Genomic DNA, 40,805 nt, shown 5'->3' on the forward strand with positions numbered 1-40,805 from the left:
CGCAGCCGCATCAAGGACACCGACTTCGCCAAGGAAACCGCCGAACTGACCCGCACCCAGATCCTGCAGCAGGCCGGTACGGCCATGCTGGCCCAGGCCAACCAGGTGCCGCAGGGCGTGCTCAGCCTGCTGCGCTGATCCACGGCAAGAAGGCGCCGCTACCGTCGGATCGAACCGACGGTAGCGGCAACCGGGAAGCCACGATGCACGAAGGCGCGGGCCATGCCCGGCCCGGGATCACTCCCGAACCGGCTTGGCATCGCCCGCTCCTGCGGACCTCTCTTTCAGCGCTGTACCTTTGACTGTACGTACCGGGCGGCTTCGTCTCCCCCCGATTGTCAGTAGCCTGATCCCTCCCCTGCATTGGGGGAGGGCTTTTTGCAGACTCCCGGCAGCCCGCGGTGAACCTACCCGCACCCTGCCCCAGCCCTCCTGCAACCCGCGTGCCAGAACCCGCGCCAGGCGATTGGCACGGCACGTGCATCGACGAAGTCCTCAAGACCCAGCGGCGCAGGCCGCTATTTTCGTTGACGACGGGCCACCGCACGACGGCCGGGCCCGGATACCAGGAGAAACGACGTGGCAGACTTTGGATACGGTGGCATTGGCTCGGGACTGGATATTTCCAGCATCGTCAACCAGCTGGTCGCAGCTGACCGCAAGCCCGCCGACAATGCGCTGAACCTGCAGCAGTCCAAGGCCAAGATGCAGTTGTCGTCGATCGGCACCATCACCTCTGCCTTCGACAAGCTGAAGACGGCGCTGACCGCACTGAAGGCCACCACGGCGTTCGACACGCGCACGGTGACCGCCAGCAAGGGCGGCGACAAGGGCACCGACGAGATCCTGACGGCGTCGGTCGCGCTGTATGACGTTGGCACCACCAAGGCTGCGGCCTCCAACGGCACGCACGTGGTCAATGTCACCTCGCTGGCGACAGCGCACAAACTGATCGCCGATACCTCGGTACCCAAGACCGACACGTTTGCTGCCGGAACCTTGACGCTGACCGTTGGCGTGGGCGACAAGGCCAAGACCATGAACGTGGAGGTGGAGGACGGCGACACGCTGACCACCATCCGCAACAAGATCGATGCGGCCGGCCGCAAGGAAGGCGTGCAGGCCACCCTGATCAGCTCCGGCGACAACCAGTACCTGTCGATCGCCCAGGAGAAGACCGGTGCCGCCAACGCGATCAAGCTCGAATACGCCGGCAGCGACGCCAAACTGGGCGGCCTGGTCAACAGCCTCAAGCAGAACACCGCCGCCGCCGACGCCGAGCTGACCATCGATGGTGTGAAGGTCGTCAGCGCCAGCAACACCGTGGCCGATGCGGTTCCGGGCCTGACCCTGAACCTGAAGATGCCGGGCACCAGCACGGTGACCATCAGCACGGACACTGCGGCAGCCACCAAGGTGATGCAGGAGTTCGTCACCGCCTACAACGCTGCACTGGCGGCGATCAACACCGAAACCAAGTACGACGCCAAGACCAAGGAAGCCTCCACGCTGACCGGCGATGCGCAGATGCGCGGCGCCACCAGCCAGCTGCGCTCGGTGATGTCGAGCGTGCTCAAGGACCTGGCCGGTGACAAGCTCGATGCCAAGGCGATCGGCCTGGATACCCGTGGCTATCCCAATGCCGACGGCACGCTGATCCTGGACACCACCAAGTTCGCCGCCGCACTGGCCAGCCAGCCGGAGAAGATGCGCCAGGCGATCACCGGTGATACCGGCGGTGCCGGCAAGCTGTACACGCTGGTCGACGGCTATGTCAGCACCACGGTCGGCAAGGAAGGCGCCTTCGTTGCCCGCACCAAGGGCCTGAACACCACGCTGGACAACATCGACAAGCGCCGCAAGGACCTCGACACGCGCATGAAGAGCGTGGAAGAACGCTACAAGAAGCAGTTCCTGGCGCTGGACAGCCTGATGGGCAAGCTGCAGCAGAGCAACACCGCGCTGCAGCAGCAGCTGGCCCAGTTGAACCGCTGACGGAACATGCACGGCACTCAAGTTTGCCGCGCAATGCACCGATAACGGACGCAACAGCAATCATCGCCGCGCCGTCGGCACCGGTCCCCGCGATCACCCGACGGCACCCCGCGCAAGGAGAATCACGAATGTACGGTTCCAGCCGTCAATATGCCGAGCAGTACCGCCAGGTGGGGGTGACCAGTGCGGTCGCCGATGCCGATCCACACAAGCTGGTGGCGATGCTGCTGGCCGGCGCGCTGGAGCGCGTGCGCCGCGCCCTGGCCAGCCTTGAACGCGGTGACCAGGCCGGCAAGGGCAAGGCGATCGGCGAAGTCTGCGCGATCGTCGGCCACCTCAACGGCTCGCTGGACCATGAGGCCGGTGGCGAGATCGCCGGAAATCTGTCTGCGCTGTACGACTACGTGCTGCAGCGCCTGACCGAGGCCAACCTGCACAACGACCGTGCCGCGCTGGATGAATCGCTGCAGCTGCTGGGCGAGATCGACAGCGCCTGGAACGCGATCCCGCACGAACAGCGCCGCCCGGCCGCGGTGGCGCCATGAGCCTGCAGGAACTGCATGCGCAGCTGGATGCCTTCGAGAGAGCCTTGGGCGAAGAATCCCTCGACCAGGCCGACAGCCTGCTCGACGGCCACGACAGCACCCTGCACGCCCTGCTCAGCCAGCCGCTGACCGCTGCGGACCACGCGCCGCTGAGCGCCCTGTTCGAGCGCCAGCAGAGTCTGCTCGGCCTGCTGCGCCAGCGCCGTGATGCCGTGGCCGCACTGATGAACGACGGCCAGCGCTCCCTTCGCGCGGCGCATGCCTATCTGCAGGCAGAATCGCTGGCATGACCTCGCTGCCGACCACCTCGCTGCATCACCCGGCCGAAAGCGAGCTGTTCGACGAGACGCTCAGCTGCGAACTGGCCCTGCCGGCCGAGTTCCAGGCGGGCAGCGCGGCCGGTCGCACCAGCAGCGCCGAAGGCCTGCTGCGCAGCCTGGCACTGGTCGAGGACAGCCGCGGCGACGAGCACGACGAACGCAACGAAGCCAGCCTGCAGCTGCAGCGCCTGGAAGCCAAGCTGGACCTGGCGATGGTGCTGCTCGGCCGGCTGGTGCGCCAGCAGGGCCAGGAGCTGACCCTGCGCCCGGTGCGCTGGTCGCGCCGTGGCATCCGCCTGCAGCTGGGCCCGCGCAGTGGCGCAAGCCCCGGCCAGGCCGGCGTGGTGCGCCTGCAGCCCAGCGACTGGCTGCCCGACCACATCGACCTGCCGGTGGAGGTCGTCGCAGAAGCCGCCGACGGTAGCGGCGGGCACTTCCTGTGGCTGCGCTTCCAGCGTTTGGGCGATGGCCTGGAGATGGCGATGGAGCGGCACCTGTTCCGCCTGCACCGCCGCCAGGTGGCCGAGGCACGCCGCGCACGGTGAAACCCGCCCCCTTGGCGCTGTACGGCCGACCCTTGGCGCGCCCGTTCAGCTAAGTTAAGGTGGATGCCCCTACACGGATCTGCTGCGTGCCTGTGCGAGTTCTCATCGTCGACGATCACACCCTTGTCCGCGCCGGCCTGGCGCGGCTGCTGCAGGGGTTTGCCGACGTGCAGCTCGTGGCCGAGGCCAGCAACGCCGAACAGGCACTGCAACTGTCCCTGCAGCACGCACCGGATGTGGTGCTGATGGACCTCTCGCTGCCGGGCCGCACCGGCCTGGAAGCGCTCAGCGACATCCGCCTGCGTGCCCCCGGTACCCGGGTGGTGATGATGACCATGCACGACGATGCCGCCCACGTGCGCGATGCACTGGATCGTGGCGCGGTCGGGTTCGTGGTGAAGGACGCCGCACCGCAGGAACTGGAACTGGCACTGCGGGCCGCGCACGCCGGCCAGGTGTTCCTGAGCCCGCAGATCTCGGCCAAGATGCTGGCGCCGATGCTGGGCCGCGAGAAACCCACCGGCATCGCCGCACTCTCACCACGGCAGCGCGAGATCCTGCGCCGCATCGGCAAGGGCGAGAGCAACAAGGAAATCGCCGCCGATCTCGGCATCAGCGTCAAGACGGTGGAGACCCACCGCGCACGGATGATGGAATCGCTGGGCTGCCGCCGCGCCAATGACCTGCTTCTGCTGGCCGCACGCCATCAGCACGAGCTCGAGTAGGCGCCGGTATCGGGGTCAGATCCCTTTCCCGCGGAAAAGGATCTGACCCCGCGACACCCTGCAGCGGCGACGACATCCCGTCACCCCGACATTCCCTGACAGGAATCCGTACCCCGACCGCCGCGCGCTCAGCGGCTTCGCCACGACAAATCAATGACTTGGCGGCGCATTTCGTCAATTTCCCGCGTCGGTGTAGGGAATTCCCCTACACCCTGTCGGGAGTTCCACGAAATGCATCAGGAACCCCCCGATTCCGCCCCCGCCGGATCAAAAGCAAGATGCGTTCCACAAGGCGCCGGGGAGCGGTGCCGGGGAACCACGATGAAGGCTGCACTCTCGACCCAGCTGGGCCAGCAACTCCACCTCACCCCGCAACTGCTGCAGTCGATCCGGCTGCTGCAGCTCGATGGCCTGCACCTGGAGCAGGAAATCCAGCGCCTGCTGGACTCCAACCCGCTGCTGGAGATCGAAGAGGCCGAGGCGCCCGCTGCCGACGCCACCGAAGCGAGTGCCACCACCCTCGATACCGCCGCCTTTGACGAACTGCCCGAGCCGTCGATGTGGGACGTGGCCGGCGCCAGTTGGCAGGACGGCGACGACGATCGCATGGCGCGCATCGCCGCTGGCGAGTCGACCGACCCGCAGCTGCGCGTGCTGCAGCGCCTGGCGCTGGACATGGACGAGCATCAGCTGGCGGTGGCCGCGTTCTGGCTGGACCACTGCGATGAGGCAGGCTACCTGCAGGCGCCGCTGGCCCAGCTGCAGCTGCTGGCCAGTGCCCAGTTCGACATCACCGTCGACGGCGTGGAAGCCATCCGCCAGCAGCTGCTGCATGGCGAGCCCGCCGGCATGGCCGCGCAGGACCTGCGCGAAGGCCTGCAGGCGCAGCTGCGCAGCCTGCATGGCGTGGTGCCGGCCCGCCACCTGGCGGCACGCATTCTCGATGGCGCGCTCGACGCGCTCGCGGCCCACGACTACCCCGCCCTCGCCCGCCAGCACGACGCCGAGATCGACGACGTGCGCGAGGCGGTGCGCCTGATCCTCTCGCTGCAGCCGCGCCCCGGCGACAGCCTGCTGCCCGAACGCAACGCCGTGGTGGTGCCGGACGTGGTCGCCTGGCACGCCGACGGGCAGTGGAAGGTCGCCCTGAACCCGGCCACCAGCCGTCGCGTGTCGATCAACAGCCAGTACGAACAGGCCCTGGCCGAGACCAGCGACACCGCCCCGGCACTGCGCGAAATGCTGCAGGAGGCGCGCTGGTTCAGCCGCGGCCTGTCGATGCGCTACGACACCCTGCTGCGCACCGCGCGGGTGATCGTCGAGCGCCAGGCCGCCTTCCTGGTCCGTGGCGAAGAGGCCATGGCGCCGTTGACCCTGAAGGAAGTGGCCGAGGAGATCGGCATGCACGAGTCCACCGTCTCGCGCATCACCACCGGCAAGTTCCTGCAGACCCCGCGCGGCACCTTCGAACTGAAGCACTTCTTCGCCGTGCGCCTGGAAGGCGCCAGCGTCTCCGGCCAGGCGGTGAAGGCCATGGTCCGCCGCCTGATCGACGCCGAACCGGCCGGCCGCCCGCTGGCCGATGAGGCCATTGCCGGCCTGCTGTCACGCCAGGGGGTGAACATTGCCCGCCGAACCGTCGCAAAATACCGAGAACAACTGGATATCGCCCCGGCCCGCGAACGGCGCCGGCTCAGCGCCAGGCAACCCCAGCTGGCCCGGGTGGGCTGAAAAGGATGTTGGACATGAACAAGCTCACGGTCCTGCTGGTCGATGACCACGAGGGCTTCATCAACGCGGCGATGCGCCATTTCCGCAAGATCGACTGGCTGCAGATCGTCGGCAGTGCCGGCAACGGCCTGGAAGCGATCGAGCGCTCGGAAACGCTGCGCCCGCAGGTGGTGCTGATGGACCTGGCGATGCCGGAAATGGGCGGCCTGCAGGCCACCCGCCTGATCAAGTCGCAGGACGATGCACCGTACATCGTGATCGCCAGCCACTTCGACGACGCCGAGCACCGCGAACACGCGCTGCGCGCCGGCGCCGACAACTTTGTCAGCAAGCTGTCCTACATCCAGGAAGTCATGCCGATCCTGGAAGGCCTCAGGGAGGATCGATCGTGAGCGAATCGCGCATCCTGGTGCTGGACAACGACGCCGTGCGCGCAGAGCGCACCGTTGCCCTGCTGGAATTCATGGACTTCAACCCGCGCTGGGTGTCCGACGCGGCCGACTTCGACCTGGGCCGCCAGCGCCAGAACGACTGGATGGCGGTGATCGTCGGCAGCCTGGACGACAGCGCCGCCAGCACTGCGCTGTACCACTGGCTGGGCGGCAGCAGCCTGCCGCCGCCGGTGCTGCTGGCCGATGGTGATGCTGCAGCGTTTGCCCAGCAGCACGGGCTGCACGAGGCCAACATCTGGCCACTGGAAACGCCGCTGCGCCACGCGCAGATGGAAGCCCTGCTGCGCCGTGCCAGCCTCAAGCGCCTGGATGCCGAGCACCAGGCCGGCGCCGCGCAGGACCAGGGGCCGACCGGCAACGGCCCGGCGGTCACCGCGCTGCGCACCATGATCGAGCAGGTGGCCGCGTTCGACACCACCGTGCTGGTGCTGGGCGAATCCGGCACCGGCAAGGAAGTGGTATCGCGCGCCATCCACCAGCGCTCGCCGCGCCGTGATGGCCCGTTCGTGGCGATCAACTGTGGCGCCATTCCGGCCGACCTGCTGGAAAGCGAACTGTTCGGCCACGAGAAGGGCGCCTTCACCGGCGCACTGACCGCGCGCAAGGGCCGGTTTGAAATGGCCGAGGGCGGCACCCTGCTGCTCGACGAAATCGGCGACATGAGCCTGCCGATGCAGGTGAAGCTGCTGCGCGTGCTGCAGGAACGCAGTTTCGAGCGCGTTGGCGGCAACCAGACCATCCGCTGCAACGTGCGCGTGGTGGCCGCGACCCACCGCGACCTGGAGACCCGCATCGCCGAGGGCAAGTTCCGCGAGGACCTGTTCTACCGCCTCAACGTGTTCCCGATCGACGTGCCCGCGCTGCGCGAACGGCGCGAAGACCTGCCGGCGCTGGTGGAAACCATCGCCGCGCAGCTGGCCCGCACCGGCCGTGGCGAAGTGCGCTTCACCCCGGAAGCCCTGCAGGCCCTGGCCGGCTACGAGTGGCCGGGCAACGTGCGCGAGCTGACCAACCTGGTCGAGCGCCTGGCGGTGCTGCATCCGGGCGGCTCGGTGCGCGTGCAGGACCTGCCGGCCCGCTATCGTGGCGATGCCGCGCTGGCAGCGGTGGCCGCAGCGGTGCCGGCAGCTCCGGTTGCCAGCGAAGAACGCCTGGACCTGCGCAGCTTCTCGTTCCACACGCCCGGCAGCGGCAACCAGCCGGCGCTGGAGCACGGCATCGCCGTCAATCGCGCAGCCGCCCCGGCGGCACTGCCCGACGATGGCCTGGACCTGCGCAACCACATGGCCAACATCGAACTGGGGCTGATCAACGAAGCACTGGAACGCACCCAGGGCGTGGTCGCCCACGCCGCCCAGCTGCTTGGCCTGCGCCGCACCACCCTGGTGGAAAAGCTGCGCAAGTACGGCATCGAGCGCGAGCAGGCCGAACTGGCCGGCTGAAGCGCGCGACCCGCATGAAGGGGGCACGAACGCCTGGGCTTGCCCGGGCGTTGGTGTTTGTGGTGCCCGGGGTCAGATCCCTTTCCTGCGGAAAGGGATCTGACCCCATTGCATTTGCACGTTTTCCTAGAGACAACGGAATCGCGGTGCGGAGCATGGCAGGGACATCCCAAGGAGGTCCCACCATGCATCACCTGATCCTGCTCGCCGTCCTGCTCTGCCCGGCCCTGGCCACCGCGGCCAACTGCACCCTGCCCGCCACGCTCGACCAACGCCAGTTCACCAACCTCAGCGACCCGTTGTACGCGCCGGACAACCCCAACGCCGGACGCATGGTGCAGCTCAGCTTTGCTGGCGGCCAGTACGTGCTGGACATCCTCGGCACCGACCTCCGCATCGGCAGCAGCTACCGCTACCAGCGCCTGGCCCCGCATATCGCGGAAATCCAGATGACCGAGGCCCATCCGGCCGGCCTCGCCCACCACACCCTGCTGCTGACCTGCCAGAGCGACCGCCAGGGCCGTTTCATCTACACCCAGCATGACGGCCCCATCGCACCGCGCCAGCGCCAGAATTCCGGCCGATGGACCCTGCAGCCATAGGCCAGAAAACCGACGCCGGTTAAATGGCGCCGCCAATGGGGTCAGAGCCCGTTGCGTTGCAACGGGATCCGACCCCGTGCCGACCAACGGTCGGCACCCACCATCAGCAGCAAGTTCCAACAGATCGCGGCCACCTGTCGAAGGCGGGGTGGGTCCGGTTGCGGGGGCGTGAGCGCCATGGATGGCGCGACCGAGCCTCCATGGACGGATTTACGGCGTCCCCCGTAACCGGACCCACCCCGCCATCCCTCAGTAGACCCGCTTCTGCTGTTGCTCCGGCTCCGGCTCCGGCTTCGGCCGTTGCCGTTGAGGTTGCCGGCCAGCGGCCGGCACTACCGCGAGGCGCGGGGTGCAACCCCGCACGCACACCCAACCTCCTCACTTCACTGAATCGAAAACCGGTTTCGGCACGGCACTTGCACTGGCTCCAGCAGACAACCCCATCCCTGTTTCTGGAACCGTTGCAGATGTCCCACTCCGTCACTTCGATCCTTTCGCAGATCCGCTCCTATCAGACCCAGATGGGACAGCCGGCGCTCAACCCGCTGGGCGAAACGCCGCGCAGCAATGCCCTGCCGGGCACGGTGCTGGATGCGCCGCAGGTGCAGCCGGCCAGCTTCACCGAAACCCTGCGTGGTGCGATTGCCGGCGTCAACGATGCGCAACAGAAATCCGGCGCCCTCGCCAAGGCCTTCGAGATGGGCGACCCCAGCGCCGACCTGGCCAAGGTGATGGTCGCCTCGCAGCAGTCCCAGATCGCCTTCCGCGCCACCGTGGAAGTCCGCAACCGTCTCGTCCAGGCCTACCAGGACGTGATGAACATGCCGCTGTAAGGAACGTTGACGCATGGCACTGACGCTCTCCAAGGACAGCCTGAACGCCGAGAAGGCCGGGCAATGGTTCGACCGCCTGCAGAGTCTGCAGATCACCCGTCGGCTGGGCCTGATGGCGATGATCGCAGTGGCGGTGGCGGCAGGCCTGTCCGTGTTCTTCTGGTCACAGAAGCCGGGCATGGTCCCGCTGTACACCGGCCTGGACCAGAAGGCGACCGCTGAAGCGACCGACCTGCTGCGCGCCGCGCAGATTCCGTTCGCGCTCGACCCGGCCACCGGTGGCATCACCGTGCCGGAAAAGAACCTGCACGATGCCCGCCTGAAGCTCGCCGGCTCCGGCCTGACCGACAGCGGCAAGCTGGGCTTCGAGCTGATGGAACGCGACCCGGGCTTTGGTGTCAGCCAGTTCGTGGAAAGCGCGCGCTACCAGCACGCGCTGGAAACCGAGCTGTCGCGCACCATCAACACGCTGCGCCCGGTGCGCGATTCGCGCGTGCACCTGGCCATTCCCAAGCCCAGCGCGTTCACCCGCCAGCGTGACGTGGCCAGCGCCTCGGTCACCCTGGAACTGCGTGGCGGCCAGCAGCTGGAACGCAGCCAGGTCGATGCCATCGTGCACATGGTCGCCGCCAGCATTCCGGACCTCGCGCCGGAACGGGTGACCGTGGTCGACCAGAGCGGGCGCATGCTCAGCATCACCGACCCGAACAGCGAGGCGGCGGTCAACGCGGCCCAGTTCGAGCAGGTGCGCCGCCAGGAAACCTCGTTCAACCAGCGCATCCGCGAACTGCTGGAACCGATGACCGGCCCCGGCCGCGTCAACCCGGAAGTGAGCGTGGACATGGATTTCTCGGTGACCGAGGAAGCCCGCGAGCTCTACAACGGCGAGCCGCAGAAGCTGCGCAGCGAGCAGATGAGCGAGAACACCACCAGCACGCCGGGCCCGCAGGGCGTGCCGGGTGCGACCAGCAACAGCCCGCCGGGCCAGCAGGCCGCACCGGCCACCGCGCAGGCCCCGACCGAAAGCAGCAAGAACGCGACCCGCAACTACGAGCTGGACCGCACCCTGCAGCACACCCGCCAGCCGGCCGGCCGCATCAAGCGCGTCTCGGTGGCAGTGCTGGTGGACAACGTGCCGCGCGCCGGCGCCAACGGGAAGATGAGCCCGCAGCCGCTGTCGGCTGCCGAACTGACCCGCGTCGAAGCGCTGGTCAAGCAGGCCGTCGGCTTCAACGCCGAGCGTGGCGACACCGTGTCGGTGATGAATGCCCCGTTCGTGCGTGACACCACGCCGGTCGAAGGCCCGTCGTGGTGGGAGCTGCCGTGGGTGCACGATGCCGGCCGCATGCTGCTTGGCGCGGTGGTGGTGCTGGCGCTGCTGTTCGGCGTGCTGCGTCCGGCGCTGCGCGCGATCACCGGCCAGAGCAGGAAGAACGACGAACAGGCACTCGAGCCGCATACCGCGGACGTGCAGCTGGTCGATGACGATGGCATGCCGCTGCCGGCGCTGGGTGCTGACCGGGCCAGCCTGGGCGGGCCGGAAGCACTGGCCCTGCCGGTGGATTCATATGAGGAACGATTGCGGATGGCGCGTGAAGCCGTGAAGACCGACTCCAAGCGCGTGGCCCAGGTGGTCAAGGGTTGGGTGGCAAATGACTGAGGCCGCACTGACTGGCGTGCAGCGCGCCGCCGTACTGCTGCTTTCGCTGGGTGAGCTGGACGCGGCCGAAGTGCTGCGCCACATGGAACCCAAGGAGGTGCAGAAAATCGGCATCGCCATGGCCACCATGACCGACATCACCCGCGAGCAGGTTGAGCGGGTGATGGACCAGTTCGGCCAGGAGCTGGGCTCGAAGACCTCACTCGGCGTTGGCTCGGACGACTACATCCGCAACATGCTGGTGCAGGCGCTGGGCAGCGAGAAGGCCGGCAACCTGATCGACCGCATCCTGCTGGGCCGCAACACCACCGGCCTGGACGCGCTGAAGTGGATGGACCCGCGTGCGGTGGCCGACCTGGTGCGCAACGAGCACCCGCAGATCATCGCCATCGTGATGGCGCACCTGGAAACCGACCAGGCCGCCGACGCGCTGAAACTGCTGCCGGACCGTACCCGCGTGGACGTGCTGCTGCGCATCGCTACCCTCGACGGCATTCCGCCGAACGCACTCAATGAACTCAACGAGATCATGGAGCGCCAGTTCGCCGGCAACCAGAACCTGAAGTCGTCCAACATCGGCGGAGTGCAGTGCGCGGCCAACATCCTGAACTTCATGGACAGCGGCCAGGACCAGGCGATCCTGGGCGAGATCGCCCGCATCGATGCGCCGTTGAGCAACCGCATCCAGGACCTGATGTTCGTGTTCGACGATCTGGTCGACCTGGACGACCGCGAGATGCAGCTGGTGCTGCGCGAGGTGAGCGGCGAGCGCCTGGGCCTGGCCCTGCGCGGCGCCGACATCAAGGTGCGCGACAAGATCACCCGCAACATGTCGCAGCGCGCGGCCGAGATCCTGCTGGAAGACATGGAAGCCCGCGGGCCGGTGCGCCTGTCCGACGTGGAAGGCGCGCAGCGCGAGATCCTGGCCATCGTCAAGCGCATGGCCGATGAAGGCACCGTCACCATCGGCGGCAGCGCGGAGGCCATGCTGTGAGCAACGTCGTGCGCTGGCTTGCCCCGGACCTGCTGGCCCAGCCCGAACCGGCGCTGGAGCAGGAGGACGCGTTCGAACTCACCGAGCCGGACCCGGAACACGAACCGGAGCCGCCGCTGCAGCTGCCGACCCTGGAGGAAATCCAGGCGATCCAGGACAGCGCGGAGAAGGAAGGATTCGATCAGGGCCATGCCGAAGGGTACGGCCAGGGCCAGGCGGAGGTGCGTCGCCTCGCCGCGCAGATCGAAGGCATCCTCGACAACTTCAGCCGGCCGCTGGTGCGGCTGGAGAACGAAGTGGTCGGCGCCCTTGGTGAACTGGCGGTGCGCATCGCCGGCGCGCTGGTCGGCCGCGCCTACGAGGCCGAGCCGGCACTGCTGGCGCAGCTGGTCGGCGAAGCGATTGACGCCGTGGGCGGCAGCACCCGCGAGGTGGAAGTGCGGCTGCACCCGGATGACATCGCCGCGCTTGCCCCGCTGCTGAACCTGTCGCCGGCGCAGCGCCTGGTACCGGATACCAGCCTCAGCCGTGGCGACCTGCGCGTGCACGCCGAAGCCGTACGCATCGACGGCACCCTGGAGGCCCGCCTGCGCGGTGCGCTGGATGCGGTGATCCGCCAGACCGGGGCGACGGCATGAGCGCCGCATCGCAAACGACGCCGCCGCCGGCCGACTGGGCCGTGGCCCGCAACCTGCGCCTGGCCCGCCGCCTGGACGGCCTGCGCGTGGATACCGCGCATGGCCGTGGGCTGATCCGCGAGGGCGTGCTGCGCCGCGCGGTCGGGCTCACCCTGGAAGCGGTCGGCTGCGAGGCGCCGCTGGGCGCCAGCTGCAAGGTGGAAGTGGTCGATGGTGGCTGGGTCGATGCCGAAGTGGTCGGCTTTGCCGGTGAGCGCACCTACCTGATGCCCAGCGCCGAACTGCACGGCCTGCTGCCCAACGCCCGCGTGGTACCGTCGGCGCGGCGTGGCGGCGTGGAAGTGGGTGAAGGCCTGCTCGGCCGCGTCATCGACAGCGACGGCGTGCCGCTGGATGGCAAGGGCCCGATCCGCGCAGAAGGGCATGTCGGCATGGCCGGCGTGTCGATCAATCCGTTGGCGCGTGAACCGATCACCCAGCCGCTGGACGTGGGCGTGCGCGCGATCAACGCGCTGTTGCCGATCGGCCGCGGCCAGCGTGTCGGCCTGTTCGCCGGTTCCGGCGTCGGCAAGTCGACGCTGCTGGGCATGATGACCCGCTACACCGCTGCCGACGTGATCGTGGTCGGCCTGATTGGTGAACGAGGCCGCGAAGTACGCGATTTCGTCGAGACCACGCTGGGCGAGGAAGGCCTGCGCCGCGCCGTGGTGGTGGCCAGCCCCGCCGACCGGCCACCCTTGGCGCGCCTGCACGGTGCCTACCGTGCCACCGCCATCGCCGAGTGGTTCCGCGACCAGGGCCTGAACGTGCTGCTGCTGATGGACTCGCTGACCCGCTTCGCCCAGGCGCAGCGCGAGATCGGCTTGTCGGTCGGTGAACCACCGACCACCCGCGGTTACCCGCCCTCGGTGTTCGCCAAGCTGCCGGCGCTGGTCGAACGCGCTGGCAACGGCGCAAAGGGCCGCGGCTCGATCACCGCGTTCTACACCGTACTGACCGAAGGCGATGATCCGCAGGATCCGATCGCCGACGCCGCACGCGCGATCCTCGACGGCCACATCCTGCTCTCGCGCCGGGTGGCCGACAGCGGCCTGTACCCGGCCATCGACGTCGAATCGTCGGTCAGCCGCGTGGTCACGGAAATCGCCGACGAGCCGTGGCGCCTGCGCATCCGCAAGTTGAAGCGACTGGTCTCGGCGTACTCGGCCAACCGTGACCTGATCGCGATCGGTGCCTACCAGCGTGGTAACGACGCGGCCACCGACGAAGCCCTGGAACGCTGGCCGGAAATCATGGAGTTCCTCGGCCAGGACGTTGCCAAGGCCGCAGATCTCCCGCACAGCCAGGCGGCGCTGCAGCGCCTGGTGGAACAAGAGAGTTAAGCCATGAACCAGTCCAAGCGCATCGATCCCCTGCTCAAGCGGGCCCAGGAACACGAGGACGCGGTCGCCCGCGACCTGGCCGAACGCCAGCGCGTGCTCGACACCCATCTGTCGCGCCTGGACGAACTGCGCCGCTATGCCGAGGAGTACGCCAACGCCCAGATGGCAGCGACCAGCCCGGCACAGCTGCTGAACCGCCGCGCCTTCCTTGATCGCCTGGACAGTGCGGTCGAGCAGCAGCAGGCCACGGTCAACGGCAACCGCGAAAAAGTGGAGGCCGAGCGCGCGCGGCTGATCCTGGCCAGCCGTGACAAGGCGGTGCTGGAGCAGCTGGCCGCCAGCTACCGCGCGCAGGAAAAGGTGGTGACCGACCGCCGCGACCAGCGCGAGATGGACGACATTGGCGCGCGGCGCGCGCGCCTGGTGCAGGCCGAAGACCAGGACGGCGCCGAGCAGGGAGGCCGCCCGTGATGCCCGCCCCGCTCGCCAGCAGCGCCAACCCGGCCACGCCCGCCACCAGCAACAGTGCCGCACGCGCCGCGCGCAGCGAAGGCGCAAAGGACTTCAGCCAGCTGCTGCAGGGCGGTGCGCCCTCCGCGCCCGCGCCTGCCGGCAGCGCTACCGCACCGACGCCGTCCCCGCCCAGCCAGCCATCGACCGCCGACAGCAATGGCCAGGCACCGGGCGAACGCAGCGCGGACGCGGAAGCGGCAACTGCCGAAACGCCGCCGCTACCGCCCGTTGCCCTGCCCCCGGCTGGACCCGGCACCGACAAGGACAAGCCCGCCGAGACCGAGGACGCCCCGTGGCCACCGATCGGCCTGGCCGGCCTGGTGCTGGCGATGCCGACGCCTGCCGATCAGGCCGTCGCTCTGGCGGGCAGCGCTGCACCGTCACTGGCCAGCGGTACGGCGCTACCCACCACTGCCCCCGCCGCGACCCCGACACTGCCTGCAGCCGCGCCGGCAGCGGCAACCGCAGCCCCCGTGGCGGCCGACGGCAAACCGGCGGCGACCAGCGCGGAGGATGCCACCGCGCTGCCATTGCCGGAGATGAGCCTGCCCGGCAAGCGCAGCGAGCGCGGCGAAGGCAGTGACGTGGCCGCCGTTGGCGACCGCGCAGGTACACCGTTGCTGCACGCACCGGCAGCGGCCGCCGTGCAGGACCTGAAGGCGGCGCTCGCCACCCGCAACGCGATCTTCAATGGCGAACCCACGCCCAAGCCCGTTCTGGGTGACGATGGCTTCGACCAGGCCATCGGCGCACGCCTGGGCTGGCTGGCCGACCAGAAGATCGGCCATGCCCACATCCGCCTGAGCCCGGACGACATGGGGCCGGTCGACGTGCGCCTGCAGCTGAACGGCGACAAGGTGCATGCCAGCTTCAGCAGCCCGCACGTGGACGTGCGCCAGGCACTGGAAAGCAGCCTGCCGCGCCTGCGCGAGCTGCTGGGCGAACAGGGCTTCCAGCTGGCTCACGCCGATGTCGGCCACCACGCGTCTGGTGGTGACGGCAATGCGTCGGGACAACCCGGTGGCGGCGGCATGACCGGCGACGGAGAACCGACGCCGGGCGATGCCAGCGTGTCGTCCGCGCAGTTGATCCGCCAGCGCGGCTTGCTGGACGCCTACGCCTGACAGGTGTGCCAACCAAGGTTGGCACCCACCAGAGCGGGCGGTTGGCACCTCCCCGTATTGCGTTGGTGGGTGCGGAGCTTGCTCCGCACGGCCCTACCTGCACCCCGACGGAATTCCGTCGCACCCTGCGGGCCCAGCCTTCGGCACACCCCTTGCATATCCCGGTGAAGCAACCCTCAGGAGCTTCACCCCGTGGCCGCAGCCGCTGACAAAACCAAGAAGACCGCCGAGAAGGACAAGGCCGCCAAGCCGCGTAGTCCGATCCTGATCACCGCACTGGTGGCCGTACTGGCCGCCGCTGCCGCTGGTGGCGGCGTGTGGTTCTTCACCCAGTCCAAGCACGAAGAGAAGACCGCGCAGGCGCCGAAGAAGAGCGCGACGCCGGCCCCGGCACAGTACTTCGCGCTGGACCCGGCGTTCGTGGTCAACCTCAATGGCCCGGTCGACGGCCCGCGCTACCTGCAGCTGGAGGTCCAGCTGATGACCCGCGACCCGGCCGCGCTGGAAGCGATCAAGACCCATGCCCCGGCCATCCGCGCGCGCCTGCTGATGCTTTTCTCGCAGGTCAGCCCGGACCAGATCGCCGATGTCGCCGGCAAGCAGAAGCTGCAGGCCAGTTCGCTGGCCGAGGTGCAGAAGGTGCTCAAGGCCGAGACCGGCAGCAACGGCGCCGACGATCTGCTGTTCACCAGCTTCGTGACCCAGTAAGGGCCCCCCGATGAATGATCTGCTGTCCCAGGACGAGATCGATGCCCTGCTCCACGGCGTGGACAGCGGCGCGGTCGAGACCGATGCGGAACCCCCGTCAGGCGAAGCACGCTCGTACGACTTCGCCAGCCAGGACCGCATCATCCGTGGTCGCATGCCGACCCTGGAAATGGTCCACGAGCGCTTCGCGCGCCTGTGGCGGATCGGCCTGTTCAATCTGATCCGGCGCTCGGCCGAGCTGTCGGTGCGCGGCATCGAACTGATCAAGTTCAACGACTACATGCACTCGCTGTATGTGCCGACCAACCTGAACCTGATCCGCTTCAAGCCGCTGCGCGGTACCGGCCTGATCGTGTTCGAGCCGACCCTGGTGTTCGCCATCGTCGACAACTTCTTCGGCGGCGACGGGCGCTACCCGACCCGCATCGAGGGCCGCGAATTCACGGCCACCGAAATGCGGGTGATCCACCTGCTGCTGAAGCAGACCTTCGCCGACCTGCGCGAAGCGTGGGCACCGGTGATGGACGTCGACTTCGAGTACATCAACTCGGAGATCAACCCACATTTCGCCAACATCGTGACCCCGCGCGAGTACGTGGTGGTGTGCCGCCTGCACGTCGAGCTCGACGGCGGCGGCGGTGACATCCACGTCACCCTGCCCTACTCGATGCTGGAACCGATCCGCGAACTGCTCGACGCCGGCATCCAGAGCGACCGCAACGACCGCGACGAGAGCTGGGGCAAGACCCTGCGCGAGCAGCTCAACATCGCCGAAGTCACCCTGTCCAGCGTACTGGCCAGCAAGCGCATGACCCTGCGCGACCTGACCCAGCTGAAGGTCGGCGACATCCTGCCGATCGAGCTGAGCCCGCAGGTGCCGCTGTGCGTGGAGAACATCCCTGTGTTCACCGGCGAGTTCGGCATCGCCAACGGCATGAACGCCGTGAAGATCACCGCTACCCATCCGCCGGGCACCCGCCCGCGCGTACCCGTCATCCAGGAAGACCCGCAATGAACGATATCGACGCCCTCGAACCGACCCCGGCCCAGTTCAGCAGCCTGCAGGCCGACGAGGCCAACGGTCCGGACCTGAACCTGGACGTGATCCTCGATGTGCCGGTGACCCTGTCGCTGGAAGTCGGTCGTGCCCGCCTGCCGATCCGCAACCTCCTGCAGCTCAACCAGGGTTCAGTGGTGGAACTGGAGCGCGGTGCCGGCGAATCGCTGGACGTGTTCGTCAACGGCACCCTGATCGCCCACGGCGAAGTGGTGGTGATCAATGACCGCTTCGGTGTGCGCCTGACCGACGTGGTCAGCCCGAGCGAGCGGATCCGGAGACTGCGTTGAGCCTGCTGGCCTCCACCCTGCTGGCGGTCGGCAAGACCGCAGCGCCGATCGGCCCGCAGGTCGGCCAGCACGCGGCCGCCGCACCCAGCCTGTTCGGTGCGGTGCTGGCGCTGCTGGCGGTGCTGGCGCTGGTGATCGGCCTGGGCTGGCTGCTCAAGCGCATGCCCGGCAGCGGCTTCCGCCCGGCCGAAGGCATGAAGCTGGTGGCCAGCCTCAGCGTCGGCGCCAAGGAGCGCGTGGTGGTGGTGGAGGTCAACGGCCAGCAATTGCTGCTGGGCGTCACCGCCGGCGGCATCAACACCCTGCATACCCTGCCCGAACCGTTGCCGCCACCGGCGCCGGTGCGCGTGCCGGACTTCAAGAACCTGCCGAATTTCGCCCAGCTGCTGCAGCAGCGGCTGCGCAAGGACCCCTGACATGCGTGTCACCCGTACCCGTGTTGCCACCCTGATGCCGTGGCTGCTGTTGCTTGCCCTGTGCCTGTTGCCGGTGCTGGCGTTCGCCGCGCCCGGCGCCCCGGCCACCCCGCTGCCGGACGTCAACGTCGGCAAGATCGGCGGCCAGCCGGTCAGCCTGCCGCTGCAGACCCTGCTGCTGATGACCGCGATCACCCTGATCCCGTCGATGCTGCTGGTGCTGACCTCGTTCACCCGCATCATCATCGTGCTGGGCCTGCTGCGCCAAGCACTGGGTACCGGCCAGACGCCGTCCAACCAGGTACTGCTGGGCCTGGCCCTGTTCCTCACCGCGATGGTGATGATGCCGACCTGGGACAAGGCGTGGAGCACGGGCATGGCGCCCTATCTCAACGGCGACATTGACTTCCAGACCGCCTGGACATTGACCACGCAGCCGCTGCGCGGGTTCATGCTGGCGCAGATCCGCGAGACCGACCTGATGACCTTCGCCGGCATCGCCGGGCACGGCACCTACGCCAGCCCCGATGCGATCCCGTTCCCGGTGCTGGTCGCTTCGTTCGTCACCAGCGAACTGAAGACCGCTTTCGAGATCGGCTTCCTGATCTTCATTCCGTTCGTGATCATCGATCTGGTCGTCGCCAGCGTGCTGATGTCCATGGGCATGATGATGCTGTCGCCGATGCTGGTGTCGGCGCCGTTCAAGATCCTGCTGTTCGTGCTGGTGGATGGCTGGGTGCTGACCGTGGGCACGCTGGCGGCCAGCTTCAATCCCGCGTGACGCGATCCGGCGCGATTGAAAGACAGTCGAGCATGGCTCGACTCTATATAAGAAGGTGGAACCCGAATGTCTCCCGAACTTGCCTTGACCGAACTGCGTGGCGGCCTGATCACCGTGCTGTGGGTGGCCGGCCCGTTGCTGCTCACCGTGCTGGTGGTGGGCGTGGTGGTGGGCGTGGTGCAGGCCGCGACCCAGCTCAATGAACCGACCATTGCCTTCGTCGCCAAGGCGGCAGCGCTGACCGCGGTGCTGTTCGCGCTGGGCAGCCTGCTGATCGGCCACCTGGTTGAATTCACCACGCTGCTGTTCCAGCGCATCCCACACCTGATCGGCTAGGGCACGCGCTTCGATGGACGCCGCGACACAGATGGCGGCCGACGGCCTGCAGGCCTTCGGCATGATCGGCACGGTGCTGTGGACCATGCTGCGCATCGGCGCAGTGGCGATGGCCATGCCCATGGTCGGCACGCGTGCGGTGCCGTCGCGGGTGCGCGTGGTACTGGCCGGCACCCTGGCCATTGCACTGGCGCCGTTGCTGCCACCGGTACCGGACTGGACCGGCTTCGACGCGGCTACGGTGCTGACCATCGCGCGCGAACTGGCCATCGGCGTTTCCATCGGTTTCATGCTGCGGCTGGTATTCGAAGCCGGTGCGATGGCCGGCGAACTGATCGCGCAGGGCACCGGCCTGGCCTTCGCGCAGATGAGCGACCCGCTGCGCGGTGGCACTTCAGGTGTGATCGGCCAGTGGTTCTACCTGCTGTTCGGCCTGCTGTTCTTCACCGCCAACGGCCACCTGGCGTTGATCTCTTTGCTGGTCGACAGCTACCGCGCACTGCCGATCGGTGCTCCACTGCCCGATCCGCACGCCTTCTTCAGCATCGCCCCGACCTTCCTGCTGACCGTGCTGCGCGGCGCGCTGAGCCTGGCCATTCCGCTCACCGTGGCGATGCTGGCGGTGAACCTGGCCTTCGGCGTGCTGGCGCGTGCCGCCCCTGCGCTGAATCCGATCCAGCTGGGCCTGCCGGTCTCGCTGCTGCTGGGCCTGTTCCTGCTGGCCCTGCTGGCCGGGGAAATGGGGCCGCCGGTACAGCGCCTGTTCGACGCCGCCTTCCAGGCTGCGGACGCGGTCACACACTGACCCGATCATCACGTTCTACTGCTTGCCATGCATTTGTTTCTGTAAAGCCGAGCCCATGCTCGGCTGCCGCTCCTGCCGAAGGCAGCCGAGCATGGGCTCGGCTCTACAGAGGCGCAATTTCACGTATTGCCGCTTGAAGTCCCCCCCGGTCTGCGCGTTAGAGTGAATGCGCGGCAACCGGGGGGATGCCGCACATGGCCGGCGTCGTGCGTCGGCCTGCCTCATGCATGCCCCACCGTGGTTTCCGTCGACAGGCAGGTCCGGGAGACTGACGAATGCTGGTAGGCACGTACAACCCGTGGCTGGTGGCGATCTCGCTGCTGGTCGCCGTGATGGCTTCATACACCGCGCTGGCGATGGCCGGGCGCACGGTGACCGCACCGGGCAGGGGCGCGGCCTGGTGGTGGCGGCTGGGCGGCGGCTTCGCCATGGGCCTGGGCATCTGGTCGATGCATTTCATCGGCATGCTGGCTTTCGACCTGCCCATTCCATTGGGCTACGACCTTCCCATCACCCTGCTCTCGCTTGCGCTTGCCATCGCCTCATCGGTGTTCGCGCTGTGGCTGGTCTCGCTGCGCACCCTGCCCCACCCGCGATTGGCGGTCGGCGCCCTGCTGATGGGCACCGGCATCGCCGGCATGCATTACGTTGGCATGGCTGCAATGCGCATGCAGCCGGGCATCGACTACGACCCGGGTTGGCTGCTGTTCTCGCTGATGGTGGCGGTGGCTGCCTCCTGGACCGCGCTGTACGTGGCGTTCCGGCTGCGCGCCCAGCGCACCCGCATCGGTGATCGACTGGCGGCGGCGGGCCTGCTCGGCCTGGCCATCGTCGGCATGCATTACACCGGCATGGCCGCTGCGCGCTTCCCGGAAGGCAGCGTCTGCGGCGCGGCGGTCGGCGATGGCCTGCAGAACGAGTGGCTGGCGATGCTGGTGGTAGTGCTGACCGTGGCGATCCTGGCCGTGGTGCTGGTGGTCTCATGGCTGGACCAGCGCGTGGAAGCGCAACTGCTGCGGCTGCGCAATTCGATGCTGAGCACCTCGTTGACCGACGCGCAGCAGGAACTGACCCAGGCCGCGCTGCACGATCCTCTCACCCGCCTGCCCAACCGCCTGCTGCTGCAGCGGCGCATCGTGCAGGCACTGGCCGAGGCCGAACAGGGCGGCAACCGCTTCGCGGTGATGTTCATGGACCTGGACGGCTTCAAGCAGGTCAATGATGCCTATGGCCATCAGGCCGGTGATGCGCTGCTGGTGGCGGTGGCCGAACGCACCCGCCAGCTGCTGCGCCCGCACGATATGCTGGCACGGCTGGGCGGCGACGAGTTCGTGCTGGTGGTGCGCATCGAGCACGACGAGGACCTGCCGACCCTGGCCCGGCGCATCCTGCAGGCGGTGGGCAGCGGCCCGTTGCTGCCGGACAACGAACTGCAGGTGACCGCCAGCATCGGCGTGGCGATCTGCCCGGACCACGCCGCCAGCGAGCGCCAGTTGATGGCCTTCGCCGACGCGGCGATGTACCAGGCCAAGGAGTCCGGTCGCAACGCCTTCGTGCTGTTCGCCGACTGGATGAACGACAGTGCCGAGCAGCAGTTCCGGCTGCTGGCCGACCTGCGCCGCGCCATCGGCAGCGAGCAGCTGTTCCTGCACTATCAGCCGAAGATCCGCGTGGCCACGCAGAAGGTGGCCGGCGCCGAAGCGCTGATCCGCTGGCGCCATCCGGAACACGGCCTGATTCCCCCCGACCGCTTCATCCGCCTGGCCGAGCGCAGCGGTGCGATCAACGAGATCGGGCGCTGGGCGCTGGACCAGGCCTGCCAGCAGCTGCGGCGCTGGCACGACACCGGGCATGAAAGCTGGTCGATGTCGGTGAACCTGTCGCCGGTGCAGTTCAGTTCGCCGCACCTGCTGCAGGATGTGCGCGAGGTGATCGAGCGCCATGGCATTGCCCCGCGCCACCTGGTGCTGGAGATCACTGAAAGCACCGTCATGCGCGATACCGATACCAGTCTTCGCCTGCTGCAGGCGCTGTCGGCGCTGGGCGTGGGCATCTCCATCGATGATTTCGGAACCGGCTATTCCAGCCTGCTGTACCTGAAGCGGCTGCCGGCCACCGAGATCAAGATCGACCATGCGTTCGTGCGCGACCTGGAACACAGTGCCGAAGACGTGGTGATCGTCTCGGCGATCGTGGCGCTGGGCCATGCGCTGGACATGGACATCGTCGCCGAGGGCGTGGAGACCGCCGCGCAGCGCGCCTACCTGGAACGCCTGGGCTGCGACTTCCTGCAGGGATACCTGCTGGGCCGCCCGGTGGATGCGGCGCGCTTCATGCAGCTGCACGACCTGCCCCGGCCGCGGGTGGAACTGGCACAGAGCCCGCCGCCGCAATACCCGCCCGGCTGACACCGGGCCACGCGCGCCCGCCATCACGGAACGATTCCTGCGGCACTCTCCTGTAGAGCCGAGCTCATGCCCGGCGGTGCTTCGCGCCTGGCCCCAACCGTAGCCGAGCGTGGGCTCGGCTCTACAGAACGGGCCGTCGGTAGATCCACGCCAGGCGTGGAACGGTTCTTGCACGCACCCCGGCACCCCCTGCCGCAGTGCCCGTGATGTCCGAGAACGAATCCGCCGGCGAAAAGACCGAACAACCCACCGAAAAACGCCTGCGCGACGCCCGTGAACAGGGCAACCTGCCGCGCTCGCGCGAACTTGGCACCGCCGCCGTGTTCGGCGCCGGCGTGCTGGCGGTGATGGCCATGAGCGGCTCGATCGGCCGTGGCGCCACGGCCTGGATGAAGCACGCGCTCAGCCCCGAACAGAGCCTGCGGCAGAACCCGAAGGAACTGTTCGGCCACTTCGGCGACCTGCTGCTGCAGTTCATGCTGGTGATCGCACCGCTGGTGCTGGTCTGCCTGCTGGCCAGCTTCGTCGCCCCGCTGGTGATGGGCGGCCTGCGCTGGTCGCAGAAGGCGTTGCTGCCCGACATCAACCGCATGAACCCGATGAGCGGGCTCAAGCGCCTGTATGGCCCGGAGGCGATTGCCGAATTCACCAAATCGCTGCTGCGCGTGGCCTTCGTCGGCGTCGCCGCCGGGCTGGTGGTCTGGACCGGCTTCGACACCCTGCGCGGGCTGATCCACCACCCGCTGGAAACCGCCATCACCGATGGCCTGGGCTTCACCCTGCGCCTGCTGCTGGCGACCGCCGGCGCGATGCTGGTGCTGGCCGCCATCGATGCGCCGTACCAGCGCTGGAACTGGATGCGCAAGCTGAAGATGACCCGCGAGGAACTGCGCCGGGAAATGAAGGAAAGCGAGGGCAGCCCCGAGGTGAAGGGCCGCATCCGCCAGCTGCAGCAGCAGATGGCCAACCGCCGGATGATGGAGGCGGTGCCCACTGCCGACGTGGTGGTGGTCAACCCCACCCACTACGCGGTGGCCCTGAAGTACGAGGGCGGCGCCATGAACGCCCCCACCGTGGTCGCGCTGGGCGTGGACGAAACCGCCCTGCGCATCCGTGAAGTGGCCGACGGCAACAAGGTGGCGATCGTCTCCGCCCCGCCTTTGGCACGCGCCTTGTATCGGGAAGGCCAACTCGGAAAGGAAATCCCCGTGAGACTGTATTCGGCCGTCGCCCAGGTCCTGTCCTACGTCTACCAGCTGCGCGCCTGGCGCACTGGCCCGATGCCGGACGCCCCGCACATCCAGGTGGATGAATTCGGCAAGGGAGGCCGCCCGTGAGCGCCCAGCCCTCCGCCGGTTTCAACACCCGCCGCGCCCTGGAAATGATCCGCCAGGGCCTTGGCGCGCCGCTGATCGTGCTGGCCCTGCTGGCCATGGTCGTGGTGCCGCTGGCCGCGCCGGTGCTCGATGCGCTGTTCACCTTCAACATCGCCATCTCGCTGATGGTGCTGCTGGCGGTGGTCTACGTGAAGCGCCCGCTGGACTTCACCATCTTCCCGATCGTGCTGCTGATCACCACCATGCTGCGGCTGGCGCTGAACGTGGCCTCCACCCGCGTGATCCTGCTGAACGGCCAGAACGGCCACGATGCCGCGGGCAAGGTCATCGCCGCCTTCGGTGAATTCGTGATCGGCGGCAACTATGCGGTCGGCATCGTGGTGTTCGCGATCCTGACCATCATCAATTTCGTGGTCATTACCAAGGGTGCCGGCCGCGTTTCGGAAGTGACCGCGCGCTTCATCCTGGACGCGATGCCCGGCAAGCAGATGGCGATCGACGCCGACCTCAACGCCGGTTTGCTGACGCGTGAAGAAGCCAAGCTGCGCCGCGAGGAAGTGCGTGAGGAAGCCGACTTCTACGGTGCGATGGACGGCGCCAGCAAGTTCATCCGCGGCGATGCCATTGCCGGCATCCTGATCCTGTTCATCAACATGCTCGGCGGCCTGGCGGTGGGCGTGCTGCAGCATGGCATGCCGTTCGGCGAAGCCGCCGCCACCTACACCCTGCTGTCGATCGGTGACGGCCTGGTAGCGCAGCTGCCGGCCCTGCTGGTCTCCAGCGCCGTGGCCATGCTGGTTACCCGCGCCTCGCGCTCGCAGGACATGGCCCAGGCCATGACCGGCCAGGTGTTCGGCCAGTACCGTGCGCTGGCGATCACCGCCGGCATCATCGGCGTGGTCGGCCTGGTGCCGGGCATGCCCAACGTCGCTTTCCTGACGCTGGCCGCGATCCTCGGCTTCATCGCCTGGAAGCTGTACCGCAAGGGCAAGGCGCCGCCTGCCGATGCGGCAGGCGGTGGCACCGATGCCGCCGCACTCAACGCACTCGGCCGCCCGGCCGCACCGGCACCGACTGCCGAACTGAGCTGGGACGAACTGCGCCCGGTCGATCCGCTGGGCCTGGAGGTCGGCTACCGGCTGATCCCGCTGGTGGACAGCAACCAGGGCGGCGAACTGATGGCGCGCATCAAGGGCGTGCGCCGCAAGCTGACCCAGGATGTCGGCTTCCTGATCCCGTCGGTGCACATCCGCGACAACCTGGAACTGCCGGCCAACGGCTACCGCGTGCTGGTGCACGGCGTGCCGGTGGCCACCGCCGAGATCCACCCCGACCGCGAGCTGGCGCTGGACCCGGGCAGCGCGCTCGGCGCGCTGGAAGGCATCGCCGGCAAGGACCCCGCGTTCGGCCTGGACGCCACCTGGATCCAGCCGCACCAGCGCGCCCAGGCCGAAACGCTGGGCTACACCGTGGTCGATCCGGCCACCGTGGTCGCCACCCATCTGTCGCACCTGATCCGTGAGCACGCGCCGGAACTGCTCGGCCACGAAGAAGTGCAGCACCTGCTGGCCAACCTTGCCAAGAGCGCGCCCAAGCTCGTCGAAGATCTGACGCCGAAGGCGTTGCCGCTGTCGGCGGTGGTGCGCGTGCTGCAGAACCTGCTGGTCGAGCGCATTCCGATCCGCCAGCTGCGCAAGATCGCCGAGGCACTGGTCGAACATGCGCCCAGCAGCCAGGACCCGGCCGTGCTGACCGCCGCTGTTCGCACCGCACTAGGCCGCTTCATCGTGCAGGAGATCGCCGGAATGTCGGCGGAGCTGCCGGTATTCACCCTCAACCCGCAATTGGAACGTGTCTTGCAGGAGTCCACGCAGGGCAACGGCGCCGCGCTGGAACCCGGACTCGCTGAGCGACTGCACCAGAGCCTGGCCGAATGTGTCAGCAAGCAGGAAGCCCGCAACGAGCCCGCGGTCGTGCTGGTACCTGGCCCGGTGCGCGCCGCGCTGGCCCGCCTGGTCCGCCACAGCGTTCCGTCGCTGTCGGTCCTGGCCTACAGCGAGGTGCCGGAGGACAAGCGCCTGAAGCTGGTCGGAACGATCAGCTGACGCCGCCCTGCGATGCGCCAGAAAACAGACACCACTTTCGAACCAACGCAACAGACAGATACCAAGGGGAACCCGCACCGTGCAGACCACCGACCACCCGAGTTCTCCGACCGCCACCCCGCCGTCTTCGCCCCGTGACCACAGCATGAAAATCAAACGATTCGTCGCCGCCGACATGCGCTCGGCCATGAACCTGGTGCGCAAGGAACATGGTCCTGACGCCGTGATCCTGTCCAACCGCCGGATCGAGGAAGGCATCGAGATCGTCGCCGCCGCCAACTACGACGAGAGCGCCGTGCAGCGTGCACTGGAAGCCTCGCGCCGTGACGTCGCACCGCCGCCGGCACCCAAGCCGCGCACCGCCGCCGACGCGGTGATCGCCGCCGTCACCCGCCGCCGCAGCAGCACCCCGGCGCCGGAACCGGTCGCGGCCACCACCTCGGCAGTGGCCGCCCTCGCCCGCGCCGCCGTCGGTGCCACCGGCCGCACCCTGGACAGCGCCGACGAGATCGTGCCGACCCGGGGCAGCACCGGCTTCGCCGCCACCCTGGCCCGCGCCGCCGTCAACGAACCGGCACCGCCGGACCAGATCTTCGCCCCGTTCGCCGAGGCCATCGTTGCACCGGCCGCCACCGTGCCGGCCAACCGCGCGCGCTTCCAGATCGACCCGCCGCACGAGGCGCATCACGAAAGCGTGGCCCCGGCCGTGCTGCCGCCGCCGCTGCCGACCGCTGCCGTGATCGACGCGCAGCCCGGGATCGCCGCCAGCGAACCGGCAGCGGTCGAAGCCGCTATCGAGGCCAGCCCGGCCCCCATGCTGGCCCCGGCACCGACGCTGACCGTGGTTGCCCAGGACGACGCCGAGATCCGCCAGCTGCGCCAGGAAGTGGCCGGCATGCGCCAGGTGATCGAGCGCGAGATGAACCGCTTCACCGATGAGCGCCTGCGTGGCAGCCCGGTGCGCGCCACCGCGCTGGACCTGATGGACGAGTACGGTTTCGACGCCGGGCTGGCCCGCGACGTGGCCATGCAGATCCCGCTGGAAACCGAAGCCCATCGTGGCCGCGGCCTGATGCTGGGGCTGATCTCGCGCAAGCTGCCGATCGCCCCGGTCGACCCGCTGGAAGAAGGCGGCGTGATCGCGCTGGTCGGCCCGACCGGCGCCGGCAAGACCACCACCATCGCCAAGCTGGCCTCGCGCTTCGCCGAGAAGCACGCCCCGCGTGACGTCGCCCTGGTCACCACCGACACCACCCGCATCGGCGCCCGTGAACAGCTGTATGGCTACGGCCGCCAGCTCGGCATCGCCGTGCACGAGGCCAACAGCGGCACCGACCTGGACCAGCTGCTGGAACGCTTGAAGGACTACAAGCTGGTGCTGATCGATACCGCCGGCCTGGGCCCGCGCGACCGTGCCCTGGCCGCCCAGCTGCAGTGGCTGCGCGCCGCGCGCCAGGTGCGCACCCTGCTGGTGCTGCCGGCCAACACCAGCTTCGGCGACATGGACGAGGTGGTGCGCCGCTTCGGTGCGGCCAACCTGCAGGGCCTGGTGCTGAGCAAGCTGGACGAGACCGGCCGCTTCGGCAACGCCCTGTCGGTGGCCGTGGACCACGCCCTGCCGATCACCTGGGTGACCGATGGCCAGGACGTCCCGGAGGACCTGCACCGGGCCAGTGCAGCCAATCTTGTACTTCGCCTTGAAGATTTGCGCCGAGCGGCCGATATGCCCTGCAACCCGGAGTTGAACCATGCCGTCGCGTGAGTACGCCAAGCTGACCAAGACCTTCCCGCTGTCGGCCACCCGCAGCGAGCCGCTCGGCCCTGTGCGCACCATCGCGGTGACCGGCGGCAAGGGCGGCGTGGGCAAGACGAATGTGTCCGCCAACCTGGCGGTGGCGCTGGCCGGCATGGGCAAGCGCACGCTGCTGCTGGACGCCGACCTCGGCCTGGCCAACATCGACGTGATCCTGGGCTTGAACCCCACCTTTACGCTGGCCGACCTGGTGGCCGGCCGCTGCTCGCTGGACGACGTCATCGTCGAAGGCCCGAACGGCGTGCTGGTGGTCCCGGCCGCTTCCGGCCGCCGGCACATGGCCGAGCTTGCCCCGGCCGAGCATGTCGGCCTGGTCAACGTGTTCTCCGAACTGGAACGCGAGCTGGACATCATGGTGGTCGATACCGCCGCCGGCATCACCGACGGCGTGCTGACCTTCTGCCAGGCCGCGCAGGACACCGTGGTGGTGGTCTGTGACGAACCGGCCTCGATCACCGACGCCTACGCACTGATCAAGGTGCTGTCGCGCGAGCGCGGCGTGGACCGCGTCCAGGTGGTGGCCAACATGGTGCGCGACCCGAACGAGGGCCGCGTGCTGTACGAGAAGCTGACCCGCGTCTGCGAGAAGTTCCTCGCCGATGTCTCGCTGAACTACCTGGGCTGCGTGCCGCAGGATGACTGGCTGCGCCTGTCGGTGCAGCGCCAGCAGCCGGTGGTGAAGGCCTATCCGTCCAGCCCGTCGGCGCTGGCGATCACCGAGATCGCACGCCGCACCGCGCGCTGGCAGGCACCGACCGAACCGCGCGGTGGCGTCGAGTTCTTCCTCGAACGCATCCTCAAGCAGCGTGGGGTGGCCGCATGAAAGGCGCAGCCCACCAGTACAGGGAAGTCCAGCGCTCGGCGGCCAACGAGGTCATCGCCCAGCATTCGGACCTGGTGCGACGCATCGCCCACCACCTGGCCGCGCGCCTGCCGGCCAGCGTCGAAGTCGATGATCTGATCCAGGCCGGCATGATGGGCCTGATCGAAGCCTCGCGCAGCTACGACGCCGACCAGGGCGCCTCGTTCGAGACCTATGCCTCGATCCGCATCCGCGGCTCGATGATCGACGAGATCCGCCGTGGCGACTGGGTGCCGCGCTCGGTGCACCGCCGTGCACGCGACGCCGCCGCCACCATCCGCCGCCTGGAACAGAGCACGGGCCGTGCCGCCAGCGCCACCGAAGTGGCCGCCGCGATGGAGATGCCGCTGCCCGAGTACCTGAGGCTGATGGAAGACGCCGCACGTGGCCAGGTGCTGAGCCTGGAGTCGCGCATCGAAGACCAGGGCGAACTGGATACCGTCGCCCAGGGCGGCCCGACCCCGCAGCAGGTGCTGGAGCGCGGCGAGTTCGGCCGTGAGCTGGGCAAGGCCATCGGCCACCTGCCCGAGCGCGAACAGCTGGTGCTCTCGCTGTACTACGAGCAGGAGCTGAACCTGAAGGAGATCGGCGCGGTGCTCGGCGTGAGCGAGTCGCGGGTCTGCCAGATCCATGGCCAGGCCGTGCTGCGCCTGCGCGGCCGCCTGAAGATTTTCGAGGCCGTCGACGCCGGCCTGGAAGAATGAACATCCCCGAGGCGACTGCCCCCGGCCGCCCGGAATGAACAACAAAGGAACTCTGCTTTGAACAAGAACATGCGCATCCTCATCGTCGACGACTTCTCGACCATGCGTCGAATCGTCAAGAACCTGCTGGGCGATCTGGGCTTCACCAACACCGCCGAAGCCGAGGACGGGCATGCCGCGCTGTCGCTGCTGCAGAGCCAGCCCTTCGATTTCGTCGTCACCGACTGGAACATGCCGGTGATGACCGGCATCGAACTGCTCAAGGCGATCCGTGCCGACGCCAAGCTGAAGACCCTGCCCGTGCTGATGGTCACCGCCGAAGCCAAGCGCGAGCAGATCATCGAAGCGGCCCAGAACGGCGTGAACGGCTACATCATCAAGCCGTTCACCGCGCAGACGCTGGAAGAGAAGCTGGGCAAGATCTTCGAACGCCTGGCGGCCAGCGCCTGATGGATACCACGGTCGACAAGAACGCCCTCGCCCTGCGCCTGCAGGAAGCCCTGGATGCCCTGGAGTCCGGTGACGAAGCCGCCTGGCGGCAACGCATCGACGGACTGGTCGCGCTGCGCACGCAGCCGATGATGAGCGGCCTCTCGCGGCTGGCCCGCGAGCTGGGGCAGGCCCTGGGCGAACTGCCGACCGTGCCCAGCGAGGCCGGCGAACTGGACGATGCGTGCGCACGTCTGGACCACGTGGTGGCGATGACCGAACAGGCCACCCACCGCACCCTGGACCTGGCCGAGGAATGCCGCAGCCTGACCGAGCAGCTGCGCGCCGAAGGCCTGCAGCCAGGCCAGGACGTGCAGCTCGAGCGCATCCGCCACAACCTGACCGAGATCGCCCTGACCCAGAGCTACCAGGACCTGACCGGGCAGATCATCCGTCGCGTGGTCGGCATCGTCCGCCGCGTGCATGAAGGCTTCGGCGCGCTCGGCCTGCCGCCGGAACAGCATCGCACCGACCCGGAACTGGCCGGGCCGGCACTGAAGGGACTGGACCGCCACGCGGTCTCGCAGAACGACGCCGACGACCTGTTGTCGGATCTGGGGCTGTAAGCATGAGCGCGGTATCCGACGACATCACTGCCGATTTCATCATCGAGGCACAGGAAATCCTGGATCGCCTCGGCGAACAGCTGGTGTCGCTGGAGCAGGCACCGCAGGACACCGAACAGCTCAACGCGGTGTTCCGGGGCTACCACACGCTCAAGGGCGGCGCGGGTTTCCTCGGTGTCACCGCCATGGTCGAGCTGTGCCACGCCGCTGAAGAAGCGCTGGGCGCTGCACGTGCCGGCCAGGCCGTGCTGCAGGCCCATCACTTCGACGCCGCCCAGCAATCGCTGGACTACCTGCAGTCGATGCTCGATGCCGTGTCTTCCGGCACCGAGCCGGGCTATGCACCGCCGGACCTGATCGCCCAGTTCGACGTGCATGGAGGTGCAGCAGCGCCTGCCGCCGCTGCCGCCGCACCGGCGGCCGGTGCCGGCGACCTGATCACCGACGACGAGTTCGAGGCGCTGCTCGACCAGCTGCACGGTGGCAACGCACCGACTGCGGTGGCGCCGGCAAAGAAGGCCGACGACGGCCTGATCAGCGAAGATGAGTTCGAAGCCCTGCTCGACCAGCTGCACGGCGGCGCCGCACCCGGCGCCAGGCCCGCAGCTGCGGTGGCGCCGGCACCGATCGCCGCCCCGCGCCCGGCGGCCGCACCGGCACCGGTGGCCAAGCCGGCCGCCAAGCCGCTGGCCGAAGCCGAACACACCGTGCGCGTGGACACCAAGCGCCTGGATGCGATCGTCAACCTGATCGGCGAACTGGTGCTGTCGCGCAACCGGCTCAAGACCCTGCGTGCGCGCCTGCGCGACGAGGAGCTGGACCGCGCCGTGTCCACCCTGGACATCGCCACCGCGCGCCTGCAGTCGGCGGTGATGCGCACCCGCATGCAGCCGGTGGGCAAGGTATTCTCGCGCTTCCCCAAGGTCGCCCGCGACGTCGCCCGCTCGCTGAAGAAGGAAGTGGACCTGGAGCTGATCGGCGCCGAAACCGAGCTCGACCGCAACCTGGTCGAAGCGCTGGCCGACCCGCTGGTGCACCTGGTCCGCAACGCCATCGACCATGGCGTGGAAATGCCCGACCTGCGCGAAGCGCAGGGCAAGCCGCGCATGGGCCATGTGCGGTTGTCGGCGCAGCAGGAAGGTGACTACGTCAGCATCGAGGTGCAGGACGATGGCGCCGGCATCGATCCGGAAAAGCTGCGCGCGAAGGCACGCGAGAAGGGCCTGATCGATCCGGAAGCCGCCGCCCGCCTGAGCAGCGAGGAGTGCCTGCACCTGGTGTTCCTGCCCGGCTTCTCGACCAAGCAGCAGGTCACGGATATTTCCGGGCGCGGCGTCGGCATGGACGTGGTGCAGTCGCGCATCCGCGAACTCAGCGGGCAGATCCAGATCCAGTCGGAGCTGGGCCGCGGCAGCCGCTTCCTGATCCGCGTGCCGCTGACCCTGGCGATCCTGCCGACCCTGCTGGTGCAGGCCGGCGAGGACGTCTATGCGCTGCCGCTGGCGCGCGTGATGGAGGTGCTGCACGCGCCGCCCACCTCGCTGGGCTGGTTCGATGGCCGTGCCGTGCTCGACCGCCGTTCGCACACGCTGCCGCTGGTCGATCTGCGGCAGTGGCTGGATGTGACGCCGGCCGCATCGACCCTGCTGACCATCGTGGTGCTGCAGGCCGGCGAAGCGCGCTTCGGCCTGGTCGTGGACCAGGTCCGTGGGCGCGAGGAAGTGGTCATCAAGCCACTGCCGAAGGCCCTGCGCGGCCTGCGCGGTTACGCCGGTGCAACCTTGATCGGCGATGGTCGCATGGCGCTGATCCTGGATGTGGATGGCCTGCGCAGCCCGCACGACTGACCCGCTTGCTGAACCCGTAAAACCGTGAAGTCGCACCAGTAGCCCGTACCGGTGTCTCAAGTCCCATTCATACAAGCCGATACCGGATCCATGGATAGACTCAGCCTCATTGGACTCTTTCTCGCCCTGGCCTCGCTGGTCGGTGGCAGCATCCTCAAGGGCGCCGGCCTGGCGTCGTTGTGGTCGCCTGCGGCGTTCGTGATCGTCATCGTCGGCACCGTTGCCGCGATCCTGCTGCACACCTCGCCGGCGGTGTTCAAGCATGCGTTCAAGATCGTGCGCTGGGTCGTGCGCCCGCCGCACAGCGATCGCCGCGAACTGATCCAGCAGATCGTCGAGTGGAGCAACATCGCCCGCCGCCAGGGCCTGCTCGGCCTGGAATCGCAGGTGGAAGCGCAGCAGGACCCGTTCCTGCGCAAGGGCCTGCAGCTGCTGGTGGACGGTGTCGAGCCCGAATCGATGCGGCACATGCTGGAAATCGAACTGGGCAGCCAGGAACACCAGGACCAGGCCGGCGCCAAGGTGTTCGAAGCGATGGGCATCTACGCACCGACGCTCGGCATCATCGGCGCCGTGCTGGGCCTGATCGCGGTGATGAAGAACCTGGCCGACCCGAGCAAGCTCGGCCACGGCATCGCTGCGGCGTTCACCGCCACGATCTACGGCATCGCCTCGGCCAACCTGCTGTTCCTGCCGATCGCCGCCAAGCTCAAGAGCGTGATCTCGCACAACACGCGCGACCGCGAAATGGTCATCGAAGGCCTGATCTCGATCGCCCAGGGCGAGAACCCGCGCAACATCGAAACCAACCTCTCCGGCTTCCTGCACTGACATGGCCCGCCGCAAGCACCACGAAGAGCACGCCAACCACGAAGCATGGGCGATCCCCTATGCCGACCTGATGACGCTGCTGCTCGCCTTCTTCGTGGTCATGTACGCGATCTCGTCGGTGAACGAGGGCAAGTACCGGATCATGGCCGACGCGCTCACCGATGCCTTCGGTGGCGCGCCGCGCACGATCAATCCGGTGCAGGTGGGCAACAAGCAGGTGCAGGGTGGCGGCTGGGACAGCCCGTCGGTGATCAAGTCCGGCACCAAGATCGGACCGTCCGCGCCGGCGCCCTCGCACGACCCGACGCTGCTGCCGTCGATGGCCTCGCAGATGCGCATGCCCGTGTCGGTGCACAACCAGGAGCAGATCGCCCGTGCCGAGCGCCAGCTCAACACGATTGCCGACCGCCTCACCGCCGCACTGGCGCCGCTGATCGACCGCGGCATGATCAGCGTGCGCCGCACGGAACTGTGGATCGAGGTCGAGATCAACAGCGACATCCTGTTCCCCACCGGCTCGGCCGCACTGGACGTACATGCGCGGCAGACCCTGGCCAGCCTGGCCGAGGTGCTGCGCGACGTGCCCAACAGCGTGCGCGTGGAAGGCCACACCGACAACGTGCCGATCGCCACCGCCACCTTCCCTTCGAACTGGGAGCTGTCGGCCGGACGCGCCGCCAGCGTGGTGCATCTGTTCGCCGACCAGGGCGTGCAGCCGTCGCGGCTGGCAATGGTCGGCTATGGCCAGTTCCGCCCGCGCGAAGAGAACGACAGCGCACAGGGCCGCAACCGCAACCGCCGGGTGATGGTCATCATCCTGGCCGACACCTCGCATTCGGTGGACCCGCTCGGCCAGCGCCTGAACGCAGCCACCGGCGCCACCGGCAGCACCGTCACCGAACAGGCCGCCGCAACGCCGGCCAGCGCCCCCACCTCCCCCATCGCACCGGTGACGTTGCCACCGGTGCCGGCTGGCAGCCGCGTCGGCGCCGCCGTTCCCCCGGCAATGAAGGAGTAATCCGATGCGCATCTGGGCAGTCGCCAACCAGAAGGGCGGAGTCGGCAAGACCACCACCACCCTCGCCCTCGGCCGCGGCCTGGCCGCGCTCGGCCATCGCGTGCTGCTGATCGACCTCGATCCGCATGCTTCGCTCAGCCGCGCCTTCGGCGTGCCGGTGGACCCGCCGCCGGCCGGCGTGCTGGAGCTGTTCGGCGCACCGCCGGCGGACCTGTCCGGCCTGTGCCATGCCAGCAACATCCAGGGCCTGGACTACGTCTGCGCGCAGTCCGCGCTGGCCACGCTGGAACGCCGTAGCGCCAACCAACCCGGCCTCGGCCTGGCCCTGCAGAACGCGCTGGCGCGCCACCAGGGCCAGCACGACTACATCCTGCTGGACTGCGCACCGACGCTCGGCCTGCTGATGATCAATGCACTGGCTGCCGCCGATCGCCTGATCATTCCGACCCAGGCCGAGCCGCTGGCGCTGCACGGCCTGGATGGCATGGTCCGCACCGGCGAGATGGTCGAGCGTTCGCGCCGGCGGCCGCTGCCGATCTCGATCCTGCCAACCCTGTTCGACCGCCGCACCCGCGCCGGCAACGAGTCGCTGCGCACCATGCAGGACCGCCATGGCAGCCGCGTCTGGGAAGATGCGATTCCGATCGACACCCGCATCAGCAACGCCGCCGGGCTGACCCTGCCGAGCGTCGGCGAAGACTACCCGGGGCGCGGCCTGGCCGCCTACCGGCGCGCCTTGAACTGGATTCTCGGCGAGGATGCCCGTGCCCTGGAGCAGGCCGCATGAACAGCACCGGCATCCTCGACGACTACCTGGACGAACTGCTGGGCGAGGCGATCGCCCCGGCCGCCGCTCCCCACCCCGCGCCGATCAGCACCGCCCCGGCCACGGCCACCGAAGCCGCCGCCGAACGCGAACCCACCTGGGATGACCTGCCGGCCGAGGTGATCTACGAAACCGAAACCGAGAGCGTTGCCGCTGCCCCTGCCGTGGACAATGCCGCACTGGAAGCCGCTTTCGATGCTGCGTCCGCGCCCGTCGGCGTGATCGATGCCGAACGCGAACCCACGTGGGACGACCTGCCCGCTGAAGTGGTCAACGAAACGGATGCCGTCGTCGCGGCCCCGGCCGAGGATGAGGCTGCACTGGAGGCCGCCTTCGAGGCCGCCGCCGCGCCGGCCAGCGCTGGGTCCACCGAACGCGAGCCGACCTGGGATGACCTGCCCGACGAGGTCATCCACGAAACCGCGCCGGCACCCGCTGCGGCCGCTGCGAACACCGGCCCGGAACCCACCTGGGACGATCTGCCGGACGAAGTGATCTACGAGACCGACCCGGCGGACAGCCATCGTCTCGCCCACACCGACAGCCCCGGCCTGCAGGCCGCCTTCGAGGCGGCCGCTGGTGGCGAAGACGTGCCTGCGCCGCCGCCCGCCGTGGTCGCAGCGCCGGTGGCACCCCCGGCGGCACGCCCTGCACCGGCCCCGGCCGCACGCGCCGCCACGCCGCCGCCGCGCGTCGCCGTCGATGCACCCGCAGGCAACCGCCCCGGCACCTGGCAGGAGCTGCAGGCGCAGGCCCACCAACCGGCCCGCAGCCCGCATCCGCAGAACCGTCGCGCCGGTGAACGCACCTCGCGCTGGCTGCGCCTGCGCTGCGGCACCCAGGCCTATGCGCTGGAACTGCTGAAGGTCCAGGAGGTCGTGCTGCCGGTGCCGCTGCTGCCGTTGCGCGGCACCGCTGCCGCCATGCTGGGCATCATGAACCTGCGCGGTCAGGTGGTTCCGGTGATGGATCTGGGCCTGCACCTGGGCGCGGCTGCCGCCGAGGACGACGCCCAGACCCGCATCGTGGTGCTGGAGGAAGACGGAGAGACCATCGGCCTGCGCGTGTCGGCAGTGGAAGATGTCGCCAACCTCACCGATTCGCAGATCGAACCTCCCGATACCGCACGCATCTGCCAGATTTCCAACGACCTGTTCCGCGGCGTGGCCCGCGTCAGCCAGCGCCCGATGATCCTGCTGGACGCCACACGGCTGTTGAGCTGACCCCCAAAAAGGGGACGGAGGGGATTAAGTCGCAAGTGGCTCGGCGCTTGGCGCCGAAGCGGTGCCTGTCGGGGACGCAAGGAGTTGATCCGTTGGATCAACACCTTACATCCCCACTGCGCGGTCGCCGTTGCCGAGGGGGCTGCGGCAGAGCCAGGTCGCTTGCGACTTAATCCCCTCCGTCCCCTTTTCAACAGCGACCGCATCGACGCACCGCGTCGATTCTTCTAAAGAACCCCACCGGGGTGCCGTTATGGATCACGGAACCGTTTGTCCGGAGCAACGATGAGCACTGTCGAACTGGGTGGGGATCTCGGCATCGAGAGCACTACCGAGCTCAAGAACCGCCTTGCCCCCCTGGTGGAGCAGGCAGGCGAGCTGACCCTGGATGCCAGCCAGGTCGCCCGCATCCACACGGCCGCCGTGCAGGTGCTGTGTGCGTTCGTGCAGGCCCGCCGCGAGGCAGGCCTGGGCACCGGCTTCCACGGTTGCACTGCAACCTTCCGTGACGCCGCGCGCCTGCTGGGCGTCACCCAGGCCCTCGGCCTGGACGTAACCCATGACAACCTGAAATCTGTGGAGAACGCTGCATGAGCGCACGTATCTTGGTGGTGGACGATTCGGCGTCGATGCGCCAGATGGTGTCCTTCGCCCTCACCTCGGCCGGTTTTGCCGTCGAAGAAGCTGAAGACGGCGCGGTCGCGCTCGGTCGCGCCAAGGGCCAGCGCTTCAATGCGGTGGTTACCGACGTCAACATGCCGAACATGGATGGCATCGCGCTGATCCGCGAACTGCGCCAGCTGCCGGACTACAAGTTCACCCCGCTGCTGATGCTGACCACCGAATCTGCCGCCGACAAGAAGTCCGAAGGCAAGGCCGCTGGCGCTACGGGTTGGCTGGTCAAGCCGTTCAATCCCGAACAGCTGGTCGCCACCGTGCAGAAAGTGCTGGGCTGATCGCCCGGCACCGCTCCCCCTCTTCGCTTCCGGACCACCACTGCCATGAGCATGGACCTGCAACGCTTCCACGCCACCTTCTTCGAGGAGAGCCGCGAAGGCCTCGACGCGATGGAGGCTGGCCTGCTGGCCCTGGAATCGGGGCAGCAAGACGCGGAGATCATCAATTCGGTGTTCCGCGCTGCCCATTCGATCAAGGGCGGCGCCGGCACCTTCGGCTTCGACGCGATCGCCGGCCTGACCCACGTGCTGGAAACGCTGCTCGATGAGCTGCGCGCCGGCAAGCGGGCACTGGAAGGCCACGCCGTCGACGCCATGCTGTCTTCGGTGGACGTGCTGCGCGCCCTGCTGCGCGAAGCCGAACATGGCCAGGCTGCCGATCCGGCTGCCGTCGCTGCGGTGAAGGCACGCCTGGAGGCGGTTCTGTCCGGCCAGGCCGCAGCGAGCGCCCCGGCGACCGCCGCAGCCAAGGTGGACGATACGCCGGAAGCCTGGCAGATCGGCTTCACCCCGGCGCCGTCGCTGTTCATGAGCGGCAACGACCCGCTGCGCATCATCCGCGAACTGGAACACCTCGGTTCGCTGCAGGTCGCCGCGCGCATGGACCGCCTGCCGGGCTTCGCCCAGCTCGATCCGCTCGAAGCCCACCTGGCGTGGGATCTGGGTCTGGTCGGCAAGGTGCCGCGCAGCAAGATCGAAGACACCTTCGCGTGGGTACTGGACGACTGCGAGCTGGACATCCGTCCGGCCGCACCGCCGAGCCTCGCCACCCAGGCGCCGGCCGCGGCTGCTCCCGCTCCGGCGGCAGCGTCGCCGTCGGCACCCGCCGCGCCTGCCGCCAGCGGTGGCGCCAGCCAGGAAGCGGAAACCTCCATCCGCGTCAGCGTCGACAAGGTCGACGCGCTGATCAACCTGGTCGGCGAACTGGTCATCACCCAGGCCATGCTCAAGCAGGTCTCGCATGCGCTGGACCCGGTCCACGCCGAGAGCCTGTTCGCTGGCCTGGACCAGCTTGAACGCAACACCCGCGACCTGCAGGAAGCGGTGATCGGCGTGCGCATGCTGCCGGTCGATGCGGTGTTCCGTCGCTTCCCGCGCCTGGTCCGCGACCTGTCCAGCCGCCTCGGCAAGCAGGTGCGGCTGCGCACCGTCGGCGAAGGTACCGAGCTGGACAAGGGCCTGATCGAGAAGATCGCCGATCCGCTGGTGCATCTGGTGCGCAACTCGATCGACCACGGCCTGGAAATGCCCGACGTGCGCCGCGGTGCAGGCAAGGACGAAACCGGCACGATCACCCTGGCGGCCTCGCACCAGGGCGGCCACATCGTCATCGAAGTCAGCGACGACGGTCGCGGCCTGGACCGCGCCAAGATCCTGGCCAAGGCCACCGAGCGCGGCCTGGCGGTGCCGGACAACCCGACCGATTCGCAGGTCTGGGACCTGATCTTCCAGCCCGGCTTTTCCACGGCCGATGCGGTCACTGACCTGTCCGGTCGTGGCGTCGGCATGGACGTGGTCCGCCGCAACATCCAGGCGTTGGGGGGCGAGGTGCAGATTGAAAGCAGCCTCGGCGCTGGCACCCGCACGCTGATCCGCCTGCCGCTCACCCTGGCCATCCTCGATGGCATGACCGTGGCGGTAGCCGGTGAGACCCTGATCCTGCCGTTGGCCTATGTGCTTGAGGCGTTGCAGCCGCAAGCCGAGGACATCCGCAGCATGGCCGGCGAAGGCCGCGTGCTGCGCGTGCGCGGTGAATACCTGCCGATCCTGTCGCTGAGCGAGTACTACGGCTACGGCAACCGTGCACCCGGCAGCGAATCGCTGGTGGTGGTGGTCGAAGGCGATGGCCAGAAGATCGCCCTGGAAGTGGACGAACTGGTCGGCCAGCAGCAGGTGGTGGTGAAGAACATCGAGAACAACTACCGCCGCATCGGCGGGGTGTCCGGTGCGACCATTCTCGGCGACGGCCGCGTCGCATTGATCGTCGACATCGGCGGGCTGGTGCGTTCACTGCGGATGCCGCAGGCCGCCTGATCCACACTGCATGCGTGTACTGGACCGCCGCCCTTCGGGGCGGCGGTTTTTGTTTGCGCGCTCTGCCAAGGGGGTCGGATCCCTTTCCGCAGGAAAGGGATCCGACCCCATCCCTTCTGTGAACTCCGTCGCCATGATGGTTGCGGGCGCAACTACTTCATCCAAGCGAAAGCACGCCGCTGCAACGCTTTCGCGCTGTCATCCCTACGCAACCGAATGTGATCTGCGTCCATAAAGTCCACGCGGACGGCGCCGTTATTTCGCAATGACGGCCGTCACCGAACCCCACCGGGCACCACCGTTCGCTCTGCAACCCCCCCCAAACCGGCGCACAGACGCCGGCACTCTGCCCACCTGGAGCACCCTGCATGAAGTGGTTCCAAGATCTGCCCATCGCCCGCAAGCTGGCCGTGGGGTTCACCCTTACCACCCTGATGACCCTGGTCCTCGGCGCGTTCGCCCTGCTGCGACTGAGCGAAGCCAACGCACAGCTGCGCGAGATGGCCGGCAACGATATCCCCTCGGTCCAGCACCTGGGCGAGGCGCGCTCGCAGCTCGGTGAGTTCCGCACCTACGAACTGGCCCAGCTGAGCATGCTCGACCAGCCGGAGAAGGTCGCCGACTACAACAAGCGCATGGACGATACCGCCAAGGCCGTACATGACGAACTGGCGGCGTACGCGGCGCTGCCGGCGCTGGACAAGGAGCGCGAACTGTATCGCGCCGCCAGCACCCAGCTGGATCGCTACTTCGCTGCCAACAAGGCGATGCGCGACGCCGTGGCCGCCGGTGATGGCGCGCAGGCCCAGCAGATCTCCGATGAGCAGTCACGCCCGGCGCGCCGCGACCTGTTCGCTGCGATGAAGGCACTGGGCACCCACATCGCCGGGCAGATGGACGGCAAAATCGCCGACGCCAACGCCACCCATCGCACCAGCATGATCGCCATCATCGGCTGCATCGTGCTGCTGTCGCTGGTGGCCGCCGCGCTGGCCATCGTCATCTCGCGCGCCGTTACTGGCCCGCTGGGCAAGGCCGTGCATGCCATCCAGGCGGTTGCCCGCGGCGACCTCAGCGTCAGCACCCAGGCCACCAGCAAGGACGAAGCCGGCAGGATGCTGGCCGCCACGACCGAGATGACCGCAATGCTCCGCCGCTTCAGCGAGCAGACCCAGCTGATGGCACAGATGCACGCGGGACCGGACATCAGCCATCGCATTCCGGAAGATTTCCCGGGTGTCTATGGCCAGCTGGCCGGCGGCATCAATACGGTGATCTTCGAGCACCTGGATGCGATCCGCGATGCCATCGACGTGCTCAACCAGTACGCCATCGGCAATCTCACCCCGGATGCACGCCGCCTGCCCGGCAGCCGCGCGATCCTGCACGAATCGATGGACGCGGCCAAGGCCAGCCTGCTGGCGATCAATTCGCAGATCCAGCAGCTGGCCGCGGCGGCCGCTGCCGGTGACTTCAGCCAGCGCGGCGACGCACAGCGTTTCCAGCATGACTTCAAGCTGATGATCGAGCATCTCAACACCATGATGCAGGTGGCCGACGGCAACCTCGGCCAGCTCTCGCAGCTGCTGCAGTCGATCGCCGCCGGCGACCTGACCGCGCGCATGGAAGGCCAGTTCAATGGCGTGTTCGCGCGCATGCGGGATGATGCCAACACCACCGTTGCACAGCTGACCCAGATCGTCGGCCAGATCCAGGCCAGCGCCTCCAGCATCACCCTCGCCGCCGGCGAGATCGCCTCCGGCAACAGCGACCTGTCGCGCCGCACCGAGCAGCAGGCCGCCAACCTGGAAGAAACCGCCGCCTCGATGGAGGAACTGACCTCCACCGTGCGCCAGAACGCCGAGCACGCACGCCAGGCCAACCAGCTCGCC

41 protein-coding genes are annotated in these 40,805 nt (G+C 68.3%); all 41 read left to right on the forward strand.

Features of this window, described 5'->3' with window-relative positions; all coding sequences use genetic code 11:
- The coding region (locus tag AC5P5W_RS20040; protein WP_279923195.1) for a flagellin at positions 1-138 on the forward strand (138 nt) is incomplete at its 5' end.
- 441 nt (positions 139-579) lie between these two features.
- Positions 580-1,995 carry a flagellar filament capping protein FliD gene (fliD, locus tag AC5P5W_RS20045; RefSeq protein ID WP_014647054.1) on the forward strand — a complete coding sequence of 472 codons (1,416 nt, stop codon included), beginning with the start codon at positions 580-582 and terminating at the stop codon, positions 1,993-1,995.
- Positions 1,996-2,123: 128 nt separating this feature from the next.
- On the forward strand, positions 2,124-2,540 hold the full coding sequence (gene fliS, locus AC5P5W_RS20050) for a flagellar export chaperone FliS (RefSeq protein ID WP_005416447.1): 417 nt from the start codon (positions 2,124-2,126) through the stop codon (positions 2,538-2,540).
- Positions 2,537-2,830 (forward strand): hypothetical protein, encoded by a 294-nt coding sequence (locus AC5P5W_RS20055; protein ID WP_032959403.1) that lies wholly within the window; start codon positions 2,537-2,539, stop codon positions 2,828-2,830. The genes fliS and AC5P5W_RS20055 overlap by 4 nt, the downstream gene beginning before the upstream one ends.
- On the forward strand, positions 2,827-3,405 hold the full coding sequence (locus AC5P5W_RS20060; RefSeq protein WP_014647052.1) for a PilZ domain-containing protein: 579 nt from the start codon (positions 2,827-2,829) through the stop codon (positions 3,403-3,405). The genes AC5P5W_RS20055 and AC5P5W_RS20060 overlap by 4 nt, the downstream gene beginning before the upstream one ends.
- 92 nt (positions 3,406-3,497) lie before the next feature.
- A complete protein-coding gene (locus tag AC5P5W_RS20065; RefSeq protein WP_032959406.1) occupies positions 3,498-4,130 on the forward strand; it encodes a response regulator in 633 nt (210 codons plus the stop codon).
- Between the two features lie 321 nt (positions 4,131-4,451).
- Positions 4,452-5,861, forward strand: a complete 1,410-nt coding sequence (gene rpoN / locus AC5P5W_RS20070; protein ID WP_495221414.1) for an RNA polymerase factor sigma-54 — start codon at positions 4,452-4,454, stop codon at positions 5,859-5,861.
- 14 nt (positions 5,862-5,875) lie between these two features.
- The gene (locus AC5P5W_RS20075; protein ID WP_010485922.1) at positions 5,876-6,253 is read left to right on the forward strand and encodes a response regulator; all 378 of its coding nucleotides are present in this window, start codon (positions 5,876-5,878) and stop codon (positions 6,251-6,253) included.
- Entirely contained in the window at positions 6,250-7,755 is a 1,506-nt protein-coding gene (locus tag AC5P5W_RS20080) for a sigma-54 dependent transcriptional regulator (RefSeq protein ID WP_046430458.1), read from the forward strand. The genes AC5P5W_RS20075 and AC5P5W_RS20080 overlap by 4 nt, the downstream gene beginning before the upstream one ends.
- A 185-nt stretch (positions 7,756-7,940) precedes the next feature.
- Entirely contained in the window at positions 7,941-8,357 is a 417-nt protein-coding gene (locus AC5P5W_RS20085; RefSeq protein ID WP_197576164.1) for a hypothetical protein, read from the forward strand.
- 467 nt (positions 8,358-8,824) lie between these two features.
- Positions 8,825-9,190 carry a flagellar hook-basal body complex protein FliE gene (gene fliE, locus AC5P5W_RS20090; protein WP_014037113.1) on the forward strand — a complete coding sequence of 122 codons (366 nt, stop codon included), beginning with the start codon at positions 8,825-8,827 and terminating at the stop codon, positions 9,188-9,190.
- 13 nt (positions 9,191-9,203) lie between these two features.
- The gene (fliF, locus tag AC5P5W_RS20095; RefSeq protein ID WP_014647047.1) at positions 9,204-10,850 is read left to right on the forward strand and encodes a flagellar basal-body MS-ring/collar protein FliF; all 1,647 of its coding nucleotides are present in this window, start codon (positions 9,204-9,206) and stop codon (positions 10,848-10,850) included.
- Positions 10,851-10,857: 7 nt separating this feature from the next.
- Entirely contained in the window at positions 10,858-11,844 is a 987-nt protein-coding gene (gene fliG, locus AC5P5W_RS20100; protein ID WP_024958226.1) for a flagellar motor switch protein FliG, read from the forward strand.
- Entirely contained in the window at positions 11,841-12,482 is a 642-nt protein-coding gene (locus AC5P5W_RS20105) for a FliH/SctL family protein (protein ID WP_014647045.1), read from the forward strand. Before fliG ends, AC5P5W_RS20105 begins: the two co-directional genes overlap by 4 nt.
- Positions 12,479-13,864, forward strand: a complete 1,386-nt coding sequence (locus AC5P5W_RS20110; RefSeq protein WP_197574775.1) for a FliI/YscN family ATPase — start codon at positions 12,479-12,481, stop codon at positions 13,862-13,864. Before AC5P5W_RS20105 ends, AC5P5W_RS20110 begins: the two co-directional genes overlap by 4 nt.
- 3 nt (positions 13,865-13,867) lie before the next feature.
- A complete protein-coding gene (gene fliJ, locus AC5P5W_RS20115; RefSeq protein WP_014647043.1) occupies positions 13,868-14,335 on the forward strand; it encodes a flagellar export protein FliJ in 468 nt (155 codons plus the stop codon).
- Positions 14,335-15,501, forward strand: a complete 1,167-nt coding sequence (locus AC5P5W_RS20120; RefSeq protein ID WP_197574773.1) for a flagellar hook-length control protein FliK — start codon at positions 14,335-14,337, stop codon at positions 15,499-15,501. The genes fliJ and AC5P5W_RS20120 overlap by 1 nt, the downstream gene beginning before the upstream one ends.
- A gap of 192 nt (positions 15,502-15,693) precedes the next feature.
- On the forward strand, positions 15,694-16,209 hold the full coding sequence (locus AC5P5W_RS20125) for a flagellar basal body-associated FliL family protein (protein WP_049441913.1): 516 nt from the start codon (positions 15,694-15,696) through the stop codon (positions 16,207-16,209).
- A 10-nt stretch (positions 16,210-16,219) separates the two neighbouring features.
- Positions 16,220-17,224, forward strand: a complete 1,005-nt coding sequence (fliM, locus tag AC5P5W_RS20130; RefSeq protein WP_014647040.1) for a flagellar motor switch protein FliM — start codon at positions 16,220-16,222, stop codon at positions 17,222-17,224.
- Entirely contained in the window at positions 17,221-17,556 is a 336-nt protein-coding gene (gene fliN / locus AC5P5W_RS20135; RefSeq protein WP_005409543.1) for a flagellar motor switch protein FliN, read from the forward strand. Before fliM ends, fliN begins: the two co-directional genes overlap by 4 nt.
- Entirely contained in the window at positions 17,553-17,972 is a 420-nt protein-coding gene (gene fliO / locus AC5P5W_RS20140; protein ID WP_014037105.1) for a flagellar biosynthetic protein FliO, read from the forward strand. The genes fliN and fliO overlap by 4 nt, the downstream gene beginning before the upstream one ends.
- 1 nt (position 17,973) lies before the next feature.
- Positions 17,974-18,753: a flagellar type III secretion system pore protein FliP gene (fliP, locus tag AC5P5W_RS20145; protein ID WP_014647039.1), complete on the forward strand. Its 780-nt coding sequence runs from the start codon at positions 17,974-17,976 to the stop codon at positions 18,751-18,753.
- 66 nt (positions 18,754-18,819) lie between these two features.
- Positions 18,820-19,089: a flagellar biosynthetic protein FliQ gene (locus tag AC5P5W_RS20150; protein WP_005413254.1), complete on the forward strand. Its 270-nt coding sequence runs from the start codon at positions 18,820-18,822 to the stop codon at positions 19,087-19,089.
- A 13-nt stretch (positions 19,090-19,102) separates the two neighbouring features.
- Positions 19,103-19,894, forward strand: coding sequence for a flagellar biosynthetic protein FliR (gene fliR / locus AC5P5W_RS20155; protein WP_046430450.1), 792 nt, complete (start codon positions 19,103-19,105; stop codon positions 19,892-19,894).
- A 275-nt stretch (positions 19,895-20,169) separates the two neighbouring features.
- Positions 20,170-22,302 (forward strand): putative bifunctional diguanylate cyclase/phosphodiesterase, encoded by a 2,133-nt coding sequence (locus tag AC5P5W_RS20160; RefSeq protein ID WP_075076495.1) that lies wholly within the window; start codon positions 20,170-20,172, stop codon positions 22,300-22,302.
- Positions 22,303-22,508: 206 nt separating this feature from the next.
- The gene (flhB, locus tag AC5P5W_RS20165; protein ID WP_014037101.1) at positions 22,509-23,639 is read left to right on the forward strand and encodes a flagellar biosynthesis protein FlhB; all 1,131 of its coding nucleotides are present in this window, start codon (positions 22,509-22,511) and stop codon (positions 23,637-23,639) included.
- Positions 23,640-23,683: 44 nt separating this feature from the next.
- Entirely contained in the window at positions 23,684-25,744 is a 2,061-nt protein-coding gene (gene flhA / locus AC5P5W_RS20170) for a flagellar biosynthesis protein FlhA (RefSeq protein WP_495221416.1), read from the forward strand.
- Between the two features lie 145 nt (positions 25,745-25,889).
- The gene (gene flhF, locus AC5P5W_RS20175; protein WP_046430441.1) at positions 25,890-27,506 is read left to right on the forward strand and encodes a flagellar biosynthesis GTPase FlhF; all 1,617 of its coding nucleotides are present in this window, start codon (positions 25,890-25,892) and stop codon (positions 27,504-27,506) included.
- Entirely contained in the window at positions 27,493-28,380 is an 888-nt protein-coding gene (locus AC5P5W_RS20180; RefSeq protein WP_032959426.1) for a MinD/ParA family ATP-binding protein, read from the forward strand. Before flhF ends, AC5P5W_RS20180 begins: the two co-directional genes overlap by 14 nt.
- Positions 28,377-29,123 carry an RNA polymerase sigma factor FliA gene (locus tag AC5P5W_RS20185; RefSeq protein WP_014647032.1) on the forward strand — a complete coding sequence of 249 codons (747 nt, stop codon included), beginning with the start codon at positions 28,377-28,379 and terminating at the stop codon, positions 29,121-29,123. The genes AC5P5W_RS20180 and AC5P5W_RS20185 overlap by 4 nt, the downstream gene beginning before the upstream one ends.
- A 57-nt stretch (positions 29,124-29,180) precedes the next feature.
- On the forward strand, positions 29,181-29,573 hold the full coding sequence (gene cheY / locus AC5P5W_RS20190; RefSeq protein WP_005413247.1) for a chemotaxis response regulator CheY: 393 nt from the start codon (positions 29,181-29,183) through the stop codon (positions 29,571-29,573).
- Positions 29,573-30,178: a protein phosphatase CheZ gene (locus tag AC5P5W_RS20195; protein ID WP_049441909.1), complete on the forward strand. Its 606-nt coding sequence runs from the start codon at positions 29,573-29,575 to the stop codon at positions 30,176-30,178. Before cheY ends, AC5P5W_RS20195 begins: the two co-directional genes overlap by 1 nt.
- A gap of 2 nt (positions 30,179-30,180) precedes the next feature.
- Positions 30,181-32,025: a chemotaxis protein CheA gene (locus tag AC5P5W_RS20200; RefSeq protein ID WP_032959429.1), complete on the forward strand. Its 1,845-nt coding sequence runs from the start codon at positions 30,181-30,183 to the stop codon at positions 32,023-32,025.
- Between the two features lie 90 nt (positions 32,026-32,115).
- Positions 32,116-32,856 carry a flagellar motor protein gene (locus AC5P5W_RS20205; RefSeq protein ID WP_005409527.1) on the forward strand — a complete coding sequence of 247 codons (741 nt, stop codon included), beginning with the start codon at positions 32,116-32,118 and terminating at the stop codon, positions 32,854-32,856.
- Between the two features lies 1 nt (position 32,857).
- The gene (motD, locus tag AC5P5W_RS20210; RefSeq protein WP_014647029.1) at positions 32,858-33,874 is read left to right on the forward strand and encodes a flagellar motor protein MotD; all 1,017 of its coding nucleotides are present in this window, start codon (positions 32,858-32,860) and stop codon (positions 33,872-33,874) included.
- 4 nt (positions 33,875-33,878) lie between these two features.
- Entirely contained in the window at positions 33,879-34,661 is a 783-nt protein-coding gene (locus tag AC5P5W_RS20215; protein ID WP_014647028.1) for a ParA family protein, read from the forward strand.
- Complete coding sequence (locus AC5P5W_RS20220; protein WP_197574771.1) at positions 34,658-35,923, forward strand: chemotaxis protein CheW; 1,266 nt, start codon at positions 34,658-34,660, stop codon at positions 35,921-35,923. Before AC5P5W_RS20215 ends, AC5P5W_RS20220 begins: the two co-directional genes overlap by 4 nt.
- Before the next feature lie 285 nt (positions 35,924-36,208).
- The gene (locus tag AC5P5W_RS20225) at positions 36,209-36,517 is read left to right on the forward strand and encodes an STAS domain-containing protein (protein ID WP_014647026.1); all 309 of its coding nucleotides are present in this window, start codon (positions 36,209-36,211) and stop codon (positions 36,515-36,517) included.
- Positions 36,514-36,879 carry a response regulator gene (locus AC5P5W_RS20230; protein WP_005409521.1) on the forward strand — a complete coding sequence of 122 codons (366 nt, stop codon included), beginning with the start codon at positions 36,514-36,516 and terminating at the stop codon, positions 36,877-36,879. The genes AC5P5W_RS20225 and AC5P5W_RS20230 overlap by 4 nt, the downstream gene beginning before the upstream one ends.
- A gap of 45 nt (positions 36,880-36,924) precedes the next feature.
- A complete protein-coding gene (locus AC5P5W_RS20235; protein ID WP_197574769.1) occupies positions 36,925-38,913 on the forward strand; it encodes a chemotaxis protein CheW in 1,989 nt (662 codons plus the stop codon).
- Between the two features lie 368 nt (positions 38,914-39,281).
- A partial coding sequence (locus tag AC5P5W_RS20240; protein ID WP_495221415.1) for a HAMP domain-containing methyl-accepting chemotaxis protein occupies positions 39,282-40,805 on the forward strand: 1,524 nt, incomplete at its 3' end.

This window comes from Stenotrophomonas sp. YJH_SMC_123 (assembly GCF_059368215.1).

Coding starts and splice junctions, on each gene's coding strand:
- AC5P5W_RS20085 (WP_197576164.1), top strand. CDS start 7,941: ATGCATCACCTGATCCTGCTCGCCGTCCTGCTCTGCCCGGCCCTGGCC.
- fliF (WP_014647047.1), top strand. CDS start 9,204: ATGGCACTGACGCTCTCCAAGGACAGCCTGAACGCCGAGAAGGCCGGG.
- fliN (WP_005409543.1), top strand. CDS start 17,221: ATGAACGATATCGACGCCCTCGAACCGACCCCGGCCCAGTTCAGCAGC.
- AC5P5W_RS20060 (WP_014647052.1), top strand. CDS start 2,827: ATGACCTCGCTGCCGACCACCTCGCTGCATCACCCGGCCGAAAGCGAG.
- AC5P5W_RS20200 (WP_032959429.1), top strand. CDS start 30,181: ATGAGCGCGGTATCCGACGACATCACTGCCGATTTCATCATCGAGGCA.
- fliP (WP_014647039.1), top strand. CDS start 17,974: ATGCGTGTCACCCGTACCCGTGTTGCCACCCTGATGCCGTGGCTGCTG.
- AC5P5W_RS20195 (WP_049441909.1), top strand. CDS start 29,573: ATGGATACCACGGTCGACAAGAACGCCCTCGCCCTGCGCCTGCAGGAA.
- AC5P5W_RS20185 (WP_014647032.1), top strand. CDS start 28,377: ATGAAAGGCGCAGCCCACCAGTACAGGGAAGTCCAGCGCTCGGCGGCC.
- AC5P5W_RS20205 (WP_005409527.1), top strand. CDS start 32,116: ATGGATAGACTCAGCCTCATTGGACTCTTTCTCGCCCTGGCCTCGCTG.
- fliE (WP_014037113.1), top strand. CDS start 8,825: ATGTCCCACTCCGTCACTTCGATCCTTTCGCAGATCCGCTCCTATCAG.
- AC5P5W_RS20215 (WP_014647028.1), top strand. CDS start 33,879: ATGCGCATCTGGGCAGTCGCCAACCAGAAGGGCGGAGTCGGCAAGACC.
- fliS (WP_005416447.1), top strand. CDS start 2,124: ATGTACGGTTCCAGCCGTCAATATGCCGAGCAGTACCGCCAGGTGGGG.
- AC5P5W_RS20120 (WP_197574773.1), top strand. CDS start 14,335: ATGCCCGCCCCGCTCGCCAGCAGCGCCAACCCGGCCACGCCCGCCACC.
- fliJ (WP_014647043.1), top strand. CDS start 13,868: ATGAACCAGTCCAAGCGCATCGATCCCCTGCTCAAGCGGGCCCAGGAA.
- rpoN (WP_495221414.1), top strand. CDS start 4,452: ATGAAGGCTGCACTCTCGACCCAGCTGGGCCAGCAACTCCACCTCACC.
- AC5P5W_RS20225 (WP_014647026.1), top strand. CDS start 36,209: ATGAGCACTGTCGAACTGGGTGGGGATCTCGGCATCGAGAGCACTACC.
- AC5P5W_RS20180 (WP_032959426.1), top strand. CDS start 27,493: ATGCCGTCGCGTGAGTACGCCAAGCTGACCAAGACCTTCCCGCTGTCG.
- flhA (WP_495221416.1), top strand. CDS start 23,684: ATGATCCGCCAGGGCCTTGGCGCGCCGCTGATCGTGCTGGCCCTGCTG.
- flhB (WP_014037101.1), top strand. CDS start 22,509: ATGTCCGAGAACGAATCCGCCGGCGAAAAGACCGAACAACCCACCGAA.
- AC5P5W_RS20220 (WP_197574771.1), top strand. CDS start 34,658: ATGAACAGCACCGGCATCCTCGACGACTACCTGGACGAACTGCTGGGC.
- fliM (WP_014647040.1), top strand. CDS start 16,220: ATGAATGATCTGCTGTCCCAGGACGAGATCGATGCCCTGCTCCACGGC.
- motD (WP_014647029.1), top strand. CDS start 32,858: ATGGCCCGCCGCAAGCACCACGAAGAGCACGCCAACCACGAAGCATGG.
- AC5P5W_RS20075 (WP_010485922.1), top strand. CDS start 5,876: ATGAACAAGCTCACGGTCCTGCTGGTCGATGACCACGAGGGCTTCATC.
- AC5P5W_RS20230 (WP_005409521.1), top strand. CDS start 36,514: ATGAGCGCACGTATCTTGGTGGTGGACGATTCGGCGTCGATGCGCCAG.
- AC5P5W_RS20150 (WP_005413254.1), top strand. CDS start 18,820: ATGTCTCCCGAACTTGCCTTGACCGAACTGCGTGGCGGCCTGATCACC.
- flhF (WP_046430441.1), top strand. CDS start 25,890: ATGAAAATCAAACGATTCGTCGCCGCCGACATGCGCTCGGCCATGAAC.
- AC5P5W_RS20110 (WP_197574775.1), top strand. CDS start 12,479: ATGAGCGCCGCATCGCAAACGACGCCGCCGCCGGCCGACTGGGCCGTG.
- AC5P5W_RS20055 (WP_032959403.1), top strand. CDS start 2,537: ATGAGCCTGCAGGAACTGCATGCGCAGCTGGATGCCTTCGAGAGAGCC.
- AC5P5W_RS20235 (WP_197574769.1), top strand. CDS start 36,925: ATGAGCATGGACCTGCAACGCTTCCACGCCACCTTCTTCGAGGAGAGC.
- AC5P5W_RS20160 (WP_075076495.1), top strand. CDS start 20,170: ATGCTGGTAGGCACGTACAACCCGTGGCTGGTGGCGATCTCGCTGCTG.
- fliR (WP_046430450.1), top strand. CDS start 19,103: ATGGACGCCGCGACACAGATGGCGGCCGACGGCCTGCAGGCCTTCGGC.